Origin of the sequence: Lysinibacillus sp. NPDC059133, from assembly GCF_042755925.1 — a bacterium.
GTDB lineage: Bacteria > Bacillota > Bacilli > Bacillales_A > Planococcaceae > Lysinibacillus.
Window position 1 is genome coordinate 1 of sequence record NZ_JBHZDH010000028.1, and the last position, 57671, is coordinate 57671.

The window sequence follows — 57671 nt, forward strand, 5'->3', positions numbered from 1 at the left end:
TGAGCCAGGATCAAACTCTCCATAAAAAGAAATTTGATTAGCTCAAATTGTTTTGCTGGCATCATGTTTGATGTCCAAAATTTTGTTTCGTTCACCAACTCAAGGTTAGCTACTAAAAACTTTATTGATTACGTTTTGCTTGTTCAGTTTTCAAGGTTCATTTTGTTGTTGTTGTTTTTAACAACTTTATCATCATAACTCATCTTCGACAAGAAGTCAACAACTTTTTTAAAATCTTTTTTTTAAGTCGTCCTTCTTGTTAAGGACAAGTAATAATATATAATATAGCAATTTAAAAATCAAGCTTTTTTCGAAAAAAGTTTAAAAATCTTTTTCTCATCCACTACAAATAATAGAATTCCTACTATAACAATTAATCCACCAATAATTTGTGTGGCTATTAAATACTCTTTAAAAATGAGAAGAGCTAGAACGGCCGCGCCAATTGGTTCAAATAATATCGCAATAGAGACTACATTTGTACTAACGTATTTGATAGACCAATTAAATAGAGTATGACCAAATAAATTAGGCACGATCGCTAATAAAATAAACCATATCCAGTCCATAGTTGGATAGGGGCCGAACGATTCACCCTTAATAAGAACATAGATAAATAACGTAATTGTACTAACAGCATAAACAAGCATCGTATAGGTCACAAGAGATAACCTCTTACGTACATCTTGTCCAAATAAAAAGTAAGCAGTAACGAGTGCACACGCAATAAGAGCAAGCATGTCTCCATAAAATGCAGTACCGCTAAGTTTAAAATCTCCCCAACTGATTAAAATACTACCAACAATAGCAACCGCTCCTGCAAGTATGGTTTTCAGAGTAATGTTCTCTTTGAAGAAAAAATATGTACCTACAAATGCAAACAACGGCTGTAGTGTAACCAAAACTGTAGAACTTGCTACAGAAGTGTAATGAAGTGATTCAAACCACAAAATAAAATGGAAGGCTAAAAATATGCCTGCAACTGAAGAAAATCCCCAATCACGTATTGTTAATTTCTTTATCTCGTTAGTGTACTTCCCAAAAAACAGAGGCGCCATTATTAACACTGAAAACAACATACGGTAAAACGCAATAACCCCTGCTTCTGCATTTGCCAATTTTACAAATATAGCAGATAAGGATACAGAAATAACACCAATAAATATAGGAATGTATGGATGAATTTTTGGTTTCTCCATTAAAACCAACCTCCAATCAATTTTGCCTAGGCATAATTACGTCTGGATTCGGCTTTGTGCTATCCGTGATATCTACCTGAGGCTTTAACTTATACCCGCATTTATCGAACCACCAATAGAAGTGGCGATTTCTGTAACTACTTTAGTTCGCTACATAAAACATTTGTAACTGACGCTTCGCTTTCGCTACATAAAATAATTGCCGAAAGAAGTTAAAAATACTTATACTTCATTCCTATCGTGATGTACAATACAAAAAAGTAATGTACATATAATAATGACACCTTGCATATCTCTTAGCAATACGAAATATCTGTGGAGGGTTGCGTATGGAAACATTTGAAAATTTGATTACATATGAAGTTGGCATAAAATTAGTAATTGCAGCCACATTAAGTTTAGTAATCGGCATCGAGAGAGAATTAAAAAAGAAGCCTGTAGGATTAAAAACGAGCTTAGTTATCGCTACATTTAGCTGTTTATTAACTGTTATTTCGATTGAAACCGCCTACTCAACACCCCCAAGGTCGGAAATCAATATTACAATGGATCCTCTACGCTTAGCTGCCCAAATTGTTAGTGGAATTGGATTTCTTGGAGCAGGTGTTATTTTAAGGCGCGGGAATGATAGTATCTCAGGTTTAACAACTGCAGCAATGATTTGGGGAGCTGCGGGGATAGGAATTGCTGTTGGCGCAGGCTTCTATATAGATGCTACTTTGGCTGTTATTATCATTGTCTTCGGCATCGAGGTTTTATCGCCGTTCCTAATGAAAATAGGACCAAAAAGGATTCGTATGCGAGAAGTATCATTGAAAGTTCAGATTAACAATGATGAAAATAGTGAATCCTTTTTAGCATTTCTAAAGGAAAACAATATTATTATCGAAAACATACGCATTCAAGATGTTCCAAATAATGATAATGTTTTTCACGAATTAGATTTACGCTTATCATTAATAGTTTCTGATAACTTATTGTCATTTTATCGTTCGTTACGAGCACTACCCTATATAGAAAAAATCGAAATGGAAATTTTAAACTAGTTGGAGGGTTCTTTCGTGGGAGAAATATTGAAACTATTAAAAAACGGGAATAAACCTTCTCTGTTGGCAGCAGTTGTCAATGCCTTTTTAGGAATTATTAAAGGTGTTGCCTTCTTCTTTACAGGTAATGTTGCCATGTTTGCAGAAATGATGCACTCACTAGGAGATGCAGCAAACCAATTATTCGTTTATATCGGCTCAGCGCTTTCGAAAAAAGCACCGACAAAACAGTTTCCTGGAGGCTTTGGCCGAATAGTAAATTTAGTTTGTCTTTTTGCTGTTATAATTGTGGCAATCCTTTCTTATGAAACTATAAAAGAAGGCTGGCATCATTTTATACACCCAGCTGGAGAATCTAAAGGAATGTTCATTGCACTTGGCGTATTATTGATTGGTATTGTTTTAGAAGGGTCAGTTCTTGCGAAGGCTGCCGTTGAAATACTACATGACGCTGGGCAGGAAAAAACGGGAATAATAACTGCTATCCCTAAAGCTTTTCCCTATTTAAATCGCGCAAAACCAGCAACAAAATTAGTGTTTATGGAAGACTTAGTGGCTACAGGAGGTAACTTCTTGGCCTTCGCAGCTATTTTAATCGCACACTTTACAGGCTGGACAAGAATAGAAGGACTTGTATCAATGATTATTGGTTGTATGATGTTCTATGTAGTAGCAAAAGTTTTCCTTGATAATGCGCGTGGGGTTATTGGTGAAACAGACGAAGAAATGCTAAATCATATTGCTCATCTTGTTATGGATGACCCAAACATTAAAGATATTGTTCGTTTAGAGGTCGTTAAAGAAGGTGAATTTTTACATGTGGAATTAGTTGCCGAAGCTGACCCCAACTTATCACTCGCTTTTCTAGATGATGTACGCGACCATTTAACAGAGGTCATTTTAAGTCAGAAGGGCGTATCAAAAGTGGCCATTTTATTTGATGAAGATGATGGGAAACTAGCTTGGGTGCATATTGGTGAAAGACCGAAAAACTCAACACCCAAACAATAACATCATGATCCAAAATAATTTTTCTAAATAAAATAAATAGCCAATTGCCTTATTTCAGGCAGTTGGCTATTTTTTATACCAGTACTAGATGACTTTGTTCTCGTTTAACTTCTTTTGTATCTTCTATTAAGCAATCTAGAATCTCTTCATTATTTACAAAAACATGATCTGTTATCATAAAAGTTAATAACATTTTTAATGCGATAACCTTTTTTACACCTTGCTGTTGAATAACGATTTTTGAGAATTTTAATGTTGCCAATCGATTAGCTAATGCATATTCTTCTGCATTTGTAATCTCTCTTCCATCTGCATAGCAACCTAATATGAAATTACCCGCATAAGAATCTTTCAATACATTAGGATGCATAGATCGGTAATGTACCTCTGCAATTGAATCATCATTATTCATCATTTGATGAGTCACCAAATAATGTTTTAAAGCACCTTTTAAATCAATCGCAATAGCTGTATCTGCTAGTATTGTTCGATAATAAACTAGCACTATTTCAGTATCTCCTAAATAAGGTTCCACTTCTACAACGATTTCCCCAGAAGGACGTACAAAAACTTGTACATTTGCTTTATTTACACCATCTGTAAAGGTAATATTCGTTTGGCCACATTGTAAGCTTTTTAAAAATATACTTTGATCAACGATATATCCCGTGACAATTTGGTCATTCTCAACTTGCAGTGATTTCGTTTCAATCCCCAATACTTCTACACAATTCTGCATTTTATAAACGTGCCGCTGAAATGGCGTCTTTATGCAACCCGATGTGACATTGCAATCTTCAAGCATTTGTTTCAACATTTGTCCCTCTCCATCCTAGTTTATTATTATCTTTATTTTAATAAACATAGTTGAACAAATTCTGAACAATTTTACAATTAACGAGAACATTCGACAAGGACTTAGTTATTTCCTAAGATTTTTGTTAGGACACTGGCACAATAAAAAATATGAGACTACAACGCGTAGCCTCATGTCTATTTTCATATTAAAGAGCGTTTTGCAAAATAGTTCGCACATCTTCTTCCTGTAATTTGTTGAAGTTTCCAAAGGGTCCATTTTGCATAGCATGCTCTAAAATTTGCTGGAATTTTGAATCATCAATGTCATAATCCGCTAGGCGACTTGGAGCTCCTAGTGAAGACCAGAATGCCGATAAACGATCAATCCCTTCGTATGCAACCTCTTCTGGGGACTTCCCTGTTGCGTCAACACCGAAAACGCGTGTTGCAATGCCTGCAAAACGCTCTGGATTTACGGGTACACTCAGACGCATCCAATGTGGTTGTAATATTGCTAAACCACCTGCGTGCGGAATATCGTACACTGCAGATACAGCGTGCTCAATATTATGTGACGCCCAATCACCGCGAGAGCCAATTGATAAGAATCCATTTAATCCAATTGTTCCGGCTAATAAAATCGTTTCACGCAACTGGATATTCTCTAAATCTTCTATCAATTTAGGTGCTGTTGCAATGACAGTTCTTAATACTCCTTCACACATTTCATCTGTAATCGGTGTATTCGTCGTATTATGGAAATATTGTTCAATTACATGCGACATCATATCAACCATACCGTAAACTGTATGATTTTTTGGTACTGTCACTGTATACGCTGGATTTAAAATCGAAAATTTCGGGAATACAGCAGGGCTACCCCAGCTTAGTTTTTCCTCAGTAGCCGCATTTGTAATAACAGAGCCTGAGTTCATTTCGGAGCCTGTTGCAGCTAGCGTTAATACCGTTCCAAGCGGTAAAGCGTCCTGCACAAATACTTTACGCTTTACAATATCCCAAGCATCGCCATCATATTTTGCACCAGCGGCTATTAATTTAGAACAGTCAATTACGGAACCGCCTCCAACAGCTAATACTAGATCTATTCCTTCTTTTTTACAAAGATCAATACCAAGTCTTGCTGTTTCTACACGTGGGTTTGGCTCAACACCGCTTAGTTCAAATATTATTTTATCCGCTTCTTGTAACTTCTCGATGACAGCATCATATACACCATTTTTCTTAATGCTTCCTCCACCATAAACAACTAACACCTTTTCACCATGCAGAGCTAACTCATTTGATAGCTTTTCCAGTGCATTTTCACCAAAATGTAACTTCACTGGATTATAAAATGTAAATGAATCCATTCAATTCGCCCCTTTCTACTCGGATTTTCTCATATTTATATTGGAGAAAGCAAAGAATAAAGATCCCTAAACATGAATCATGTAAGCATTATAAATACTAAGAATTTTCTCTGGTACTGAAATACCAATTTCCGATAATTTTTCTTGTATCCTCTCATAGCACTTTATACAATCCTGTTTTTTGTTTTGCACAATTAAAAATTCTAGTAGTAGAAACATATAGTTTTCGTTAAACTCATCTAGCTCTAGCATCTTTTGTAAACAGTTTAATTTTAGTAATGAATTAATAGAAATTGTAGTAGTAATATACATTTCGAGTACATGTAAGATCCCTTGCTTTAAGCGCAGCTGGGTTTGAATAGCCCAAGAGTACTCCTCCTCCGCTAAAAAATCACCTTCATAGTAATTTAAAAGCTGCTGGATGGATATTTCATCATGCCTTTTCTGCTCTAGCAAATAAATAAATTTATCATAATCACTAGCAATTTCCACATTTAATTGATAATGATTATTGACCAATCGAATTGGATCTTGAATACCTTTTTCTTTAAGGTGCTTCCTTAACTGGTAAATAGACGTATGTAAGTTACTGGCCGCCTTCTCAAATTCTAAATCTGGCCAGAGCTCCTCTATTATGACAACGTTTAACATAGGCCTTTTTTGATGAAACCATAAATATAAAAATAGTTCTCGCACTTTCCTAGTACGCCACTTCATAACCTCATGCTGGGCATCCAATAAATAAAAGCTTCCAAATGTATGTGCATATAAGAGATGTTCTTTTTTCACTTTTGCTACATCTTCTTGTAATTGCAACTTCTGCTGCGCTTTGATCAACGCCTTTATGAGCCGCTTCTCATGAACAGGTTTTAACAAATAATCCGTTGCCTCTACATCAAATGCATCCACTGCAAATTGGGCATGTGCTGTAACAAATATTATTTGTGTAGATGATGATTTCCCTTTTAATTGTTTTGCTACCTGTAAGCCATGCACATCAATCATTTCTATATCTAGAAAAACAACATCAATAGATTCTTTTTCTAGAAAAATCAGGGCATCGGCTGCATTCGTAAATGTTCCTTTAATAGAAATCTGAAATTGTGTAAGTCGATTTAACTTGAAACGTAAAACATCAATAGCCATTTTTTCATCATCTATGATAATAATATTCATGCTTCATCACCCTTCGGTAATAATATTAGAATAGTTGTCCCCTTTCCTTCCTCACTATTTAAACGAAGGCTCGCATTTTTCATTAATTTAAATTTTTTTAACGGATTTGTAAAACCAATGCGCGAACTTTCTTCATTAATTAATTGTTGTAACTTTTTAGCGGGTATACCTACCCCATTATCTTGTATTTTAATCCGAACAAATTGTCCTTCTCTCTGGACACTTACTTCAATTGTACCTCCTTCTGGCTTTTTGGAAATACCATGAAAAACGGCATTTTCCACTAAAGGCTGTAGCGATAATGCTGGAATCATAAGTTGTATAGACTCATCAATATCATATTTGACAGTTAAACGATTACCAAAACGCATCTTTTCAATATAAAGATATGCTTTTACGAGTTCCAATTCTTCTTCAATCAACACCATACTGTTACGATAATGAACATTGAGCTTTGCACGGAAGTAAGTTGCTAGGCAGTATAGTGCTTCCCTTGTATTATCCATATCGGAATAGCTCAATCCAATAATTGTATTGAGTGTATTATAGACAAAATGAGGGGTCACTTGCGCATATAAATAATTCATCTCAACTTCGATTGCATCTATTGATGATTGTCGAACCGCTAATAATGATTCTATTCGTATAAGCAATTCATCCGTTGCTACAGGCTTTCGTAAATAATCATTCGCTCCTACTTGCAAGGTTAGCACTAAATCAGAATGTTTCATAATAGCAGTTAAAACAATGATTGGTAGTTCTAACATGTCATATTGCTTGCGCACTTGCTTACATAATTCATAGCCCGACATACCTTCCATCATTAAGTCGACTAGCATACAATCCACTTGATTCGTTTTGATGTAGTCGATAGCGTCAAAGCCATTATCAACACCAATCACTGTATAGCCCTTTAGTGCTAATACATCCGCTAAAACCTTTATATTGACATGATCATCATCTACTACAAGTATTTTTTTATCGTTTCCATTATGAATCAACGGTAGCTCAAGCTGTAATATTTTGGATGTATTGGTACGTGAGACGATTGCGAATGAGTTTTCAATACCCACTTGCTCTTCTGCTGCAAGAGGCATTGTGAATGTAAAGGTTGTTCCTTCACCTAAAGTACTTTTTACATAAATATCACCATTTAATTTATCTACAATATTTTTTGCAATGCTTAATCCTATTCCAAGGCCCTCCTTCTGATGATTATTTTTTACTTGATAAAACGAATTAAAAATGCGTTCTAAATCCTGAGCGGAAATTCCTTTTCCGGTATCTCTCACCTCGATGACCATATGTTTCTCTTTCTGATAGGCAGTTACAGTAATTTCTCCAATTTCGGTATGCTGGATAGCATTGTGTAACAGATTGTACAACACCTGCTTAAAGCGCAATTCATCTGTCAGCATGGGCGGCAATGTCAAATCTACTTCAACGAGTAATCGTACGTGACTATTAGTAGACATCACACTGCGAATTTCTGCTACTACTTCATTAATCACCGTTATTGCCACTGTACGAGGAGAGACACGTATTTCGCCAGACATATAATTGGATGAAAACAGTAAATCCTCTACCAAATAACCTAAACGCTGCGTAACATTATGAATTAAAATCACTTGCTCCTGTTGGGTACGCTTCAACGGCCCCTCAGCACCTTCCATTAGTGATTTTGATAAATTCAAAATCCCATTTAACGGTGTGCGCAATTCATGGGAGGTTTTCAGTAAAAATTCATCCTTCATTTGATTGTGTACTAATAGCTCTTTTGATAATGTCTGTGCATCCGTAAAGGCCTGATTCATACGATAGTTTAGGAGTAAAGTGAAGCCAACTAATGTACAACCCAAAAATGTCAATTCACTATACTCATTAGGTACTTCTGCTAAAAAATTAATGATTACTAATAACGTATAACAGCAACCTCCTGCGAAAATGATTAATATATATCGTGCACCTTCTAGTTTTTTCAAGATAACACGGATTAACATCAGTTGCGTGTAGCCAGTTAATAAAATAATCAAAGCTACATATGTAACTTGTCGAATAATCATTGCTTGTGCAGTCATTTCACTTGTATCGAGATAAAATGGATTATAAATACCATATAGAAAAAAAACGCAACCTAGTGAAATAACAATTGTATTGACAATTTTTTTATTCGCCACTTGTGGATACATAGTATAAAGAAAAAGTATTTGACAAATATCGATTAGAGGGATAACACCGAGCTGTAAACGTGACTGGGTAAACGTTTCTTCTATAGGAAAAACTTGAAAGAAAATCTTGTGATTAGTAAAGGACGACTGAAAACCTATCAGTAACATATAAAGTCCGAAAAACAATTCTTCTTTCCTTTTGCGACTTTGTCCATAGATAGTCAGGTAAATGATGCCAAAAACGATATGTCCAAAAATCACCAATACATCAATCAACCTCTTGTGATCGTAGAAATTCTGTATGCTCTCCCTTGTTCCAAATTCAACAGGATAAATCATTCCCGCTGTTGGATATTTATTGTAGCTAGCTACTTGTATTAATATATCAAGCTCTTGCTCGTTACTTTGCCCCATGACAATAAATGCATCATCGTTTTCTGATTGAAAGCTCGAGAAAGATGTACTTGGATTCCCTTTTCCCCCAACGTTGATACCATTAATAAAAACACGACTAGATGAGTGAATATAGCGAAAAAACAAACCATACTGCCCTTCTGTAGGCACCTTTACTACGAGATGATAGGTACCAACAAGAGGACCTTTTTCATTGAATTGAAAATAATCCTCCCATTTATCAGGAACTTTCATAGATATACGTCGCTCTTCGAAATCATCTAATGACTGTTGAGGCGATATCAGAACATTCGGGTAAAAGGACCAATCCCCATTGAGCTTAATGGTGTTATTATTTTCAAGTTGCTCATTTGAAACAACCGCCATTCCCTGTTTCACAATGCTGTCATTATTTCCCGAAAAATGATGCCTATTCCCTACCACAAAAACTATGGCAAATAACATGAAGATACTAACCACTATTACAAAATCTTTTTTCATTATTATGTTCTCACTATCGTTTGATTTATTTACATAGATTCGATTGCTTAATCATTTATTTTTTTATGTAATTTTTTCTATTATAAAATAATTGAACAAATTCTGAACAATAATTGGGAAGTTATTTAATAGTTTACCCATTCACAAAGCCACGTTCAAACAATTCATTAACATATTCATAGTAGTCAGAGGTTGTTTTGACATCCGTAAATACTTCCTCATTTGCGGCTTTTGCCATGTTTGATGCCACAACAGCAATTGCACTTGTAGCCATAGTTGTAGCCATAGCTACTTTAAATAGTTTGTCGTAAAGTGCAGTGCTATTTTTCATCTTTATGTTCTCCCCTTCACTAAATATCGGCTTCATGATTTTCCTATTTAGTCTATCAATGGATGCCTGAACAAAATCTGAACAGATCTTTTAAAAATATCAATTTATTAATAAAAACTCTCTTCAACCAATAAATAACTGAAAAACAGGCTAAAAAATACTTAGCCTGTAATTGCCATACTTATTCAATTAATTTGCTCTTGCCCCTCTTCATCGATGAAATATGCATGAGGTTTCGCTGCCTCTTCAATTTCGTTAAATGCCCAGTGAGATGCCTTCACATCTGGGAAGCTTGGTGTTGTCACGCCCTGTAGTGAACCGCGTTCAAACATACGGTTCATCATCACTACTGCTTGGGCACGTGTTAAGTGCTCATCTGGTGCAAAACTGCTATCTGCGCGACCGTTAATAATGCTTGCATTACGATTTGCCTCGATAATCCATTGAGCCCAGTGGCCTTTTGTATCCTTAAACGTGATAGCTACACCTTGTTCTACAGAAAGCTGCTTGTAGTTGGCTACCACTGCTGCCATTTCTGCTCGTGTGATATTTTGACCCGCATGGAAGTTTCCATGGTCATCACCGTTCATAATGCCCTGCTCTTTGACAAAGGCAATAGCCCCTGCTGCACTATGATCTTTTGCCACATCCTTGAATGGTGCAGTATCTACTGTGCCATCTGTATAGCCTAAGATACGCGCAATCATCGTAGCTACTTGGGCACGTGTTACGTTTTTCTCCGGACCAAATGTACCATCAGGGAAGCCTTTAATGTATGCTTCATGGTGGTGAATAACTTGCTCTTCTTTCTTTTCTACCTGAATAATCGTAAATGTACTGAATTTGTTCACTGTGAAGCGTAAGCCAAGTTCACCCTTCGCCATTGTCACGACTTCAGGGAATACCACTTTTTTCTCGCCATCCGAATGTTCAATAAACACTGCTAGTTGGTCTAAAAATGCTTGACGCTCCGCTGTATCTGTCGGTACTTTTACGCCTTTTAATGGCAGTGTTACTTGAACAGGTCGACTTGGCATATTTGTTTCAATCGTCATTGGACGAGCCACGACACGTACATTGTTGCTTTGTAGTGTCTCACGAACCACTCTCTCCACTCGAGCACGTTCTTCAATTGCCTTGCGCTCACTTTCCTTTTTCACAGGTACTAAACGGAAGTAGAAATTATCATTCAAACCGTCCATTGAGCTGAGTGGAATTGCAATCAGTCCATTCTCTGTAGCAAATTCTAATGATAAACCATTGTCATGTAGTAATTGTAGAGATTGTTTCGGTATTTCTATCGTTACTTTATCTACTTCATCATTGACATCCGGAATGACGATACGAACAATGTTATTGCCAATTCGTTTCGCTTTTTCTACAGCTTCCTTCGAGTTCGCTTCTGTTAATACCACAACATCTGTGATTTCACTGTTGGCATGTTTTGTGCGCTCAATTTCCACTGTTGTTTTTTCCAGTGGGTTTTCGCCATCAATTTCTAATGCCACTTGGATTTTCGTTGTAGTTGTACCAGGTTTAGTCGTTGTTGGTGGTGTTGGAGCTGTCGTCCATGTATCTCCGCCACCGCCTGAGCCTGATGACGAGTCAGCGGCACGATAAACCGTAATTGTATATTGTTTGACTCCTGTACCATCTTGAACCGTAATAACCACGGTATTTGCACCGACTTGGAGTGGAACAAGACCAGTTGTCACAACTTGTCCATTCACGGTCATCGTCACTGTAGCACCTGAATTGCTTGGTAGTGCTGTAAATGTTAGTTGAGACGTTGCGTAATTCACATTCATTGTGTAATTTGTGACTTCTGATGAGAAGTTTGGACTTAATGCACCTGTTGATGGTGTTAGTGAGCCTAGACCTGATGTTGGTTGTGTAGGTTTCTTTACAAGTGCATTCTGTGCTGCTGTTAATACTTGTAAGGCATCGTCTATTTCTGTTTGCGTAGCGCTTCCTTTTGTCAATATAGCTATCGCATCATTTAACGCTTTTTGGTAGTTTGACCAACTTTCTGGTGTATAGCTACCTGCCGATAAGTTCGTTGATTCATTTACCTTGGCTTGCAATGCTGTTTTATCTACTGTAGGAGCAGTCGGGGCATCTATTAATGCATGACGCGCTGCAACTAATTTTTCCCAAGCTGCATTTACCTCTTCTTGAGTTGCTTGAAGATCATTGAATACATCTTGGGCATCTTTTTTTGCCGTTTCAAATGCAGACCAACTATCTAGCGTATAATTCAACTCGCTAAATCCAGCGACAATTGTAAGCTCTTTTTGCAGATTAGTTTTATCAACTGTTTTATCTGAATCTATAAACTCCAATGCATCATGTTTTGCTTTTAAAGCATTGTAAGCTGCGTCTATGTCAGCTTGTGTTGAATTTGGATTGTCCAATACAGCTTTTGCTGCACTCAATGCTGGCTCTAAGTCATTCCAACTTTCAGGAGTATAATCTTCTTTTGTTAAGCCTTCGACAATCTCCACTCGAGTCGCTAAAAGTGATTTATCTGGCGCATCGACTGTTAAAAGTTTTGATACTATGCCAGATGTATGACCATTAATTTCTGCTGTATACTCGACATTGTATGTGCCATTAGGTATATCTTTGTTCGGTGTGATGCTCCAGTTTCCATGTTCATCTGCTGTTGTTGTTAACGTTATGTTATCAGAAATTTCGATTTTTACTGTTGCACCTGGTGTTGCTGTTCCAGTAAATGTTGGTTTACCTGTACTCACCGTTTCTGTTGGTGCTGTTACTCCCACTGTTGGATTTGGAGCTGCTGTATCTACCGTCATGTTTACCGTTTGTTTTGCTATCTTGTCGCCTCTTTTTGCCTCGACTTCGATTGTGTAGTCGCCATCTACTAAGTCAATGCTTGGCGTGAATGCCCAATTGCCACTTCCGTCAACCGTCGCATTCCCACTCGCATTTGGTACTTCATTGCCGTCTTTATCTTTAATCACAACTCTCACCGTTGCGTCTTTATCTACTGTTCCTTTAATGTCTGGGTTTTTAGTGTTCACTTTACCTGTTGGCTCCGTGATTTGTAGAGATGGTATGGCAGTGTTTGTCATAGTTTCTTCAAAGCTATTTACCGGTACACCATCTGTACCTGTTAATTTTCCTTGTCCATCATACTCTACTTTTACGGATTTACCAGTGGTATCTGTCCCTGGTAATGTAATCAGTAATTGCTTTGGATCAGCTGGATTTACTTTCACATCGGCATCAGTTAGTGTAATTGTTTCAGTACCTACTGTCACTGTAAACCCAGTTGCTTCAGGTGCTGTTAATTTGATGTCTTTATCAAATGTCACGATAATTTGATTTTGATTCGCTGTGATTTCTTCCACTTTCACACTTAGTGGTGCTGGTGCATCCGCTGCAAATGTGAAATATTGACTATTGGCTAATGTCGCTTTTGCAGCATAATGAGGTGCGCCATTTAAAGTAATCTCTGTTAATGTATATTCAGTTGCTAGTGCAAAATCTGTATCGCTGTCCCCTACTCGTAATGTTGTGTTTTCTGGAAGAGCACTCTTTGGAATGGCAATTTCTACTTCACCAACACTTCCTGTATTTTGTACTTTCCAAATACGTTCAGCATGATTTTTGTTAGTAGTGCCGATTTGCTTTGTGAACGCTAGATCCTTGCCGTTATCGGCCCAAATCAAATATTGTCCATCTGTAAGCGTACCTTGATTAGTCAAATTTGTAGCTGTAAGTGCATCAACACCAATTGCAACCTGTGTACCTTCGTTAATGCTTCGGCTTTGCTTTTGTTCAAGTTCCTCTGCATCATCACGACCGATACCAGCGATATTTTGTTGATACTTGGTGTTTTCAGTTGCATCCCATACAATAGCGTTATTTGTCGCTACGTAATTGTTAGTACCATCATTTAACGTAATCCCATATTTTACGGCTAAATACGTTTCAATTTTAGCAGCATCTGCACTTGTTTCCCCATCATACAAAATAACCTCTGCCACATCAGCATTGAGACCTGAGAAGTTACTACCAGAAGCTCCAGGTCCAGTAGCCCCAATAACAGGTGTAAATGTAATTGGTTTAATTGTAATTGTTGGTTGACCTACAGTAGTCAGCTGTCCATTTATTCTTGCTAATGCCTTTGTGCCATCATCATTCATTTCATAGTTTGCCATTTGGAATATTTTTCTGTTAGCAGGTCCAAAAGAGCGCCATGTAGAGTTTGCACCTGTCCCTACTGCGAAATAGTTTCCACCGCTTCCACCCCCACCTAAAATCTGAGTACCGTACTTGATTATTTCCGTAGAACCAACAAGTGCCCCTGCAGTCCCAGCTTCAGGCCATTTATAAACCGCATATCCAGACTGGAAAGTAATCTGTTTATCTCCTACTAATTTAGCAGATTGATTATAGTGAGCTGCTCCACTTGGGTTATCAAATTTTACACTTGGGTTAAAGTTCACACCATTTACGTTATACTTCGGTGTTCTCTCTTCTTGTCCTGTTGGAATATCAAGTGTAAAATTCACTGGTGCTACAGATTGATCAGCCCAATGTGTTAAATTTCCAGCACTTTCTTTTACACCTTCATTTGATTTCAACCATAGTACTGGTTGTGTACTTACACCACCCGGATTCACAGGATCCGCTGCTTGCGCTTTTTTAGGCAATCCTGTCAGCGAAACACTACTTGTCACAAGTGTAAGTGAAAGCATAACAGTAAGTGAACGCTTCCACCATTTTTTCTGTTTCGTTTTGCTATGCATCCTTTTCCCTCCTACCTATTTAAAACTCCGTTGTTCTTCATTAAATATTTTCGCCCTTTCAAATTTTTAACACCGTCATACTTCAATTTACTATAGTCTTCCTGAACAGAATCTGAACAATTAGTTCTATTTGTCTATATATCAGTTCTATCTACCTGCACAAATAATCTATCCATATGTTCAGATTTTGTTTAGGTAGTCATTGTATAGTAGAGACAGTACATAGAACAAAGGAATTTTGCTTATGATTATGTTAAATATTGTAATTATTTGGTTTGTTGTTATTTTCGGTGGATTAGGTATATTGAAATATATGCTTATACAAAAGGAGCGGAAAGTAAGAAAAGCGATGTTAGAAAAGCGGCTGGAGCATCTTATCCAAACGAATAAATACAAATCGCCCCAAGAAAAAAACGAGTCATCCTAATGATATAGGAATGACTCGTTTTGTATTTAAATATTGATTAAACCCATCCACGGAAGCGTGAAGCTTCTGCAGTGCGGCGAACACCTACCATATAAGCTGCTAAGCGCATGTTAATGTTACGTGTTGTCGCTGTTGTATAAACGTTTTCAAATGCATCAACCATTTTTTTGTATAGACGTTCTTCAACTTCTTCTTCTGTCCAGTAATAACCTTGGTTATTTTGTACCCATTCGAAGTAAGAAACTGTTACACCACCAGCAGATGCTAATACGTCTGGTACAAGTAAAATGCCACGATCAGTTAAAATTCTAGTTGCTTCAGAAGTTGTTGGACCGTTCGCTGCTTCAACTACGATTTTTGCTTTAATGTTGTTTGCATTATCAGCAGTAATTTGGTTTTCAATAGCAGCTGGCACTAAAATATCACAATCAAGTTCTAGTAATTCTTTGTTTGAAATTGTGTTTTCAAATAATGTTGTTACCGTACCAAAGCTATCGCGACGATCTAATAAGTAGTCGATATCTAAACCTTCAGGATCATGTAGTGCACCATAAGCATCTGAAATACCGATTACTTTTGCACCTAAATCATGCATGAATTTCGCTAGGAAGCTACCTGCGTTACCGAAGCCTTGAATAACAACGCGCGCACCTTTAATATCAATGCCACGTTTTTTCGCTGCTTCTTGGATAACGATTGTTACACCTTGTGCAGTCGCACGGTCACGACCTTGAGAACCACCAAGCACTAGTGGCTTACCTGTGATGAAACCTGGAGAGTTGAATTCGTCCATACGGCTGTATTCATCCATCATCCAAGCCATGATTTGTGCATTCGTAAATACGTCTGGCGCAGGAATATCTTTTGTTGGTCCTACGATTTGACTGACTGCACGTACATATCCACGGCTCAATCGTTCGATTTCATCCATAGACATTTGACGAGGGTCACAGATGACTCCGCCTTTACCACCGCCATAAGGTAGATCCACGATACCACATTTCAATGTCATCCACATTGAAAGCGCTTTAACTTCTTCCTCAGATACGGCCGGATGGAAACGAACCCCACCTTTAGTTGGTCCTACTGCATCATTATGTTGTGCACGGTAACCAGTAAATACTTTTGTTGTACCATCATCCATTTTCACTGGAATACGCACTTGTAGCATGCGAAGCGGTTCTTTTAACAATTCATACATTGCTTCGTCATAGCCAAGTCTATTTAGAGCCTCTTGAATGACTTCTTGAGTTGATGTGAACAGATTTAAGTTTTCAGACATTATTAAATCGCCTCTTTGTTTTTATAATGATAGTATATCGGCATCATTGTAACATACTTCCGAATTGAAATGTGAACATTTTGTTAAACTTTAAAAACTTTTTCAATTTGCTCAATTGACCAATCTAAATCCTCTTGTGAAATAACAAGTGGTGGCGCAAATCGAATGACAGTATCATGTGTTTCTTTACATAATAGGCCTAATTCTTTAAGCTTTTCACAGTACGGACGTGCTGCCTCTGTTAATTCCATTCCGATAAATAAACCACGACCACGAACATCTTTAATGACTGGGTTGTTAATTTCTTTTAATTTCCCTTTAAAGTATTCACCAAGTTCGTGTGAACGCTCTGCTAATTTTTCATCTAGTAATACTTTAATTGAAGCAATAGATACAGCACATGCTAACGGATTACCGCCGAAAGTTGAACCATGTGATCCTGGATTGAACACACCTAAGATCTCGCGATTTGCAGCTACACAAGAAATCGGGAATACACCGCCGCCTAAAGCTTTACCTAAGATGTACATATCAGGCTCTACTTCTTCCCAATCACATGCGAACATTTTACCTGTACGTGCTAAACCAGCTTGGATTTCATCTGCAATGAATAAAACATTGTTTTCACGGCATAGCTCGCGAGCAGCTTTTAAGAAGCCTTCTGTTGGAATGACAATACCAGCTTCACCTTGAATTGGCTCAATTAAAAACGCTGCTGTGTTAGGCGTAATGGCAGCTTTTAATGCTTCTAGATTACCGTAATCTACTAACTTAACATTCGGTAACATAGGACCGAAGCCACGACGATATTCTTCGTCAGACGATAAAGATACAGCAAGCATTGTACGGCCATGGAAGTTACCATTACATGCAATGACTTCAGCCTTGCCATCTTCTACACCTTTTACATCATATGCCCAACGACGAGCTGCTTTAAATGCAGTTTCTACCGCTTCTGCACCTGTATTCATCGGTAATACCATTTGTTTATTCGTTAATTTCCCAACTAGCTCATACCATTCACCAAGGTTTTCGCTATAAAATGCACGAGAAGTTAATGTTACTTTATCAGCTTGTTCTTTTAACGCAGCGATAATTTTCGGATGACGATGTCCCTGATTCACAGCAGAGTAAGCTGATAGCATATCTAAGTATTTATTACCTTCCGGATCTTTTACCCAAGCACCCTCAGCCTCTGCAATGACGATTGGTAGTGGATGATAGTTTGCAGCACCAAAATTTTGAGTTTGTTCAATAACTTGATCTGTTTTTGTCATATAGTATTCTCTCCTTACGTTCATGATGAAAAATCTTTGGAAGACTATGTTTTTCTATAAGTAAATTTAATAGAACAATTTCGCATTTTCTGAATATAAAAAACAAGAATCGGCCTAGCTACCCCTAGGTAAGCCGCTACAACGTTAGCGTCTGCGGTTCTTGCTGGGCCAACTTTACCAGGAAGATTCTCGCAGATTCTCTTATCAGCCCCGGCCAGATTCGGTTTTGCGCTTGCACAAAACCGAATCCGTGACATACGCCGAGGGCTATAACTTCTTTCATTCTGCTAAAGAAGTTACAGCATTTCTGAAGTTGTTTTTGCTTGCATGTGAAGTTGTAGATAGTCAGGGCCACCTGCTTTTGAGTCTGTACCTGACATATTGAAGCCGCCGAATGGTTGGTAACCTACGATTGCACCTGTACAGCCACGGTTGAAGTATAAGTTACCTACATGGAAATCTTCACGAGCTTTTTCTAAGTTCATACGATTATTTGTAATAACTGCACCAGTTAAACCGTATTCAGTATCGTTTGCAATATCAATTGCTTGATCGAAATCTTTAGCTTTTGCAATCGCTACAACTGGCCCAAAGATTTCTTCTTTCATAATACGTGCAGAAGGATCTACGTCTGCAAATACTGTTGGTTGGATGAAGTAACCAACTGAATCATCAGCTGTACCACCTGCAACAAGGCGACCTTCTCCTTTACCAATTTCAATGTAATCTGTCACTTTATTGAATGCTGCTTGGTCAATAACTGTTGCCATAAAGTTTTTAAAGTCTGTTGGATCACCAACTGTTAACGTGTTAGTAAGCTCCATTACACGATTAACAACTGTGTCATATACATCTTCAACGATAATAGCACGAGAACATGCTGAACATTTTTGACCAGAGAAGCCGAATGCTGATTTTACGATAGATTGTGCTGCAAGCTCTAAATCTGCTTCTTTATCAACAACGATTGTATCTTTACCGCCCATTTCAGCGATAACACGTTTAATCCAAATTTGACCATCATTTAATACAGATGCACGTTGGTTAATACGTAAACCTACATCACGAGATCCAGTGAAGCTGATGAAGCGTGTTTTTGGATGATCAACTAAGTAGTCACCTACTTCTGCACCAGAACCTGGTACAAAGTTCACCGCACCTGCTGGAAGACCAGCTTGCTCTAACACTTCGATAAATTTATAAGCAACTACAGGTGTTGTTGAAGCTGGTTTTAACAATACAGTGTTACCTGTTACTAAAGCTGCAACCGTTGTCCCGGCCATAATTGCGAATGGGAAGTTCCATGGTGAAATGACAATACCAATACCTAATGGAATATAGTCATAACGGTTGTATTCACCAGGACGGCTTTCTACAGGTTGACCTTCTTTAACACGTAGCATTTGACGACCATAGTATTCTAAGAAATCAATTGCTTCTGCAGTATCTGCATCAGCTTCAGCCCATGGTTTACCCGCTTCTTTTGTTAAAAGTGCAGAGAATTCGTGTTTACGACGACGAATAATTGCCGCTGCTTTAAATAGTACGTCTGCACGAATAGCTGGATCTACTTTTTTCCAAGTTTTAAATGTTTCGTCTGCAGCTTGCATCGCTTTTTCAGCTAGTTCTTTGTTTGCCTTTGATACGCGACCAATTACTTCTGTTTTCTTTGCAGGATTATATGAAACGATTTTATCTTCTGTCGTAATACGTTCGCCACCGATAATAAGTGGGTAGTCTTGACCTAAATAACTCTCTACTTTATTTAACGCTTCTAAATATGCGTTGTAATTTGCCTCTTGAGTAAAATCTGTGAATGGTTCGTGTTTGTATGAAATCATACTATATCCTCCCTCGTGAGATGTGTTTTAAGTGTGCAAAAAACATTGACGCAAAATATCTTTGCGTTTAGAATATTCTTACACTTATAATAATGCAAAATTTTGTTGCATATTTCAAGTAAAAAATTTTTGAGGTGCAAATTTTATGAAAAATTCCGAACCCTTACTCCCTTTTTATGAGTTTATTACAACGAATGTAACTGTTGGTATTCATGCTGTAGATCTTTCTGGCAAAACAATTATTTATAATACGAAGATGAAAGAAATTGAGGGATTTCATTTTGATGAATTAGCAGATCGTTCTGTTATTGAAATGTTTTCTTTCCGCCAGCATGAAAGTACTTTAATGCGAGTCTTACAAACAGGTAAAAAGGAAATTAATGTAAAACAAACGTATTGGAATAAAAATGGCCATGAAATTACAACGATTAATGATACTTTTCCACTTTATGTCGAAAATAAACTAATTGGAGCTATTGAGTTTGCTCGGGACATTACATCACTCGAAAAACTAGTTTATCAGCCCCTTCGTCGATATGGTGAACCTATAACATTCGATATGATTACAGCTGTTTCTGAATCGATGCGACAAGTAATCGCAAACGCCAAAAAAGCATCAGCAGTGAAACTACCAGTATTACTTATTGGTGAATCGGGTACAGGAAAGGATTTAGTCGCAGAAGGTATACACCATGCAGCATCGACTGATCCTGAAGCATTTGTAACTCTAGTAAGTCGTCACTCTGCACAATCTGTTTTAGATAAATTACAGAAGCACTTACAGGATGACAAGACATACACTTTTTTCTTTGAACGCATTGATTTTTTAAGTCTAGACATTCAGGAGCAACTATTAGAGGTTTTACAGTCTCTTCCACAGTCAAAATACATGCTCATTGGCAGTGTAGGAAGCGACCCCATTACATTGATCGCAGAAAAGAAACTTTCAAAATCACTGTATTATTTCTTTGCTACAATGGCCATTTCCATTCCTAATTTAACAGATCGAAAAGAAGATATTCTTCCATTTGTAGATGATTACTTCAACCGCCATCAAGAACGATTTGCTTCAAATGTCGCGGAATTATCACCTGATGTACAGGATTTATTTTTGCAATATGATTGGCCAGGAAACTTAAAGGAGCTTGAGCTATTACTAGATGAAACAGTGTCGTTTATGACCACTGAATCAACAGTTACCTCAGATTTATTACCAATGCATTTCCGCTTCAAGGTACAGCAGCAAGACGTATCTAATCACGAGCCGGAATTCTTTATGTTCCAGCAACAGAATGATGTTATGCCGCTCGATGCTTATTTACGTGAAGCCGAATCCTATTATGTGCAAAACGTCTTAAATTTATATGAAGGCAATATTACAAAGGCCGCTAGTGCACTTGGCATGAGTCGTCAAAACCTACAGTATCGAATTCGAAAAATAAAAAACCAATAACTTTCAGCTATAATTAAATACAAAAAACGAGGATACTTTCCTACTTGAAAGTATCCCCGTTTTTTATCCCGCATTAACAGGCAGTAATTGATCTGTACCGAAAGCGAAGCGTCTGGTATAAGACTCCCACCTAAAATCCAGTAAAATAACTGCCTGTAAAAGCCCGATTGGTGAAGACTAATAATCAGTGGGGGCCCCACTGATTAAAGTTTCACTTTATTGTCCTGACTGCTCGATCCAGTCCTGTAATTTATCTTTTAAGGAATTAAAACCATTCGCATCCGATTCATCTACACGGTCCTGCAATGATTTACGTGGTGGTGCATCTTTTTTACGCAATGTAGCTGGGCGCTCCTGCAAAGCACGAATCGATAAACTAATTTTTTCGGCATCTTCATCGATTTCAAGTATCTTCACTTCTACCTCTTGCCCAACTGACAAAAATTCACTAACGTCCTTTACAAAGCCGTACGTAATTTCGGAAATATGCACAAGGCCTTGTGTATCTTCATCAAGCGCAACAAATGCACCGTACGGCTGTATACCTGTAACTTTTCCAGTCAACACGTCTCCTAATTCATATTTTTTTCCCATAAACTTTGCCCACTTTCTTTTTGTTTGCTACGTATATATCACCATAAATTATAACATACGTAAATTAGTGGGGCAAAAAATCTCCTTATTCGTTAATAGCACTAATTAGGTAATGTTGTTCACCATTTTCGGTTACTACAGGGATTAATTCGAAAGATAATTGCTGTCCAATTACCCCTTGCGCCGCACCTTTTACAATTGTTCTAATACTAAGTGACGAGCCTCCCATTTCATAAAGAGCTTTAAAATTTTCCATCCCATCAAACTGAACAACTGTATTTATATCCAAGTCATCAGTTAAAAGTCTCTGAGCTATGTCACGATCACCAATCCCATTAGCATATAAAAATAAACTAACGATATTAATTGGATTTAATGTCTCTATAATTGCATCATTCTTCGTTTTAACATACTCATCGTAAAGAGATTTAGTTTGCTCAATCCAACCTTCATTAATCTCTATACTAGTTGTTCCATCATCCGTCTGCATAAACGTGTCTTCTCGCAAATATAAAATTCCCATCCAGATATCATATGTTGTTAACTGTTCTAGCGTTTTAGATTGTCCCGATAACTTTATTTCATCTAGTATTAATTGTGCTGTTTTGCGCATTGCCTCACCATATCCGCCATTCGCAATTTTAGTTAACAAATCCATATATTCAGGTTTGAATTGACCAGTTTTTGTACGAATAGGATTGGTTTCAGTTCCCTTAAAAATGGCAAGCCATGTATTTTCAAACTCTCCCTTTAATACGTTAAAATTGTCCGTCTCAGTAGATTTATCCGCTACAAGCGTTTTTTCATAGAGACGCAGAATAGTTGCGGAATCCTCTATAGAATAGAGTAAATCTCCACCAACAAGCAATGAGCCCGTAGCTAGGTATTTAAAATATCCTAATACATTTGGGTGAAGGCGTTCAATATATTCAGGCGCGTCTTTCCCGAATACAGGATTTGGTCGAAAACTATAACTTTGTCCATTATATTGTAATTCTAAATATTGCTCTTTAGCTGTAGCAATTAATTTATTTAGATCTGCAGGTAGACTTTTTGGTTTTTGTGATAAAACTTTTTCATATTGAACAAGCTTATTAGAATAATAGTTTGCTATCTCTTCTGCTGGGTATGAATATCCACTATAAAAGTAATAAGATTCTTCAAATGACATAAGATTTCCGTAAGTTTCGATAAGTTGTATTTGCTCACGTGGCGTTTGTAGATTATCCAATGTATTTTTTGCCAAACTGTTCAAAAAGTTATTATTTTTGTTCTGTACCCCTTGAAACAACTCTTTTCTTTTAGGTAATGAGTTCACTTCATTGTCTGTAGTTTGAACTAATGCTATTTCACTAAACTCTTTCTCCGGAATGTCGAGCTCTTTACGCATTTGTTCACGTTTTTCTTTATATTCTTTTGTAAAGTTTGAAAGCCATTCGTCATATGCTTTTTCTTGTTCTTGTTCAGCTGTTTGAACAAATGTCGATGGATTAATCACATACGACGAAACGAGAACACCTACTAAAAGTACACTTGCAATGCATGCTATCCAGACGGCTGGCTTTTGCCATTTTGAGGGAGGCTTTTGAGTTGTTACTGTTTCTTGTGATTGTTGTGTTACATCTTCTGCCTCGATTTGTGCGAAAACGGCTTCTGGATCTAGCTGTGATTCTAGGCGATCATAGGATTTTTTTAGAAGCTCCATTCGTTTTTCAAACTGTCTATCATCCATTATCAACACTCCCCTCCTGCATTAACACCACTTTGAGCTTCTCCTTTGCACGTAATATACGAACTTTGACAGTTGATAACGCAATATTTAGTACCTCTGCTATCTCCTCATACTTTAATTCATGGAAGTAAAATAATATAAGAGGATAACGATATTTTTCATCAAGTTCTTTAATAGCATTATGTAATAACCTATCCTCTTCAAAATTAAGGACATGCTTTTCTGCCGAAGATGAGGGCATTTGTTGCTGTGCACTTAGCCTTTCTTCCTTTGCTTGCTCTCGTTGTTCTTTGCGATAATAATCACGCGTTGCATTCAATGTGATTTTATAGAGCCATGTCGTAAAACGATCCTGCTTAAATTGATGTAAAAAACGATAGAGCTTCACAAATACCTCTTGTGAAACATCGGCTAAATCATTACTATGCACGCCGCATTGAAAAGCAAACTTTTCAACTGTTCGCTGATGTATTCGGATCAGCTCTATATAGGCGCCTTTGTCTCCTTGCTGAGCCCGTTCTATTAATTCAGTTTCTGTCACAGTCATCCCCCCCTTTGCATATGTAACGAACCCTCCCTCCTAATTGTTACATATTTAAATATATTTTGGATCTTTACCATACAGTGTGGTTGATTTCCTTGCACTCCGCCGCTAAAACCATCTATTCAGCTACTAAAATTATCCTCCTGCACAAACCAAAATTAATGTGAAAACATCTAAATCATTTGCTGAAATTAGCTTGTGTTATGGGCATATTGCGGTAAAATAAAGCCTTAGTATAAGGAGGATTAATTTTTGTGTCTTCGAGAGATCAATTTACATCTAAAATCGGGTTTATTTTAGCTGCCGCTGGAAGTGCTATAGGGTTAGGAGCTATTTGGAAGTTTCCTTACATGGCGGGTACTAACGGAGGAAGTGTCTTTATTTTACTATTCATCCTTTGTACATTTTTCATCGGTTTGCCGGTGTTAATTGCAGAATTTATGATTGGTCGCCGTGGGCAAAAGGATGCCGTCACGTCGTTCAAGGAACAAGCACCAGGAAAACCGTGGTACTTAATAGGATGGAGTGGCATGATTATTGCCGGTCTAATTCTTTCATTCTACAGTGTTGTTGGTGGTTGGATTTTAAGTTACTTGGGCCGCGCCATCACATTCCACCTCAATACTTCTAGTTCAAATACTAATTATGCAGATTTATTTGGTAACATCATTTCAAGCCCATTTGAAGCAGTCCTTGTACAAGGGTTATTTATGTTGTTAACAGTAGTGATTGTATCAGCAGGTATTAAAAGTGGGATTGAAAAAGCTAGTACATGGATGATGCCTCTATTATTCGTCTTCTTCATCGTATTAGTGATACGCTCTTTAACATTGGACGGTGCAATGGAAGGCGTCAAATTTATGTTCGTCCCTGATTGGTCCTACTTAAATGCGGAAACGTTTTTAATGGCACTTGGACAAGCTTTCTTCTCATTAAGTGTCGGGATCGCGGTAATGATCACATACGCTTCCTATTTATCAAGAACAGAAAAGATTGGAAATTCAGCGATCAATGTTGCATCGATGAATATCATTATTTCTTTACTTGCAGGTCTAGTAATTTTCCCAGCAGTGTTCGCACTTGGCTATACACCAGACCAAGGTCCTGGACTCGTATTTATTATTTTACCTGCTGTTTTTGAGCAATTACCTCTTGGTGGTCTATTCTTAATGATTTTCTTCGTACTTTTACTATTTGCAACAGTTACTTCTTCCATTTCCATGTTAGAAATTGTCGTGGCGATCGCAATTGGAGATAAGCCTGAAAAGCGTAAAAAAATTGCTTGGATTGGCGGTACTATTATTTTTATCGTTGGTATTCCAAGTGCTCTGTCATTCGGTATCCTATCTGATGTAAAAATTTTAGACCGCTCTATCTTCGACTTTGTAGACTTTTTTACGAATAATATTGGTATGCCAATTGGAGCCTTACTGATTTCTATTTTTGCAGGCTATTATTATACAAAGGACATCTCACGAAAGGAGCTTGCAACATCTAGTCTGCTGTTCAATATTTGGTATATTTTAATCCGTTATGTTTCTCCGATAGCGATATTCATTATTTTCATCAAGGGGATTTTACCGTTGTTTAAATAAAAGACTTTCAATTTTATAGCAAAAAACGAGGTTGTCTCAAAATTGAAAGACAACCTCGTTTTCTATAGAAAAGCAAAAACATAATTGTGTCCGAATTCGGCTTGTGCTCAGGCCTGCACGAGGGCCGACACGATGTCGGTCATTTCGGTAATGCCACAGGGGACGTGGCGTTTTTACCGATGCAGGTCAGTTAGCCGTTATCGCATGGATGCGATGATTTTAGGCTAACATCCTATGTGAACTCTTTTCCGATTCCATGACATCCACCAGAAGTTAGGCCAATACAATATTGGTCACTCAGGCATTTTCAACCGCTGAAAGAAGATCAATTATGCCTCGGCATAATTGCGTCCGGAATCGGCTTTGTGCTTAGGCCTGCACGAGGGCCGACACGATGTCGGCCATTTCGGTAATGCCACAGGACGTGGCGTTTTTACCGATGCAGGTCAGTTAGCCGTTATCGCATGGATGCGATGATTTTAGGCTAACATCCTCTAAGAACTCCTTTCCGATTTCCGCGACATCCGCAGGAGGCTTTAGGCCAACATGATGTTGCCACTCAGTCGTTGCCACAGGACGTGGCGTTCATAGACTGAGTTCCTCTATTTCAGTGGATGTTTGGACACCCGCTGAAAGATGTTAAATAATGCATTTTGCTTCAAATTTTATCGCAATAAGTTTATATGAAATGGCTACACAATCTTCAAATGGAATCCATTCTTCAAACGAATGCTCATATGTTTCTTGAATAACCTTTGCAAGAACAGATGGATCATCGATACCTTGCAATGCCGCTACAACATCTGCGGTTTCAGTATCATAATGATCTGGACCTAAGTGGAATGGATCCCACTCCTCTAGCAGATGTACGGCTGCTTGATTCATTTTTATATTTTCCAAAATACTCACCTATTATCCTTTTATCATACTCGTATGATACCATAGTAAATAAAAAAGAAAAGAGTGATTTGCTTGTCTATTTTCGATCAAACTATTAAACGTCTTTGTACAAACTCTGTAAAATGGGACGCAATGGAAAACGTATACGGGGTACAAGATGCTTCAGACATACTACCAATGTGGGTAGCTGATATGGATTTCGCTGCTCCAGCAGCCGTATCAAAAGCACTACAAGAACATGCTGAAAAGACTGTTTTCGGCTATAGCTTTGTGAGCGATGAAGCGATACAGTCGATCATAGACTGGCAGAATGCTCGTTATGATTGGCACATTGATAAAGAATCAATTGTTTTCTGTAATGGTGTTGTTGCTGCTTTAGCGGATAGTATTAAGGCACTGACAAATCTAGGAGATAAAGTACTTATTTCCTCACCTGTCTACCCACCATTTTATAACATCCCAAAAAGCAATGGCCGAGAAGTGGTTAATTGTCCTTTAGTAGAAAAAGATGGGACATATGTCTATGACTTTGCAGCCTTTGAGCAAGCACTTGCTCAAAATGTGAAAGCCTACATATTGTGTAATCCACATAATCCCGGTGGTTATGTATGGGATGAAGCTACATTAAAGGAAATTGTACGACTATGTGCAAAATATGATGTAGTGATTATTTCCGATGAAATTCATTCTGATTTAATGTTGGATGGCTCACAACATACACCATTAGCAAAAATCGCTGGTGATGAAATTGATCGTATTATTACGTGCATGGCACCGACAAAGACATTTAATCTAGCGGGTATTCAGGTTGCCTATATGATTGTGACGGATAAGAAAAAGCGTATGCTACTAGAAGCAGTTCATATGGCTAGCGGGCAAGGATCATTAAATACATTTGCTTCTGTCGCACTTCAGGCTGCTTATACAGAGGGTTCCACATGGTTAAATGACATGCTTACTTACATTTCAAACAATATGAACTATGTAATTGCTGAATTAGGGCAATTACCTGGTATCCATATTAAAAAACCTCAGGGCACTTACTTACTTTGGATTGATTATCGGGAATTAGGGCTTGATGAAAAAGAAATCATGAAACGTTTGCTGGAACATGGCAAGCTTGCATTAGAGCCAGGATCAAAATATGGTGAAGAGGGTCATGGCTTCCTACGTATGAACGTTGCTTGCTCATTTGACACAGTAAAAGATGGTGTTCAGCGCTTTAAGCAAGCACTTCAGCAATAGGAAGTAAATAGTGAAGGATATCTCAAGTTTTTCTGAGGTATCCTTTTTTGTTTGAAAAATATATATCACATGGAGATGAAGCATTTGAAGAATGGAGCGAAGACAAAATTTTAACATGAGATTAATGAGAAAGTATAATGCCCCGCAGTCCTTAATGGCTGCGAGGCATCTGGCTTTCTATATAAAGTGCTTTTTTAAATATTTTGCTGATTGTTTGTATTATTTTTCTCTGAAAGAATACGTGCTTCGAGTTCCTTTGATTTCATTTCTTGTTTCTTAGAAATCTTACGGAAAACGGTAAAGACAACAATACATAAAATAAGCATGATTAAAAATTCAAAAGTTGCAGGAACATAGCCTGATTTATCTTCTGGGAAATATAAAAATTGATACATTAAATGTTTCATGTTTTACACGTCCTTACAATTATTATTCAAAAACTGTAATTGACTCGATTTTCACATCTTCTACTGGTTTATCACGCATGTCTTTTTCTGCATCTGCAATTTTGTCGACAATGTCCATTCCTTCAACAACATGACCAAATACTGTATGTTTATGGTCTAACCAAGGAGTACCGCCATTTTTAGCATAAGCTTCAATAATTTCTTCTGGGAAGCCAGCACCTTGTAATTGACGAAGCATATCACTTGGAAGGTTCTTCATTTGTACGATAAAGAATTGTGAACCATTTGTGTTTGGACCCGCATTTGCCATTGAAAGAGCACCGCGAAGATTAAATACGTTTTCAGAGAACTCATCCTCGAAAGAGTTACCCCAAATTGATTCGCCACCCATACCTGTACCAGTTGGGTCCCCACCTTGAATCATAAAGTCTTGGATGACACGGTGGAAAATGATGCCGTCATAGTAACCAGATTTTGCATGGCCTAAGAAGTTTTCAACCGTTTTTGGTGCATGCTCTGGGAATAATTTAATTTTGATGGCACCTAATGTTGTTTTCATTTCTACAAGTACTTCGCCTTCAAGTACTTCTGTTGTTAATTGTGGAAACATTGAAGTCTCTCCTTTAAATGTAAAATTTCAGTTTCAATGAAAATGATAGTACTATCATTTCTGACCTCATTTTAGTCTAACATACTTCTTAATGGTTTTCTTCACCAAAGTATTGACGATTTTTTGCACTTTTAATTTTTTGGCTAATAACCAAAGCGTGAGGTCGCTTTCCGTTCCGACTGGGCGCCTCCTTAGGGACAGTGTAATAGGTGAGAGCAAGTTGAGGAACGAAGGCTAATAGCATCACGCCCTGTGATAACGCCTTCGTGACCAACATCGTGTTGTTGTTGCTGTCGCTTCGCCTTCGCACAAAAAGCATTTGTTACTGACGCTACGCTTTTGCATAGACGAAACCCTCTTACTGAAGCATCGTTTTATGACTATATATTAGAGTGATATGCTATGTGGAGTGGAGTGGAGTCTGGGCGACATAATAAAGTAAAAGGATTCACGCACAGTTTTGTGTGTGAATCCTTTTTGTTCTTCTGAATGTGGATGTCGATAAAAATTAAAAGTTAGGTGATAAAACGTGAAAGTTTGTCGATAAAATTCAGAAGTTGGTAGATAAAACGTGACAGTTGGTAGATAAAATTTAAAAGTTGGGCGATAACTCCTGAAAAGGTCCCGATCAAACTAAAAAGTTGGATGTCATTTTGTTAAAACGTATGTCATGTGGATAAGTTGATCTTCGTTCCGGCTGGACGACTCCTTGGGGATCAGCGCTAGAGGAACGAAGGCTAAAATCATCACATCCTGTGATAACGCCTTCGTGACCAACGTCAGCTACAAATGTTTTATCTGCGCGAAAGCGAAGCGGCAGCAACAAAGCGTCCAGCCGAAACGGAAATCACCCCCTCGCTTTGCCGAAGAGCCAACAAAATTGCAAATAGGTCTGAACGAGTATTTGGAAACCATCCAAATTATGTTATTCTTTTGAATGACTCATATTTAGAGTGGAGGCACACATGAAAAAGGCTTTTGGTTTTATTATCATTTTACTCTCCTTACCTGTCCTTTGGTGGATTAGTACAAATATTAGGACGGAAATCAATGCGGCACAAGCGCATGAGGAGAAAATTGCTAGCGCTATTCACTTACCGGAAGTTCAGACACAGCTTCCAGTAACACTTATTGATCAAAATGGCAATACATTTAGCGAGGAATATGTCGAATGGAGGCATCCTCTAACACTACAAGAAATACCCAAAATTGCCCAGGAAATTTTTATCGCAAGTGAGGACGCTCATTTTTATGAGCATATCGGCTTTGACCTCAGTGCTATCATCCGTGCAGTTGTTGCTAATTCAAACTCAAATTCAGCGTCTCAAGGTGCCAGCACTATTACACAGCAGCTCGTTCGTATGCGTTATTTATCCGACGAAAAAACATATGAGCGAAAATTAACAGAGGTTTTTTACTCCTATGAGCTTGAGAAAGAATTTGATAAAGACGAGATTTTAACGATGTATCTAAATGAAGCCTATTTTAGCAATCAAGTTTATGGAATCGGTGGAGCAGCTACCTATTATTTTCAAAAACCACTCCAAGAATTATCTATAGCTGAAATCGCATTTATTGCGGCTATTCCAAATAACCCCTCATTGTATAATCCTTTAAAAAATTTTGAAAAAACAAAAGCGAGACAAGAGCGGTTATTAGATACACTCGCAACGAGCGGCGCTATAACAAAAGAAGATGCCACTACATATAAAGCTGAAACGATCACGTTAAATGTAAAGAATAAAGCGCAAAGCTACCCTATGTACAGCACTTACGTCCTACAAGAGCTTAGATGGTTAGTTGCAGAAAAAGAAGGCTATTCAGATCGTCTTGCAAATACACAAAGTGAAGAAGAAAAGAAAAAAATCAAAGCGCAGCTAGATAATCGACTCAATACATTATTTCAAAATGGATTAACGATTTATACCGCGCTTAACCCAGACAAACAAGCGCATGATGAGCAAAAGATGACTGCCATTCTAGGTTCAGGCAAATTACAAGCAGCTGGAGCAGTTATTGATAATAAATCTCGTGAAGTAGTTAGTCTTTATGCGGGGAAAAACTATGAAAAGTTTGGTTATCATCGGGCCTTTCAAGGAACGCGACAGCCAGGCTCTGCCTTTAAGCCGTTAGCGGTATATGCTCCTTTCTTTGAAACGACAGCACACACACCTGATTCTATAGTGAGCGGTGGCAGTTATTGTGTCGGCTCATTTTGTCCACAAAACTATGGCGGCTTTAAATACGGTGATGTACCCATTCGAGTAGCATTTCAATATAGCTACAATACATCGGCTCTCCGTCTCTTTAACACAGTCGGAATTGACACAGCCTTTAGTTACTTAGATCGCTTTCATTTCCGCTCCATCGTGGCAAAAGACCATGATTATGCTCCTGCCTCTTTGGGAGGGTTAACGTATGGTGTTACAGCACTTGAGCTAGCAGATGCTTATACAAGCTTTATAGACGGCTCATACGTACTTGCCCATAGCATCCGTAAAGTAACAGCATCTGATGGCACGGAGCTTTACAGCTGGGATTCAACACGCGATCAAATTTGGTCACCGAAAACGGTTAAGTATATGCGTTCGATGCTTACAGATGTTGTTACTAAAGGTACAGGGCAAGGCGTTTATAGTAGAAGTAACTATGTCGGTGCGAAAACAGGAACAACTAACGACTATCGCGACTACTGGCTTGCAGGATTAAATGATGAATACACCGCAGCAGTATGGCTGGGCTATGATAAGCCACAATCTATGGAGAGATTAGAAAACTATAAGATTCACCATCAACTATTTAATGTTTTACTACAGTAAATAGTCATAAATCCTCAACGAAAAGGAGCAGCCCTGAGTGAAATTCATCACTCTAGGGCTGCTCCTTTCCTCGATTAACGGCATTATGTAATTGAATAAATAATTAAGGTAAACCGAGGCATTTAATGTGCAAACGGTAAGCTTGCCAAGATGCCATTATACAATTTTAAAACAACATAAATTATTAGTGATAATAGTATTGTCCACATAAATAGCTCAAATACTAGTAAGCCAATCGTTCCACCCATCGATATAAAATGACTCATTTTATAGATAAGGTAAATAAAGTAGATAAAAACGGTTAAGACAAAAATACCTACTAAAACGTAAATAAATTGAATAGCGAAGGCTGAACATATTGCACCGACTAATAATATGATGTATCCGCCTCGTGCTTGATGAACTGTCGCACCATCATTATCCTTTGAGAAAAATAACATTCCAAGCTCATGAATCGTTTCCCCTACTAATTTTAATGCTGAAAATAACATAAAAAAGATCCCAGCAAAGACAATTAGTAAAAAAACACGGAGCTCGAAATCGGATAAAAACTCCCGCATGCCAGAATATACTCCAATGGCATGAAAAACTTGCAACGATTCACTTACTGCATACATACCAAACGTCAAACTAAATAACAAAATTGTAATTAATGGTAGATAACCATAAATATAAGGGTTTTTCATAAAAATTTTTTCCTCTATTTTTTTTGATAACTTCCTATTTATAATATATCCAAAATTCTTCCACTATCGCAAGCTAAATCCTATGAGTGCATATGCATTCATACAAGAAGTGCGTTATAATTAACCTACTTACCTGCATAAAGGAGGATTTTTTTGTTACAAGTACTTTATATTTTCATTCCAATGCTTGCTGCAATTTTTGTGCCTTTTTTATATAAACGCATTAAAAATATTCACACAGGCTGGTTTGTTCTTGCAGTCCCTGCTACACTCGCGATTATTTACGCCTCTTATATCGCAAAAGTAGCAGATGGTAAAGTATTTCTTGAAGAGCTTCCTTGGATTCCATCGCTTGATATTTCCGTCGTTTCTTATTTAGATGGACTTAGCTTGCTATTCTCATTGTTAATTACTGGAATTGGCTCATTAGTCATACTTTACTCTATTTTTTACTTAGACAAACATAAAGAAAAATTACATAATTTTTATGTTTACTTATTACTATTTATGACCGCAATGCTAGGAGTAGTACAGTCAGATCATTTAATTACTCTGTACTTCTTTTGGGAGCTAACATCCATTTCATCATTTTTACTGATCGGCTACTGGTATTCTCGTGATGCCTCCCGTTTTGGTGCACTTAAGTCGATGATGATTACAGTCGGTGGTGGCTTAATGATGTTAGGAGGATTTATCCTTCTGTATTTAATGGGCGGAACATATTCAATCCGTGAACTTATTGTCATGGCACCTTCTTTAGTGCAGCATCCAATGTTCACTTGGTCACTCGTTTTAATACTTTTAGGGGCATTTACAAAATCTGCACAATTCCCATTCTATATTTGGTTACCAGATGCAATGGAAGCACCAACACCAGTTAGTGCATACCTTCACTCTGCAACAATGGTTAAAGCAGGTATTTATTTAGTTGCACGCTTTACACCAATTTTCGCTGTTTCTGAACTTTGGGTATGGCTCGTTACAGGCGTAGGTATCGTAACGCTATTCTGGGGTTCGTTCTTTGCTGTCAAGCAAACAGATTTAAAGGGAATCCTTGCGTTCTCTACAGTGAGTCAGCTTGGACTTATTATGTCATTGCTCGGCGCTAGCGCCTTAGCATTTCATGGTAATGGGGCAACAGATACGCTTAAATTTGCTGCCTTTGCGGCGATCTTCCACCTGATCAACCATGCAACGTTTAAAGGGAGCTTATTTATGATTGCAGGTATTGTCGATCATGAAACAGGTACACGTGATATTCGTAAGCTCGGTGGCTTAATGAGTATTATGCCGCTTAGCTTTACAGTCGCGGCAATCGGAAGCTTATCAATGGCCGGTCTACCGCCATTTAACGGCTTTTTAAGTAAGGAAATGTTTTTAACTGCAATGCTTGCACTGCAAAATTTTGAACTTTTCGGTTTTGATACTTGGGGAGCGCTCTTCCCAATTGTCGCTTGGATTGCAAGTATTTTCACATTCATCTATAGCTTCTATTTTGTTTTTAGAACATTTACTGGTAAATATACACCAGAAAAATTACCTCGTAAACCACACGAGGCACCGATTGGCATGCTAATTTCGCCGATGATTTTAGCAGCATTAGTCGTAACAATATTCTTTATTCCGAAACTAGTTGGGGATACTTTTGTAAAGCCAGCCGTACAAGCTATTCAGCCATTCTTATATGATTCACCAAAGGATATTGATATTCATGTGGCGGCTTGGCATGGTGAAATTACACCTGAATTACTCATGACATTTGGCATAGTAATCGTTGGATTTCTATTGTTTGTAGCATTACCGAAATGGCAGGGTATTTATCAAAAATTCCCACGTTCTTTAACATTAAATAATGCATATGACAAGATAATGCTTGGATTGGACGTTGGGTTAAATCGTGTATCTCGTCTTTATATGACAGGCTCTATGCGTCACTATCTACTATATATGTTCAGTAGTATTGCAGCGATTGTAATCGGTTCTTTATTTGTGAAGAATGCCTTTACAGTCTCCTTCCAAGATACCGCACCTATTCGTCCTTACGAAATCATTTTAGTGGTGGTGTTAGTCATTGGAACAGCCATTACAATTTTGGCCAAGTCACGTTTAACAGCCATTATTGGACTTGGCGCTGTAGGCTATACAGTAGCATTATTCTTCGTTATTTTTAATGCTCCTGATTTAGCATTAACACAGCTTGTCATTGAAACGATTTCTGTTGCGCTATTTTTACTAGCGTTTTATCATTTGCCGAAGCTTGGAAAACGAGAAGAGCGCATGAGATTCCAATTAAATCGCGCGATTGTTTCCATTGCTGTCGGAGTTATGGTTACGCTTTTAGCACTGTCTGCACATTCACAAAAATTGATTCCAACTATCTCGAAGTATTATGAGGAAACAGTTTATTCAAAAGCCGGTGGTGGAAACATTGTCAATGTAATATTAGTAGACTACCGTGGCTTTGATACATTATTTGAAATTACTGTGCTAAGTATTGCTGGAATGGCCATTTTAGCAATGATCAAGCTACGCATGAATAGAAAGGAGAAATCGCATGAAAACAAATGATGTCATTATACAATTTACAACAAAGATTGTATTCTTCATTATTTTCTTCTTCTCCATTCATATCTTCCTTGCTGGTCATTACACACCTGGAGGCGGCTTTGTCGGTGGACTTTTAACATCGAGTGCGATCGTACTCTTAGTCCTTGCCTTTGATTTAAATACGGTTCGTAAGGTTTTACCAATAAATTATACGTATTTAACTGCAATTGGCTTACTACTAGCTCTAGCAACAGCCGCTTTCCCAATGTTTGTAGGTAAACCGTTTTTCACACATTTCTTTGATAATTTCGATTTACCGCTTCTAGGCAAACAGTCATTACACACGGCTATGCTTTTTGATAGCGGTGTCTATTTGGTTGTTGTCGGCGTTACGATGACCATTATTCAAACGATTGGGGAGGATGAATAATGGAAATAATAATGGCGTTTGTCATAGGCTTTTTGTTTATGGCAGCGGTTTATTTAATCTTATCCAAAAGCTTATTGCGTATTATTATCGGGACAGGTCTTTTAAGTCATGGTGCTCATCTTCTCATTTTAACGATGGGCGGGCTTGGTGGAGAAGCACCACCTGTTTTAAAGGAAGGGGCTAAAACATTTGCAGACCCATTACCACAGGCGCTTATTTTAACAGCCATTGTTATTAGCTTTGGGGTAACGGCGTTCTTCCTTGTACTTGCTTACCGTTCTTACCAAGAGCTCGAGACAGATGATATAAGCTTAATGAGAGGAAGTGATGAGGATGAATAACTTCCTTCTACTGCCCATTATCATTCCGTTTTTCTTCGGCATGATTTTGATGTTTGGGCAAAAAAACTTAAAATACCAGCGTTCATTCGCATTACTAGGTATAGGGCTCGCTCTTATATCAGCCATTTCACTGCTTATTAAGGTGAAGAATGACGGTATACAAAAGGTGACATTCGGGGATTGGCCTGTGCCGTATGGTATTACGATGGTTTCAGATATGGTGTCAGCACTGCTTGTCACAACTACGCTACTTATTACCATCTTTGTTGTATGGTATGGCTTTGGTTCCATCACAAAGGAACGTGAACGCTTCTTCTATTATCCTGGGATCATGTTTATTTTAACTGGGGTGAACGGGGCATTTACGACAGGCGATATTTTCAACCTTTTCGTGTTCTTCGAGGTATTATTAATGGCCTCTTATCTACTTATTGTTCTCGGCGGTGAAAAAGGACAGCTTAAAGGTTCCATTAAATATATTTTAATTAATGTTATTTCATCTGCATTATTTGTTATTACGGTTGCCTTCCTTTACTCTGTAGTAGGCACATTAAACATGGCAGATATTGCAGTAAAAATTGCTGACATTAATCAGCCTGGTATTGTTACGGTTATAGCTGTACTATTTTTAATGGTATTTGGGTTAAAAGCGGCTATTTTCCCGCTCTACTTCTGGCTTCCAACTTCTTATGTGGCGGCACCAATACCAGTGCTAACGCTATTTGGTGCACTATTAACAAAGGTTGGCATTTATGCGATTACTCGAACATATACATTGTTCTTTGTTCATGATTTATCGTATACACATGATCTACTAATGGCATTAGCAGTTGCAACAATTATTGCGGGCTGTATTGGTGCTCTTGCCTATCATGATGTGAAGCTCATCATTATCTATAATATTGTCATTGCTGTAGGTGTTATTTTATTCGGCGTATCTCAAATGAATGAAATCGCCCTAAAAGGTGCCATGTTCTATTTAATTCATGACATGCTTATAAAAGCAGCGCTCTTTATGTTAATAGGTATAGTGATTTACATTACGGGCACATCCGATTTACGAAAAATGGGCGGTCTTATGAATAAATATCCTGCTCTCGGTTGGTGCTATTTAATTGCAGCATTTGGTTTAGCAGGGATTCCCCCACTTAGTGGCTTCGTTGGAAAGCTGTTGATTGTACAGGGAGGATTTGAAGCAGGCAGTAAATGGAGTAGTATTTTTATTTTAGCTTCATCACTTCTCGTTTTATTATCGGTTATTCGTATTTTCCTTTATGCCTTCTGGGGTGAAGAAAAAGAAACAACGGGTACTGTCGATAAAAAAGTCTACTATACACTATTTGTGCCTACAGTTCTTTTAGTGCTCATTACTGTAGCGTATGGTGTAGGCTCTGAATGGATTACTCCATTTATGGACGATGCGGCAAAACTATTAAGTGATCCATCTATTTATATAGATGCTGTAATGAAGGAGGATTAGAGATATGGCATTTCAAATTATTTTAAATGTTGTACTTGCCTTCGTTTGGATGTTCCTTTCTTCTAATTACACAGCAACAGGCTTTATCATTGGGTTTATTCTCGGTATTATATTGCTCATTATGATGCGTAGATTTTTTTCTACCCGTCTTTATGTCTACCGCATATGGGCAATCATTAAACTGACGTTACTCTTTTTAAAGGAGCTAGTGTTAGCGAATATACAAGTTCTTCAAGTGGTCTTAAAGCCTAAGCTGGATATGCAGCCTGCATTCTTTGCCTATCCGACTGTTTTAACAGAAGAATGGGAAATCACATTATTATCGAGTCTCATTACGTTGACACCTGGTACTGTAGTAGTGCACGTATCAGATGATGCAAAAACTTTGTATGTACATGCTATTGATATGAGTGATGTCGATGAAGCGATTACAGCAATTCGAGATTCATTTGAGAAAGCGATTTTGGAGGTGAGTAAATCATGACAACGTTTATTATTGCTTCGATTGTAGTGATTTGCTTATCGATGGTTGCAGTTATTTATCGAATGGTTAAAGGACCTTCTGCATCCGACCGTGTGGTAGCATTGGATTCATTGGGTGTATCAGTCATCTCACTAATTGCACTGTTTTCAGTATTGGTTGAAACAAGCTTCTTCCTAGAGATTATATTATTGTTAGCGATCTTATCGTTTATCGGTACTGTTGCTTTCTCTAAATTCATAGAGAAAGGAGATATTATTAAACGTGACAATTCTCGCTAATAGTTTAGTTATCTTTTTCATTTCTGTAGGGGTGCTATTTATTGTCGTGACAGCCATTGGTCTTGTCCGTTTACCTGATTTGTACACACGTGCCCACGCAGCTTCTAAAAGTGCAACGCTCGGTGTTATGTGCGTGCTCATTGGTGTATTCTTTCACTTCTGGCTTATTGAAGATCACTTTAATCCCCGCATTTTGCTTGGTATACTGTTCCTGTTCATCACAGGTCCTGTTGGAGGGCATATTATGACTCGCTCCTCATACATTGCTGGCGTAAAGCCTTGGAAAGGCACAATACACGACGAGCTTGGTCCTGAAATTGATCGGATGAAAAAGGAACAAGGCATTAAATAACTTTGATACGAAAACAAAAATAATCTGCTCGATTTTAGTTAATAAATCGAGCAGATTTTTTATGTTTCTACTTAAATATACCCTTTGGAAAATAAAATACTCGTTAGCTGTTCAACACATTCGTCTATTGAGTAATTTTCTGTATCTAAAATAATTTCTGGACGTTCTGGTTCCTCATATGGCGCACTAATACCCGTAAAGTTTGGAATTTCCGCGTTACGTGCTTTTTTATAAAGACCTTTTGGATCACGCTTTTCACACGTTTCAACAGAACACTTCACATAGACCTCTATAAATTCCCCTGCTTCCACAAGCTCACGGACAACTTGACGATCTTCTCGGTAAGGTGAAATAAAAGCAGTTAGAACAATTTGCCCATTTTCCACAAAAAGCTTAGATACCTCTCCAATACGTCGTATATTTTCCTTTCGACCAGCTTCATCAAATCCTAAATCCTTATTTAAGCCGTGGCGAACATTATCACCATCTAAGACAAATACTTGATTGCCACGTTCAAAGAGTCGGCGTGCAAATGCATTCGCCACAGAAGATTTTCCAGATGCTGATAAACCGGTGAACCATAAAATAAAGCTTTGATGCTTGTTTTGTGTACGACGCTCCTCTTTCGTAATAGACACTTCGTGCCAAACGATGTTTGAACTCACTTTATTACCTCCTGACGCATTCCTTTAATTAATACATCCACAACCTCTTTACGACTAAATGTACTTGGAGGCACTTCGCCATTACGCAACATCTCACGAACCTTAGTACCCGATAAAATGACATGCGCCGAGCTTTCATGTGGACAAGTTTTCGTCGTTGCCATGCCCTCACATTTGTTGCAATAGAAGCTATGCTCAAATTTTAATGGAATAATTCCTAATTCATCTTCCGAAAATTGTTCAAAGATTTTTTGTGCATCGTATGTACCATAGTAATCACCAACACCTGCATGATCACGCCCAACGATAAAGTGCGTACAGCCATAATTTTTTCGTACAAGTGCATGGAAAATAGCTTCCTTTGGTCCTGCATAACGCATTGCAGCTGGAAACACCCCTAATTGCACACGATTTTCAGGATAATAATTTTTTAGTAAAACTTCGTAACTTTCCATGCGAATTGCAGCTGGAACATCGTCTGATTTCGTTTCTCCAACTAGTGGATTTAAAAATAACCCATCAATTGTTTCAAGTGCTACCTTTTGAATGTATTCATGCGCTCGGTGCACAGGATTTCGTGTTTGGAAGCCAACAATTGTTTTCCAGCCCTTTTCTGCAAAAAGCTGGCGTGTTTCAAACGGATCAAATGAATAGGCTGGGAACTTTTGCTCTAGACGTTTTACTAATGTAATTTTTCCGCCCACATAAATACTTGGACGTTCATGCAACTTTTTAACACCAGGATGCTGTAAATCCTCCGTGCCGTATATTAACAATGCCTCTTTCCGTTTATTTGGCTCATAAATATCAGCAATTTCAATAACGCCATAAACAGCATCACCATATACTAATTTTGCCTCATCACCCTGCTGCAATGTTGCAGCTACATCCTTTGCTATAGGCAATGTAATCGGAATACTCCATACCACGCCTGACGCTAAACGTGTATGTTCAACAACTGACTCATAATCTTCCTGCGTTAAAAAACCTTCAATTGGACTGTAACCACCGATAGCAATTAACTCTAAATCACTAAGTGCAATGGCATCAAGCTCAATAACTTTATTTATATGCGTTATATCCTTCTCTGGATTAAAGGCTTGCACTAATAGTCCACCATGTGGTTGTAAACTCATCAAAATCTCCTCCTAATTTTATTGAAATACTTAGTTTTATATTTAAGTTTATTTGCATATTGATTGGATAGACTGGGTTCAAAATGTGATCGGCTTTCCCTCAAAAGTAATTCGGGTATTTAAATTCCTTCACCCGCATCGTATATTGAGCGCTCTTCTTCACGCATTGTTCGCATTAAGCTAATGACACCAAGCGTTCCAACAATAATACTGCCAATTAATACGATGGTATAGAAATCTTTTTCTAAGAATAGCTGTACTAAAAAATAAGAAATGGCTAAAGAAAAGATTGGCGAAACAATCCAAATACGGATTATTTTTTTCACAATGTACTTATGGAAAATTTGTTTCCCGTTTTTGGCCAACCCCATTCCGATAATCGAAGAGGATGTTACTTGTGTTAATGGCACGGGAAGCCCAAAGATAGAGCTTATACCGACTAGTAGTGCACCTGTACTCGATATTAGTATCCCTTCTGCCTTCTCAAAGCGCATAATTTTTTTACCGTTTGTTTCAAGCACTCGTTTGCCAAGGAGCATCGCACCAAGCGCTACAAATATCCCGCCAAGCGATATTCCAGTTGTTACACTTATCATTCCTGCGCCAACCAGAGGTCCAACTGCATTTGCTACGTTATTCATCCCTGCTGAAAACGCTTCGAAAAATCCAGCAAACACAAGGAGGATCGTTAATATTAAATGATCTTTTAACAAGCCCTTGACTCGTAATTTATACAGCCACTTCCCAAAGACAAATGCAATGATAAACGCTACGATTGGCACTATTATCCAAAATGATATGATAACAAGTAATGACTTAATATATAGCACTTTATAGGCAATCCCTACACCTACAACTGCGCCTACTGTCACTTCACTCGTCGATAATGGGATGCCTAAAAGATTGGCGAGAAATAGTGAGCTTGTCGCAGAAATCAAAATAATAATGACAACCTTTACTGTAATGTACTCCTGTGGCATTATGCCGGAGCTGATTGTTTTTACTACCTCTCCACCTCCAAGAACTGCCCCAGAAAAAACACCCACTGAGCAAATGAGCAATGCTTGCCAAGCTTTTTTGATGGCACCTGCTCCGTAAGCAACTCCCATTGAGGCTGCCGCTCCACTAGCACCTATATTCATCGCAAAAAATAAACTAATCGCTATTGCTACATTTTCAAGCATGGCAAAACTCCTTTATTCATGTAATCCACACTCAGTTTTACCAGACCCTTGCCATCTGCCTGAACGCAAATCATCCATTGTAAATGCCGGTTTTGTACAGTGCTCGCAGCCGACGCTTGGATAGCCTCTGTCATGCAATGGATTGTACGGTAAACTATGCTTTGAGACATAACGCCAGACATCTTTCCATGTCCAATGAATGAGTGGACAAATCTTAATGGACTGAAATTTATCGTCATGATTGATAAAGTTCGTATTTTGCCGGGTTGGTGATTGTTCACGACGTAAGCCTGATATCCAAGCCTTTGCGCCCGCCAACGCTTCATGTAACGGCGCAATCTTGCGAATTTCGCAGCATTTATTTGGATTGGAATTCCATAATTCATCGCCATATTGAGCTGCCTGTTGTTCGAGTGTAAGTGCTGGTTTTTGCATAATAATGTTCAGCTGCGGATATTTTTCTTTTACTTTATCAATCGTTTCATATGTTTCCTTAAAATGAACATCTGTATCTAAAAAGATAATCGTAGCATTAGGCTTCACCTTTGAAATAAGGTCAATCAAGACAATTCCCTCAATCCCAAAGCTACATGCATAGACGATTTCCTCACCATATTCAGCATAACTCCACTGTAAAACCTCCAGTGCAGCCTTATAGGTTTCGTCTACCTGAAAATTCAATGTTGGCTCATGCCAAGTTGCATATGTTAGCATATAATCCCCCTTGTAAACGAAAAGAGGCGTTCTAACAAAAGACATAGTGTAAACATGTCTTTGTTAAAACGCCTCTAGTTTGACTAGCCAGCTTATTATTTAATGGATTGTTCACTACCTCGTTCTACAATCATTTTTCTTATTACCAAATATATACTAAAGTACACCTAGTAGTCAACTAGGTTTTCAGGAATTTGTTGAATAAAATATTGATCAGAAGATTTAGGATTTTTCCATAATCAATTAAGCCTCGGCATAATTGCGTTCGGTGGTATTAGGTCAACAACTGTTTTTTATGCGAAAGCGCAGTGTTGCTGTCGCTTCGCTTTCGCACAGATAAAACCGTGTTGCTGTCACTTCGCTTTCGGTCAAAAGACAATTGCTGAAAGAAGTTAAAAGACCATATAAGCAGACAAGTTTGCTACATGACTACTATTTTATTTATGATGAAAATCTCGTCCGTCGTACACAGCTGTTACATAATCGGCACGAATAACAAAATCTCCAAAATGCTCTCCCTCTAGACGTTCCTTTGCATAGTGCAGAATGATTGTACGAAGGTCCGCCAATATCTCCTCCTCACCTATATTTTCACGATATATTTTATTGAGACGATCACCAGTAAAGCTTGCTCCTAAATACATATTATATTTCCCAGGACCTTTACCGATAAAGCCAATCTCAGCCATTGCTGCGCGTGAGCAACCATTCGGACAGCCTGACATGCGAATAACGATTTCTGTATCGTTTAAGCCTGCTTCATCGATGATTGTTTCAATTTTTGTAATAAGAGAAGGCAGGTAACGCTCGGCTTCTGCCATGGCTAAACCGCATGTTGGTAATGATACGCAAGCAATCGAATTTCGGCGCAATGCAGAATAGTGCGCTCCATCTGTAAGGTTATATTGCTCAATAATAGCAGCAATTTTTTTCTTCTTTTGCGGCGTTACATTACTAATCATTAAATTTTGGTTTGGCGTTAAGCGGAAATCACCTGTATGCACCTTCGCAATTTCACGTAATCCTGTTAAAAGCTCATAATTTTCAAAGTCCTTAATACGACCATTTTGAATAAATAATGTATAATGCCATTGACCTTCTGCACCTTTAATCCAGCCAAACTCATCACCCGTGCGATTAAAAGTAAATGGACGAGCCTCTTGAATATCCCAACCTAGACGACGTGTTAGTTCTTCGTTAAACCACTCAAGTCCTCTTGCATCAATTGTATATTTAAAACGTGCATTTTTACGAACCGAACGATTCCCATAATCGCGCTGAATCGTCATAATCTTCTCCGCTGTTTCCAGTAGTTTATCAGGTGTGATAAAGCCAATTATACGAGCAAGCTGTGGGTATGTTTCATGATCGCCATGTGTCATGCCCATTCCTCCACCAACAGCTACGTTAAAGCCTACTAGCTTATCCTCCTCAACAATTGCTATTAACCCTATATCTTGTGAGAATACGTCCACATCATTACTTGGTGGAACCGCAATACCAATTTTAAATTTACGCGGTAAATATTGCGCACCGTATATAGGTTCAACTTCTTCATCCTGACTATCAACTACCTTTTCACCATCTAGCCATAGTTCATGGTAAGCTCGTGTTCTAGGTAGTAAATGCTCACTTAATTTGGCAGACCAATTATAGATTTCCTCATGTAATGCGGATTGGTTTGGATTCACATTACACATCACATTACGATTGACATCTCCGCAGGCTGCAAGAGAATCTAATAACACCTCATTAATGTCCTGCATATATTTTTTAACATTCCATTTTAAAATGCCATGCACTTGGAATGCCTGACGTGTCGTTAATTTTAAGGAGCCGTTACCATACTTTCTCGCCATTTCATCCATTACAAGCCATTGTGCCGGAGTAGCTGCTCCGCCCGGTGTACGAACACGCACCATAAATTGATAGGCAGGCTCAAGCTTTTGACGCTGGCGTTCATTACGAAGATCGCGGTCGTCTTGTAAATAACTACCATGGAACTTCATTAGACGATTATCATCCTCTGGAATACCTGAGCTTAATGGATTGTTCATCGTACGTTCTAATGTTCCGCGTAGATAATTACTATCGGTTTTAATACGTTCTACATCACTAGGCTTCCCTGGTTGTGGAGGTAGAATAATCTTTCCTGTCATTTGTTATCGCTCCTTTAATCAATTATGCCTCGGCGGAATTGCCGCTGTCGCTTCGCTTTCGCGCAGAAAACACATTTTGTAGCTGTCGCTTTGCTTTCGCTACATAAAACATTTGTAGCTGCCGCTTTGCTTTCGCTACAGAAAACATTTGTAGCTGCCGCTTTGCTTTCGCTACAGAAAACACTTGCCGAAAGAAGTTAATAAACGTCACGTTGATAGCGTTTCTGCTGTTTTAGCTCATTGACAAAGGCTTTAGCTTCCTCTGGCGTTTTTTGTCCCTGTTGTTCAATAACGCGATGGATTGTTGCATCAACATCAGCCGCCATCAATTTTTTATCGCCACAGACGTAAATAACAGCTCCTTGCTCTAGCCATTCATAAAAAGCAACAGCATTTTCCTCAATTTTATGTTGAACATATATTTTTCTATCTGTATCACGTGAGAAAGCTACATGCATTTGACTGAGTGTGCCTGAAGCAAGCCAACGCTGCCAATCCGTTTGATAAAGGAAGTCTGTGACAAAATGTTGATCACCCAAAATTAGCCACGCTTTTCCTTCGACGCCTAATTCCTCACGCTCCTCCAAAAATGCACGATACGGGGCTACACCTGTGCCAGCACCAATCATAATAATCGGTGTGTCCTCATGCTCTGGTAATCTAAAGTTCGGATTTTTATGAACATATACCGGTAATGTGTCACCAATTTGAATACGCTCTGCTACGCTACCAGAGCAAACGCCAAGACGTTGACGTCCATTCGTCTCATAGTTTACTTTCCCAATTGTTAAATGTACCTCTTCACTATTTGCCTTTTGACTACTAGCAATGGAATATAGACGTGCTGGAATTTTACGTAGTAAATCTACAAATTGCTGTGCATCCCATATAAATGGTGCGAAGTCTTCCACAACGTCAAGTAAATCTCTTCCTTTTGCATAGTCCTTCCAAGATTCCGAGTCTGCAAGTAGCTTGGTAAATTCCTGATGGCCCGTATAGGCACCAATTTTTTGTAACAATGGCTTAGACAACACTGTAATTTCTAGTTTTTTTTGCAATACATCCTTTAATGGCAGTGTTTCCTCAAAGACGCTTACCTCAATTTGTGGATCAAACTGTAACGCTGTGATTAAAGCATCGACTAGCTTTTCATCATTTTCCGGTTGAATACCGATACTATCTCCTGGTTCGAAATGGAAACTTGCACCTTCGATGGATAATTCAATATGACGTGTTTCTTTATTTGATCCTCTGCCGTTTAAATTAATGTTTTCAAGTACTTCAGCATAAAACGGATTTTTACGAGAATATGTAGTGTCTCCTTGTGCTGTTTTATTTTGTGTAGTCGTTATATCAGCTACATCCGTCTGTCGCAGCAACTCCTGCTGAACAGCTGAGAACCAATGGGTTGCCTCGACATCATAATCTACATCACAATCTGTGCGCGGTACGATTCGAGTTGCTCCTAACTTTGCAAACTGTTCATCAAAATCCTTTCCTGTTTTACAGAAAAATTCATAGGAGCTATCACCTAAGGCTAGCACTGAATAATGAAGCTGCTCTAACTTAGGAGCACGTTTGCTATGCAAAAATTCGTAGAACTGTATCGCTTGATCAGGTGGATCCCCTTCCCCATGTGTGCTAACAATGAGTAAAAGATTTGTTACCTTTTTTAAATTATTTGGTTTAAATGTTGCTAACGACGAAATTGTTACATCCATATCATTATCTTTCAAGGCTGAGGCATATTTTTCAGCTAACCCCTGGCTATTGCCAGTTTGTGAACCATATAAAATCGTTACTGTTTTGGTGATTGTTTTTACTATCGGCGTTATTTCTTCGACAACAGGATCAATAGTTACTAGTGGTGCACTTAAAAAGCCGTTTAACCAAATTCTCTGTTCTCCTGTTAGTTTAGGGAGCAGCTCATTTAACAGCTTTACCTGCTCCTCATTAAATGGACTGTTTACTACTTGCAGTTTCAACCTTGCCACCTCACGTATTCGTATCATTTTCTTCTCTTGATAATTTGTCTGACAAAACGATTGCTGAAAAAAGATCAATTATGCCGGGACACCCGCTGAAAGAAGTTAAAATTATCGAAGTCGTATTTTTTCCTTCTTTTCTATTTGGACCACATAGGAATTTTGCACAATCAATGTAATCGATCCGTGGTTCACAGTATTTAAAATTTGACGGACATTATCTAATGCTAGATTTACATTTTCTGTCCTTTTATCTACCATTACAAAACACCTTCCTTAGTAAAATTTATTAATTGATAAATACGTTCCACTAAAACTTCCCTTACATTGTCGTCATAGCCTAAACTTTCACATAAAATAACGTTCTGATTCTCATAATCTTGTAATCGCCTTGTTATGCTTTGGCGCAAAATCCCAGTAAACAACAAATACGGCACTATAAATACTTGATTGTCCCTATTCTTCTCTTGTTGTAACCAATCTTCAAACGTAGGACCCATGCCATATAGAAAGCACGTGTCTACAGCTTCATAAGCGTATTTATCACGTAATCTTTTTGCAATTTTGGTTAAATCACTCTTTACTGCAGGATCACTACTCCCACGACCTATAAGTAAAACACTTGCATCGTTAGACGGGCACCTTGCTTCTAAAATTCTAGTCTGTAATGTATCAATTAATAATTCATGGACACCAAGTGGTTCACCGTATGTAAATCGCACTTGTGGATGCTGTTCTTTTGCTTTATCAATCTCACTTGGAATATCGTGCTTTGCATGCTGAGCGGCAAGCAATAAAATAGGCACGATCGCTATAGCTGTAGCCCCTTGGTTAATACAGCTTGCTATACCTTCAGCAATTGTCGGAGTCGCGAGTTCTAAAAAACTAATTTCTTGAATCGGTATTTCAATCTCTTGTTGTACGCTCTTTAGAAAGGTAACGGCTTGCTCCACTCCCGCCTTTACTCTACTTCCATGAGCGATATATAAAATGGCTTGCATGAACCCACATCCTTACACAGAAACTTCTGCTAACTGTGGCTGCGGAATGTTTTGCTCAAACCATTGAATTGATTCCCTCAAAGTAACAACTTTTCCTACTACAATTATGCTTGGATTTTGAATATTTTCTCGCTGGACTAGCTCTTCAATATTAGCTAAAGTTCCCGTGACTGTTTTTTGTTGAGAAAATGTACCCCAATGGATGAGTGCTATCGGTGTTTCTTTATCTCGCCCATACTTGAGCAGCTGCTCACGGATATAGGGAAGATTACCGACCCCCATATAAATAGCAATCGTATCCACCCCTTTTGCAAGACTTTCCCATTGGATTCCATCATCCTTGCCCTCTCTCATATGCCCAGTGACCATTGCAAAACTTGAGCCTAGATCACGATGTGTAACAGGAATCCCCGCATATGCCGGTGCTGCTATCCCTGAAGTGATGCCAGGCACTATTTCAAATGGAATATTATGCTGTGCTAGCACCTCTGCTTCCTCAGCTCCCCTTCCAAAAACGAATGGATCTCCTCCCTTTAATCTCGTCACAATCAATCCTTGCTGTGCATAGCTGACAAGTGCTTGATTAATTTGCTCTTGAATCATGGCGTGCTGCTGAGGTAGCTTACCGCAAAAGATGAGCTTAGCCTCTCGTTTAGCATAGGATAGTAGAGTCTTATTAATGAGTCTGTCATACAGGATGACATCAGCACATTCGATACACCGTAATCCTTTTACTGTGATAAGATCAACATCGCCAGGTCCAGCACCCACTATAAAAACTTTCCCCATTTGATTTCACTCCCTTTCGTCTTTTCTTAGAGATAAAAAAAGACTCAAATTATCCATAGGCAGAGCAATGCCTGTGAATAATAAGAGCCTCTAGTTTGCTAGTCAGCTACGTATTTAATTCTTAGTAATACAATAAGAACAATAAACATTTTAGTATATTCTGTCAACACTTTATTTAATGCCTAGACTATGATATTTATTTAATTTAACCTTTTAAAGAAAAAACCAGGTGTCGCTTGCTGACATCTGGTTTTTTTTGAGATCTATTTTATTTGAATTAATATCTACGATGCCCTCCAAACGGTGGACCTGGTCGGAAAAATGGTGGACCTGGTCGGTAAAACGGTGGAAATGGGCGATAGAACGGCGGATAAAATGGAGATGGGCCAAACTGTGATCCAAGAAAACTCCCTAAAAATCCTCCCAAAAACGGCCCTCCAATTGGCCAAAAGCCACCTCCTGGATAACCTCCAAAGAATGTCATAAGCTTCCTCCCTTTTTTACTCTATCGTATGTAGGGGGATGCATATATCACACGTCTATTGCCTATTCTATTTTTCTTCTCCCAAACGTTGCACAAAGTTTGCAAGTGTACGTACCATTACACCTGTACCACCTTTTGGACCTAAGTCATGTACAGCCATCGCATCTGACGTCCCTGCAATATCTAAGTGAATCCATGGTGTATCACCAACAAACTCACCAACAAAGCCGCCTCCAAAAATCATGTGTCCATCACGACCAGGAGAATTATTTAAATCAGCGACGTCTGATTTACGAATTCGTTTTTTATCATTTTCTGTTAAAGGCATGCGCCATACAAATTCATCCGTCTCCTGTGCAGCTTCCATGAAAGCAGCAAAGAATTCATCATCATTCGAAAGTGCACCTGTTTTATCCATACCAAGTGCTGTAATCACTCCACCTGTTAACGTTGCAACATCGATCAGGGAAGTAGCCCCTTGTTGTTTAGCATATGTAGTCGCGTCTGCTAATACTAAGCGTCCTTCCGCATCGGTATTTAAAACTTCTACCGTCTTGCCACTATATGTCGTAATGACATCATCTGGCTTAAATGCTGTGCCAGATACCATATTATCGGTAGAGCCAATAACGGCTACAACATTTTTGTTAGGACGTAATTCACCAATAATTTTCATGGTGCCTAGTACTCCTGCCGCACCGCCCATATCGCCCTTCATGCCTACCATTGAATCTTTTGGCTTTAAGGAATAGCCACCTGTATCATACGTAACCCCTTTGCCAACAAGGCCAATTGGATTGTCAAAATCTTCAGTCGCTTTATATTTTAAAGTTATTAAACGAGGTTCTTCATCGGAGCCTTGGTTGACACATAAAATACCGCCCATTCCAAGCTCCTCTAATTGTGCTTTACCTAAAATTTCCAGTTCAAAATCGTACTCGACTGCAAGGGACTCTGCGTAATTGGCTAAGTCTGTCGCTGTCAGTAAGTTTGGTGGTAAATTAATTAAGCTACGTGCTTCATTTACTGCATCTGCATAAATAGCGCCAACCTCAAAGCTTGCCACCACTTCATCTAAATCATTAGCAGTAGTTACAAGATGAACCGCATCAATACGTTTATCTACTTCATTTGATGTTGTTTTGTAATGAGGAATTGAATAATAACCAAGACCAGTTCCTTCACCAGCTAAAAATGCAACATCTGTTAAAGTAATCGACTCTGTCGTAAACGACTCTAGCCAAATTGAATATTCTTTAATCTTTAAGGCTCTTAGTTCCTTGCCTAGCAACCCAAATACTGCACGAACATCGCCTTCTGTTAGGTCCTTACGATCATCTAAACCAACAAATAAAATGCGTTTAAGATTTGCGTGGCCCTTCAAGAATGGCAATTTCGTTATTTTTTTTAACGCAGTAGATACATCCCCTGCACCAATCCACGCATCAATGGATTCTCCATAAAATGATGAAAAGCTTGCCCATTCCTGCATTTGTTCACGATGTTTAGGGACTCCTACTACTAACACTTCAGTAGAAATCGTTTCAAATGTTTTTGCTTCTTTTACAATATGCATGTACATTCCTCCATTCAGTATTCTATTATACCTAAGTTTCAGAAAACGCGTAATATTTGGCTTTTAGAAAATAATGAATGTTATAATAAAAGCAATTATAAGTGAAGGTTGTGATGATCATGAGTTTACTTCAAAATACCCCTTTACTCGTCGCCCTTTTTGCTGTTCTCTTTGCACAGTTTGTAAAAATCCCTATTCATTTTTTAATGACTCGAAAGATTAATTGGGGATTATTTACTTCCACCGGAGGAATGCCTAGCTCCCACTCCGCTTCCGTAACAGGACTAACAACCTCTATTGCCTATGAAACAGGATTAGATTCCCCAATTTTCGCCGTAGCCGCTATGTTTTCATTTATCGTCATGTATGATGCGAGTGGAGTACGTTTTCAGGCAGGTCAACATGCAGCTGTATTAAATCAACTGCGTAAGGACTTTGAAACATTGCTTCATGATTTAAAAAAATGGCCGCAAATGGATGGGCGAGAGAAAATGGAAGAGCTAAAAACATTGCTAGGTCACAAACGGAGCGAGGTATTTTTTGGAGCATTAACTGGAATTTTTATCGCCATCATCACATACCAGTTTATTTTGTGAAAATAGACACATCCTCCTGTCGAGGCTGTGTTTTTTTGTTTATCGGAACATTTTTGTGATTTATCGGAAACATTTGTGATTTTATCGGAAACTTTTCTAGATTTATCGGAAAAATTCAATAAAAAAATCAGTATTCTTCTTTTTATTGAAAGAAGAATACTGAAAGAAGTTAAAACATTCGATAACCACTTTTACGTAAATAAATCATGACAATTCCCGCAACAATTGAACCGGCAAAGCCACCAGATAAGATGGTCACATCCACAAGGTGCAATGCTTGTAACTTATCTAAAAGTGCTGGAAATGCAGAACCTGGCTTGAAAATATAATCTAAAAAGCTTACATCATCGACAATAAAGATAACAACAATTGGATACACGATTGCCATTAACCATGTCATTCGCAGAAGCATATTCAATAAAAATCCAATACCAAAGAACATGACGAAAAATAACAAAATCGAAATGATTAACTGTACTAATGAAACTGGACCATCCATGTATGTATAACCTCCGTTTTCCTCTCATTAGTTTACATGATTACTACAACGCTTTCAATGAACATATCCTTGATTTCGCTTGTTCGTCATATTTAGGGATCTTCACCATAACGTGTGGTTGATTTCCGTTCCGACTGGGCGCTTTGCCGCTGACGCTTCGCTTTCGCACAGATAAAACATTTGTTGCTGCCGCTTCGCTTTCGCGCAGAGCAAAGCTTCCTGGGGGCGTCGGGCCAGCACGAGGTTGGTCAAGGCGTTATCACAGGATGTAATGGTTTTAGCTTTGTTCCCCTACCTGCTGCGCTGCAGGTTCTCATCTGTAACACTGATCCCCAAGGAGTCGCCCAGTCTCCACTTATATGTGGCAATGTCATCCATAACTCTTGGTGATTAGCCAATAAAAAACTATTGAAAACTAGTATACAACTAATTTTCAATAGTTTCTTGCTTTTCATTATGAAGCTGTTTGAGATAATAAAAACTTTGGTGACTTCCAAAGCTCTGCCCATTTTTTAATGGCAGCAATAACAATGATAAAGCCTAAAACTAACATAATGACTGACAATACACCATTTAACATATTGTAACCTGCAGCCGCTGTATTCCAATACACATTTTTAATCATCCAATAGCCTGCTACATTTACAGTGACATATAAATAGGCCAATGGGATAAAACATGTTAAAGCATAGATTCGCTTATCTGCAACTTTTAAGACTATTGTTACACCACATACTAAACCGATTGTCGCCATCAACTGATTCGAAACGCCGAATAATACCCAAATCGAACTAATATCTCCTGAATACAATAAATAGCCCCACATAAAGCATGCAAGTGCACTTGCAAAGATTGTACCCGGAAGCCAATTTGTACGTTTCAGCGGCTTGTAAACATTGCCGCCAAAATCTTGAATTAAATAGCGCGCAACACGTGTCCCAGCATCAATAGCCGTTAAAATAAAGACCGCTTCAAACATGATCACGAATTGATAGAAATAAGAAGACAGTTCAGCAAACCAAGGAATCCCCGTGAAAATATCAGTCATCCCAACTGCAAGAGTAACAGCTCCTCCTGTACGTCCTTCTAAATCCATCCCAATACTTTCAGCTAATGCATGTAAATGAACCGGCTCCATTCCTAATGTAGCAAAGACTGCTGGAGCTGAATTAATCGCAAAATAATCTGCAGGATGAAGGGCTGTTGCTGCAATTAAAGCCATTACACCTACTAAAGATTCTACGAGCATGGCACCAAAACCAACGATGCGAATATCTTCCCAGCGATCAATCATTTTCGGCGTTGTCCCAGAGCCTACGAAAGCATGGAAGCCAGAAATAGCCCCACAGGCAATTGTGATAGAGACGAATGGCCATACTGGACCAGCAATGACTGGACCTCCACCATGAATAAACTCTGTAATTGGCGGGAATTGAATAACTGGGTTAACGAAAAAGACCCCGATGATTAACGCAATAAATACGCCAATTTTCATGAAACTACTTAAATAATCACGCGGCGCTAATAAGAGCCAAACAGGTAATGCCGCCGCAAAGAATGCATAGATCGGTAGAATAATAGCTAAAGTATCACGATCAAACGTTAAAAAATCACCAAATGCTGTTCCTTGAATCATCGGTCCAATAAATACACCGATCATCAACAAAATAAAACCAACTGTCGATGTAACAATTAAATTTCCTGTTTTACGATAAGCAATACCAACAAGCATCGCTATTGGAATCGTAATCCCTACCGCAAAAGTCCCCCATGGATTTCGCTCCAACGCACCAAGGACAACCATCGATAGCCCGGCCATTGTAATTGTAATAATGAAAAGCATGGCAAGGCCTGTACAGAATCCTGCAACAGGGCCTAATTCCTTTTTCATTACCTCTGATAACGACTTCCCACCATGACGCATAGAAGCGAATAACACTACAGCATCGTGTACTGCACCACCGATTACCGCGCCAATTAACAGCCAAAGGAGCCCTGGCAAATAGCCAAATTGTGCAGCTAAAATAGGTCCGACTAACGGTCCAGCTGCTGCAATCGCTGCAAAATGATGCCCAAATGTCACCCATTTATTCGTCGGAACATAGTCTTTACCATCCTCCATAGCGTGCGCTGGGGTGGGTGTATCATCTTTTATCTTAAGTACCTTCTTTGTGAAAAATATGCCATACAAACGATAGCTAATCATCAGTACACAAATGGAACCTATTACAATTGTAATAGCATTCATGTTATCACTCCTTTTACGTTTTCCACATCATAGCAAATGAATTAAACGATTATTCGTAAAATTCACCAAAATGTCAGAATTTTAAGTTGAAAGGGTGTTTTCTACTGTTGAAATGCAGTTATTTTGATAGCTGAAAGATCTTGCGCACATCCTTCATATAAAGCCTGCTGACAGGTATCGAATGTCTATTATGCAAAATCAAATTGTATTTAGAGCTACTCCAAGGCTCCAGCTCTACAATATGTTCTAAATTGACGATAAATGCCCGATGGACACGCACAAAACCTTTTAAAGTGAGCTTTTTCTCCAAAACGGCTAACGACTCTGAAGCAAAATATCTCCCTTTCTCAGTGACAACAATCGTCTTACTATCTTCAGATGTACAATATAAAATTTCCTGTATTTTTATAAGTAAAATTCGATCATTCACATAAACTGTTAATTTATCAAGCTTGTCCAATTGTAAATGCTTTAATTTTTCCATCGTTTTAGTCTGTGTTGCTCTTCTTTTGGCCACTAGTTTTTCAACTGCACGTTGCACACGCTCTTGCTCAAACGGTTTCAAAATATAATCAAAAGCGTTCACTTCGAATGCCTGTAGTGCATACTCATCATAAGCAGTAGCAAAAATAATTTCAGATTTAAGTATGCTTTGTTGTAGCTGTTTTGCCAATTCAAGGCCATTATTTACGCCTAGCTGAATATCTAAAAACACACAATCGATCTGCTCAAACTGTGGATCCAGCAGTATTTCCTCCAAATCCTCTGATTCACCGATGATCTGAACTAACTTTGTTTGCTCCAATAAATATCGCAATTCAGCCCTTGCTAACGGTTCATCATCTACAATATAGACATTTAACATTTCTCTACTCCCATCTTGTGGCTTTTAACGGTAGCTGGATCATAATTGTCGTACCAACATCCAATGTACTTGAAATGTGAAAATCTGCCTCAGTTCCATAAATTTCATGAATACGCTGATAAATATTCCATAAAGCGGTCCCCGTTCCTTGCTCGGATTGCATGATCGTTTTGCCAAGCTGCTTAACCTGCTCTTTTCTCATCCCACAGCCATTATCCTCTGTTGACAGCAACAGCTTATTATTAATTCGTTGTACCTTAACGTCAATTTTTCCTTCCTTACGATTTTTAAAGGCATGATAAACGGCATTTTCAACAAGTGGCTGTAAGGTAAATGGGGGGATTTGTACGTCAAAAAGTGATTCATCCAAGTGAAATTGCACATCATAGCGATTTGGAAACCTTGTTTGTTCAATCGACAAATAAGCCTCCACATGGTCAATTTCATTTTTTAACGGAATCAGCATTTGACGAGCGCCCTGCAAATTACTCCTGAAAAATGTACTAAGCTTTATCAATAATGCTCTAGCCCCATCAGCATCCGTTCGGATCAAACTTGAAATAGTATTGAGACTATTAAAAAAGAAATGAGGATGTACCTGTGCTTGTAGCGCTTTAATTTCGGCATCCTTTAATAGCTTTCTTTGCTGCTCAATTTCAGCATATTCAAGCTGCGAAGAAAATAGTCGACTGAGGCCCTCAGCAAGTTCCTTTTTAGCCCCTGTTAACGAAGAAACATTAATAAAATATAGCTTTAAGGTACCAACCGTTTTATGCTGTACTTTTAATGGTAAGACAATCGCAGCACTTAACGGACAATCTTCATGTGGACAATTGATTTCTTTTGCGGACGTCGCTGTAATAATGCGCCCTTCTACTAATACGCGCTTCGTTAAAGCCGTCATTATTTCTTGATGAATGACGTGATGATCCTCTCCTACTCCTACATGTGCTAAAATCCCATTTGTATCAGTAATCGCGACTGCATCAACCTTAATCTCTCTTTTAATAATCTCCGCAACCGTTTGGCACGATTCTTCACTTAACCCTTTACGAAAATGGTCTATTGTTTGTTGAGCAATAGAAAAGGCTTGGTGTGTTTGTAATGCTTTTGTACGCTCTTCCTCATCAATAAAAGTTTTAATAATAATGAAAAATATCAAAATCCCAAGGGCATTCATAAAAATCATCGGTAGCGCAATTAAAGAAACTAATGGCAAAGCTTGTTCAAAAGGCTTTGCCATTAGTAAAATAACAATCATTTGTAAAGTCTCTGCACAAATTCCGATGATAACAGCCTTTTTATAGGAGAAGGTTTGACGTATTTTTAATTGCTTACTTAAACCACCTGTAATGAATCCTGCTAGTATTGTTGAAACACCACAGGCAACCGCTGTAAAACCGCCAAGGGTAATACGATGAATCCCTGCAATAATCCCTACGCAAACACCTACAAGTGGCCCACCGAAGATCCCGGCAATTGCTACGCCAATTAGCCTCGTATTCGCAATTGCCTCCTCTGCATTTATAGTGCTATGTATCATTTGATTTAAAGGATGAATGGACCCACTTTCAATTTTAATCCCTGTATAGCTGCTAACTATACTTAAAGCACTAAAAATAATAATAAGCCAAACTTTTTCCTTAACCCCTTGATCCTGAAAGAGCACTCCCCGAAAGAGGCGCCATCTTGACATTAAAAAGGCAAACACAATGATTAGCCCTACTCGCTCTAACATAAACAAAAATAGCTCCATCATAGGTCCCCTCCTCTGTCATTTTATTTTTTAAAGAACAATTTATAAGAGGAATAACCAAAGACATCTCCTGGATTAATCCCTTCAATCCCCTCTAATTGGTGCTTTTCAAATTGGTTGGATGCCATTTCCTTTAACATCACAGATGTCATCTCATCTTGAGCTAGCTCTTTTGGATACATCCATTTCGCTTCTAATAATTCTTTTTCCTGAATACAAATCTGCTGTTGCTCATCTTTCATCCGACAATAAAATATCGCCATATTATCACTAATGTCACCACGAATCACACCCGTTCGAAAACCAATTAAGCCTGATACATAGCAATCAATGCCCGTTTCTTCTTTTAATTCACGAACAACAGCCTCATCTACTGTTTCACCAGCATTGACAAAACCAGCCGGCAATGACCATCTTCCCTTTAATCCGCTATATGCCTTTTTGACAACTAGCCATTGTCCTAACTCATTTACAGTTACCCCTGCAACACCTAACCAAACTTTTCCTCTATCTTTTTTCATCATCTTCACCTCTATATCACTATTATAACGGCTTTTCCGTATATAGAAGTATTAATTCAGAATTTTATGGTTACTTCTCACTCTCAAACATAAAATATGCATGTACTCCAATTTTGTAAATATGTTACACTGGTTAAAATATAGAATATTCACTCTATTTAGAGGAGGAAGTTTTATGTTAAACGAATTATCACCTAATGGGAAGCTTTTTATTTTTGCGATAGCGTTGCTTTTACTATCACCCATCATTGTTTTCATGTTGCCATTTACGATTTCCCAAACTTTTTATTTTAGTAGCGATAATATCGTGCTGATCACTCCAATAAGCAATTTCACTATGCTTTTCCTAGCAATTACACTAATTATTTTAACGTTGATCATACTTGGTTTCAAAAGAAATAAATACACCTATTTGATTACGATTATAACAATCGTGAGCGGTCTGATTTTAGGCTATTTTTCTGTTTTAGGTTATATCGCTATACAGAATACACAAATTGTTTTCAAAGAATATCTCCATAAAACTACATATGAATGGCAGAATATTAAGGAAGTCATTTATGAGTATGAAACAGGTACAGTAGGCACTTATTATTTCCAAACGAAAAATAACGAAAAGTTTGTCATTGAAGAAAACGGACAATTTGGTTTTGGTCCAGAGGAGAAAAGTGCTATTTACAATTTAACAAATGAAAATGGCGCTATATTTATAGAACGTGAGAAGGTAAAGTAACGATTATCAATTATGCCCCGGCATAATTGCGTCCGGAATCGGCTTTGTGCTTAGGCCTGCAGATGTTTTTTGCGCGAAAGCGTAGCGGCAGCAGCACCGATGCAGGTCAGTTAGCCGTTATCGCATGGATGCGATGATTTTAGGCTAACATCCTATATCGAACTTCTTACCGATTCCGTGACATCCGCCGGAGGCTTTAACTTCTTTCAGCAATTATTTTCTGTAGCGAAAGCGAAGCGTCAACTACAGGTGTCTTTTGCTGAAAGAAGTTAAAAAAAGCCACTTTCGAGTAGAACGAAAGTGGCTTAAGACAGTACCCTACCTTTTCATGTTATTAGCTGTGTTCCAAACATTTTCCATACCTAAACAACGACTACTTACGCTTCCAGCTGCTCCATATCCCAATTAAGCTTTAATATATTTTTTAATCGGATGACCTGATCTTCTCCAATTGTATTGACCAGTTGTTTTTCTATTTCTGCTTTACAATATTGATTTTTTTCAAAGCAATCTTCACCCAATTCAGTCATACAAATAGCTTTATGTTTTTTACTATGTTCGACACTCGTAACTGTCACCAACCCTTTAACTTCCAAACTCTTTATTATTTTATGGGTTGCTTGTCTTGAAAATTTAACATTTTTAGCTACATCTGAAATCGTAAG

The 57671-nt window shown here is 38.2% G+C and carries 50 protein-coding genes (1 of these 50 running past the window's edge); 16 read left to right on the forward strand and 34 right to left on the reverse strand.

Going from position 1 to position 57671, the window contains the following annotated elements; genetic code table 11:
* Positions 1-299: 299 nt before the first annotated feature.
* Positions 300-1199, reverse strand: coding sequence for a DMT family transporter (locus tag ACFXN8_RS15210; RefSeq protein ID WP_386846212.1), 900 nt, complete (start codon positions 1197-1199; stop codon positions 300-302).
* Positions 1200-1528: 329 nt separating this feature from the next.
* Between ACFXN8_RS15210 and ACFXN8_RS15215 the strand changes: the two genes are divergently transcribed.
* Both ACFXN8_RS15215 and ACFXN8_RS15220 read left to right on the forward strand, forming a co-directional pair.
* Complete coding sequence (locus ACFXN8_RS15215) at positions 1529-2245, forward strand: MgtC/SapB family protein (protein WP_386846214.1); 717 nt, start codon at positions 1529-1531, stop codon at positions 2243-2245.
* Positions 2246-2260: 15 nt separating this feature from the next.
* Complete coding sequence (locus tag ACFXN8_RS15220; protein WP_386846216.1) at positions 2261-3256, forward strand: cation diffusion facilitator family transporter; 996 nt, start codon at positions 2261-2263, stop codon at positions 3254-3256.
* Positions 3257-3329: 73 nt separating this feature from the next.
* Here the strand turns inward: ACFXN8_RS15220 and ACFXN8_RS15225 are convergent, their stop codons facing one another.
* From ACFXN8_RS15225 to ACFXN8_RS15250, 6 genes are all read right to left on the reverse strand, one after another.
* A complete protein-coding gene (locus tag ACFXN8_RS15225) occupies positions 3330-4073 on the reverse strand; it encodes a hypothetical protein (protein ID WP_386846218.1) in 744 nt (247 codons plus the stop codon).
* Positions 4074-4260: 187 nt separating this feature from the next.
* The gene (locus ACFXN8_RS15230; RefSeq protein WP_376074861.1) at positions 4261-5424 is read right to left on the reverse strand and encodes an iron-containing alcohol dehydrogenase; all 1164 of its coding nucleotides are present in this window, start codon (positions 5422-5424) and stop codon (positions 4261-4263) included.
* 66 nt (positions 5425-5490) lie between these two features.
* Positions 5491-6600 carry a response regulator gene (locus ACFXN8_RS15235; protein ID WP_386846221.1) on the reverse strand — a complete coding sequence of 370 codons (1110 nt, stop codon included), beginning with the start codon at positions 6598-6600 and terminating at the stop codon, positions 5491-5493.
* Complete coding sequence (locus tag ACFXN8_RS15240; protein ID WP_386846223.1) at positions 6597-9662, reverse strand: sensor histidine kinase; 3066 nt, start codon at positions 9660-9662, stop codon at positions 6597-6599. The genes ACFXN8_RS15235 and ACFXN8_RS15240 overlap by 4 nt, the downstream gene beginning before the upstream one ends.
* Positions 9663-9795: 133 nt before the next feature.
* Positions 9796-9993: an S-layer homology domain-containing protein gene (locus ACFXN8_RS15245; protein ID WP_376074864.1), complete on the reverse strand. Its 198-nt coding sequence runs from the start codon at positions 9991-9993 to the stop codon at positions 9796-9798.
* A 185-nt stretch (positions 9994-10178) separates the two neighbouring features.
* Complete coding sequence (locus ACFXN8_RS15250; RefSeq protein ID WP_386846225.1) at positions 10179-14771, reverse strand: DUF8202 domain-containing protein; 4593 nt, start codon at positions 14769-14771, stop codon at positions 10179-10181.
* A gap of 244 nt (positions 14772-15015) precedes the next feature.
* Between ACFXN8_RS15250 and ACFXN8_RS15255 the strand changes: the two genes are divergently transcribed.
* Positions 15016-15198 carry a hypothetical protein gene (locus tag ACFXN8_RS15255; RefSeq protein WP_386846227.1) on the forward strand — a complete coding sequence of 61 codons (183 nt, stop codon included), beginning with the start codon at positions 15016-15018 and terminating at the stop codon, positions 15196-15198.
* A gap of 37 nt (positions 15199-15235) precedes the next feature.
* On the opposite strand, the gene ACFXN8_RS15260 is transcribed toward ACFXN8_RS15255, so the two are convergent.
* The 3 genes from ACFXN8_RS15260 to pruA all read right to left on the reverse strand — a co-directional run bounded on the left by ACFXN8_RS15260 (position 15236) and on the right by pruA (position 19598).
* The gene (locus ACFXN8_RS15260) at positions 15236-16480 is read right to left on the reverse strand and encodes a Glu/Leu/Phe/Val family dehydrogenase (RefSeq protein ID WP_376074867.1); all 1245 of its coding nucleotides are present in this window, start codon (positions 16478-16480) and stop codon (positions 15236-15238) included.
* 83 nt (positions 16481-16563) lie between these two features.
* Positions 16564-17757, reverse strand: a complete 1194-nt coding sequence (locus ACFXN8_RS15265) for an ornithine--oxo-acid transaminase (protein ID WP_376074868.1) — start codon at positions 17755-17757, stop codon at positions 16564-16566.
* 296 nt (positions 17758-18053) lie between these two features.
* Positions 18054-19598, reverse strand: coding sequence for an L-glutamate gamma-semialdehyde dehydrogenase (gene pruA / locus ACFXN8_RS15270; RefSeq protein WP_386846230.1), 1545 nt, complete (start codon positions 19596-19598; stop codon positions 18054-18056).
* Positions 19599-19743: 145 nt separating this feature from the next.
* On the opposite strand from pruA, the gene ACFXN8_RS15275 reads away from it, so the two are divergent.
* Entirely contained in the window at positions 19744-21051 is a 1308-nt protein-coding gene (locus ACFXN8_RS15275) for an AAA-type ATPase lid domain-containing protein (protein WP_386846232.1), read from the forward strand.
* Positions 21052-21267: 216 nt separating this feature from the next.
* Here ACFXN8_RS15275 and yugI read toward each other — a convergent pair whose 3' ends face one another.
* The 3 genes from yugI to ACFXN8_RS15290 all read right to left on the reverse strand — a co-directional run bounded on the left by yugI (position 21268) and on the right by ACFXN8_RS15290 (position 23918).
* Entirely contained in the window at positions 21268-21645 is a 378-nt protein-coding gene (gene yugI, locus ACFXN8_RS15280; protein ID WP_386846234.1) for a S1 domain-containing post-transcriptional regulator GSP13, read from the reverse strand.
* 85 nt (positions 21646-21730) lie between these two features.
* Entirely contained in the window at positions 21731-23377 is a 1647-nt protein-coding gene (locus tag ACFXN8_RS15285; protein ID WP_386846236.1) for a hypothetical protein, read from the reverse strand.
* On the reverse strand, positions 23370-23918 hold the full coding sequence (locus ACFXN8_RS15290) for an RNA polymerase sigma factor (protein WP_386846238.1): 549 nt from the start codon (positions 23916-23918) through the stop codon (positions 23370-23372). The genes ACFXN8_RS15285 and ACFXN8_RS15290 overlap by 8 nt, the downstream gene beginning before the upstream one ends.
* A gap of 257 nt (positions 23919-24175) precedes the next feature.
* Here ACFXN8_RS15290 and ACFXN8_RS15295 point away from each other — a divergent pair, with 257 nt between their 5' ends.
* The gene (locus ACFXN8_RS15295) at positions 24176-25516 is read left to right on the forward strand and encodes a sodium-dependent transporter (RefSeq protein ID WP_386846240.1); all 1341 of its coding nucleotides are present in this window, start codon (positions 24176-24178) and stop codon (positions 25514-25516) included.
* A 639-nt stretch (positions 25517-26155) separates the two neighbouring features.
* Here the strand turns inward: ACFXN8_RS15295 and ACFXN8_RS15300 are convergent.
* Positions 26156-26416 carry a DUF1871 family protein gene (locus ACFXN8_RS15300; protein ID WP_082339692.1) on the reverse strand — a complete coding sequence of 87 codons (261 nt, stop codon included), beginning with the start codon at positions 26414-26416 and terminating at the stop codon, positions 26156-26158.
* Positions 26417-26488: 72 nt separating this feature from the next.
* On the opposite strand from ACFXN8_RS15300, the gene ACFXN8_RS15305 reads away from it, so the two are divergent.
* Positions 26489-27661 (forward strand): MalY/PatB family protein, encoded by a 1173-nt coding sequence (locus ACFXN8_RS15305; RefSeq protein ID WP_386846243.1) that lies wholly within the window; start codon positions 26489-26491, stop codon positions 27659-27661.
* Between the two features lie 194 nt (positions 27662-27855).
* Here the strand turns inward: ACFXN8_RS15305 and ACFXN8_RS15310 are convergent, their stop codons facing one another.
* The gene (locus ACFXN8_RS15310) at positions 27856-28068 is read right to left on the reverse strand and encodes a hypothetical protein (protein WP_386846245.1); all 213 of its coding nucleotides are present in this window, start codon (positions 28066-28068) and stop codon (positions 27856-27858) included.
* Positions 28069-28090: 22 nt separating this feature from the next.
* Positions 28091-28678, reverse strand: coding sequence for a peptidylprolyl isomerase (locus ACFXN8_RS15315; RefSeq protein ID WP_376074876.1), 588 nt, complete (start codon positions 28676-28678; stop codon positions 28091-28093).
* Positions 28679-29643: 965 nt separating this feature from the next.
* Here ACFXN8_RS15315 and ACFXN8_RS15320 point away from each other — a divergent pair.
* Entirely contained in the window at positions 29644-31497 is a 1854-nt protein-coding gene (locus ACFXN8_RS15320; RefSeq protein ID WP_386846247.1) for a transglycosylase domain-containing protein, read from the forward strand.
* Positions 31498-31619: 122 nt separating this feature from the next.
* Here the strand turns inward: ACFXN8_RS15320 and ACFXN8_RS15325 are convergent, their stop codons facing one another.
* Positions 31620-32183 carry a DUF5366 family protein gene (locus ACFXN8_RS15325; RefSeq protein ID WP_386846249.1) on the reverse strand — a complete coding sequence of 188 codons (564 nt, stop codon included), beginning with the start codon at positions 32181-32183 and terminating at the stop codon, positions 31620-31622.
* Between the two features lie 153 nt (positions 32184-32336).
* Here ACFXN8_RS15325 and ACFXN8_RS15330 point away from each other — a divergent pair, with 153 nt between their 5' ends.
* The 7 genes from ACFXN8_RS15330 to mnhG are packed head-to-tail and all read left to right on the forward strand — an operon-like array spanning position 32337 to position 38095.
* Entirely contained in the window at positions 32337-34751 is a 2415-nt protein-coding gene (locus ACFXN8_RS15330) for a Na+/H+ antiporter subunit A (protein ID WP_386846251.1), read from the forward strand.
* On the forward strand, positions 34738-35160 hold the full coding sequence (locus ACFXN8_RS15335) for a Na(+)/H(+) antiporter subunit B (protein ID WP_376074882.1): 423 nt from the start codon (positions 34738-34740) through the stop codon (positions 35158-35160). Before ACFXN8_RS15330 ends, ACFXN8_RS15335 begins: the two co-directional genes overlap by 14 nt.
* On the forward strand, positions 35160-35501 hold the full coding sequence (locus ACFXN8_RS15340; protein WP_053593262.1) for a Na(+)/H(+) antiporter subunit C: 342 nt from the start codon (positions 35160-35162) through the stop codon (positions 35499-35501). Before ACFXN8_RS15335 ends, ACFXN8_RS15340 begins: the two co-directional genes overlap by 1 nt.
* Positions 35494-36981: a Na+/H+ antiporter subunit D gene (locus ACFXN8_RS15345; protein WP_376074883.1), complete on the forward strand. Its 1488-nt coding sequence runs from the start codon at positions 35494-35496 to the stop codon at positions 36979-36981. The genes ACFXN8_RS15340 and ACFXN8_RS15345 overlap by 8 nt, the downstream gene beginning before the upstream one ends.
* A gap of 4 nt (positions 36982-36985) precedes the next feature.
* Positions 36986-37465 carry a Na+/H+ antiporter subunit E gene (locus ACFXN8_RS15350; RefSeq protein ID WP_386846254.1) on the forward strand — a complete coding sequence of 160 codons (480 nt, stop codon included), beginning with the start codon at positions 36986-36988 and terminating at the stop codon, positions 37463-37465.
* Positions 37462-37743, forward strand: coding sequence for a Na(+)/H(+) antiporter subunit F1 (locus tag ACFXN8_RS15355; protein ID WP_376074885.1), 282 nt, complete (start codon positions 37462-37464; stop codon positions 37741-37743). The genes ACFXN8_RS15350 and ACFXN8_RS15355 overlap by 4 nt, the downstream gene beginning before the upstream one ends.
* Positions 37727-38095 carry a monovalent cation/H(+) antiporter subunit G gene (mnhG, locus tag ACFXN8_RS15360; RefSeq protein ID WP_132361712.1) on the forward strand — a complete coding sequence of 123 codons (369 nt, stop codon included), beginning with the start codon at positions 37727-37729 and terminating at the stop codon, positions 38093-38095. The genes ACFXN8_RS15355 and mnhG overlap by 17 nt, the downstream gene beginning before the upstream one ends.
* Before the next feature lie 71 nt (positions 38096-38166).
* On the opposite strand, the gene cysC is transcribed toward mnhG, so the two are convergent.
* The 11 genes from cysC to ACFXN8_RS15415 all read right to left on the reverse strand — a co-directional run bounded on the left by cysC (position 38167) and on the right by ACFXN8_RS15415 (position 49788).
* A complete protein-coding gene (gene cysC / locus ACFXN8_RS15365) occupies positions 38167-38760 on the reverse strand; it encodes an adenylyl-sulfate kinase (RefSeq protein ID WP_386846257.1) in 594 nt (197 codons plus the stop codon).
* Entirely contained in the window at positions 38757-39896 is a 1140-nt protein-coding gene (gene sat, locus ACFXN8_RS15370) for a sulfate adenylyltransferase (RefSeq protein WP_386846259.1), read from the reverse strand. Before sat ends, cysC begins: the two co-directional genes overlap by 4 nt.
* A 119-nt stretch (positions 39897-40015) precedes the next feature.
* A complete protein-coding gene (locus tag ACFXN8_RS15375; RefSeq protein WP_376074888.1) occupies positions 40016-41080 on the reverse strand; it encodes a sulfate permease in 1065 nt (354 codons plus the stop codon).
* Positions 41081-41092: 12 nt separating this feature from the next.
* Complete coding sequence (locus ACFXN8_RS15380; RefSeq protein ID WP_386846261.1) at positions 41093-41794, reverse strand: phosphoadenylyl-sulfate reductase; 702 nt, start codon at positions 41792-41794, stop codon at positions 41093-41095.
* A 437-nt stretch (positions 41795-42231) separates the two neighbouring features.
* Positions 42232-43953 (reverse strand): assimilatory sulfite reductase (NADPH) hemoprotein subunit, encoded by a 1722-nt coding sequence (gene cysI, locus ACFXN8_RS15385; RefSeq protein ID WP_386846263.1) that lies wholly within the window; start codon positions 43951-43953, stop codon positions 42232-42234.
* Between the two features lie 197 nt (positions 43954-44150).
* Positions 44151-45938, reverse strand: coding sequence for an assimilatory sulfite reductase (NADPH) flavoprotein subunit (locus tag ACFXN8_RS15390; protein ID WP_386846265.1), 1788 nt, complete (start codon positions 45936-45938; stop codon positions 44151-44153).
* 111 nt (positions 45939-46049) lie between these two features.
* Positions 46050-46199 (reverse strand): YezD family protein, encoded by a 150-nt coding sequence (locus tag ACFXN8_RS15395; protein ID WP_079561519.1) that lies wholly within the window; start codon positions 46197-46199, stop codon positions 46050-46052.
* The gene (locus ACFXN8_RS15400; protein ID WP_386846268.1) at positions 46199-46939 is read right to left on the reverse strand and encodes a sirohydrochlorin chelatase; all 741 of its coding nucleotides are present in this window, start codon (positions 46937-46939) and stop codon (positions 46199-46201) included. The genes ACFXN8_RS15395 and ACFXN8_RS15400 overlap by 1 nt, the downstream gene beginning before the upstream one ends.
* 12 nt (positions 46940-46951) lie before the next feature.
* Positions 46952-47728: a uroporphyrinogen-III C-methyltransferase gene (cobA, locus tag ACFXN8_RS15405; protein ID WP_386846270.1), complete on the reverse strand. Its 777-nt coding sequence runs from the start codon at positions 47726-47728 to the stop codon at positions 46952-46954.
* Positions 47729-48005: 277 nt separating this feature from the next.
* Entirely contained in the window at positions 48006-48212 is a 207-nt protein-coding gene (locus ACFXN8_RS15410; protein WP_197144264.1) for a uroporphyrin-III methyltransferase, read from the reverse strand.
* 67 nt (positions 48213-48279) lie between these two features.
* The gene (locus ACFXN8_RS15415) at positions 48280-49788 is read right to left on the reverse strand and encodes a leucyl aminopeptidase (RefSeq protein ID WP_386846272.1); all 1509 of its coding nucleotides are present in this window, start codon (positions 49786-49788) and stop codon (positions 48280-48282) included.
* 113 nt (positions 49789-49901) lie between these two features.
* Between ACFXN8_RS15415 and ACFXN8_RS15420 the strand changes: the two genes are divergently transcribed.
* Positions 49902-50384, forward strand: coding sequence for a divergent PAP2 family protein (locus ACFXN8_RS15420; protein WP_386846274.1), 483 nt, complete (start codon positions 49902-49904; stop codon positions 50382-50384).
* 169 nt (positions 50385-50553) lie between these two features.
* Here the strand turns inward: ACFXN8_RS15420 and ACFXN8_RS15425 are convergent, their stop codons facing one another.
* From ACFXN8_RS15425 to ACFXN8_RS15445, 5 genes are all read right to left on the reverse strand, one after another.
* Positions 50554-50883 carry a YuiB family protein gene (locus ACFXN8_RS15425; protein ID WP_376074895.1) on the reverse strand — a complete coding sequence of 110 codons (330 nt, stop codon included), beginning with the start codon at positions 50881-50883 and terminating at the stop codon, positions 50554-50556.
* A 454-nt stretch (positions 50884-51337) separates the two neighbouring features.
* Positions 51338-53131: a carbon starvation protein CstA gene (cstA, locus tag ACFXN8_RS15430; protein ID WP_376074896.1), complete on the reverse strand. Its 1794-nt coding sequence runs from the start codon at positions 53129-53131 to the stop codon at positions 51338-51340.
* A gap of 118 nt (positions 53132-53249) precedes the next feature.
* On the reverse strand, positions 53250-53996 hold the full coding sequence (locus ACFXN8_RS15435) for a LytR/AlgR family response regulator transcription factor (protein WP_376074897.1): 747 nt from the start codon (positions 53994-53996) through the stop codon (positions 53250-53252).
* Positions 53997-54000: 4 nt separating this feature from the next.
* A complete protein-coding gene (locus ACFXN8_RS15440; protein ID WP_386846284.1) occupies positions 54001-55752 on the reverse strand; it encodes a LytS/YhcK type 5TM receptor domain-containing protein in 1752 nt (583 codons plus the stop codon).
* A gap of 23 nt (positions 55753-55775) precedes the next feature.
* Positions 55776-56273 carry an NUDIX hydrolase gene (locus ACFXN8_RS15445; protein WP_386846286.1) on the reverse strand — a complete coding sequence of 166 codons (498 nt, stop codon included), beginning with the start codon at positions 56271-56273 and terminating at the stop codon, positions 55776-55778.
* A gap of 175 nt (positions 56274-56448) precedes the next feature.
* Here ACFXN8_RS15445 and ACFXN8_RS15450 point away from each other — a divergent pair, with 175 nt between their 5' ends.
* The gene (locus ACFXN8_RS15450; protein ID WP_386846278.1) at positions 56449-57006 is read left to right on the forward strand and encodes a hypothetical protein; all 558 of its coding nucleotides are present in this window, start codon (positions 56449-56451) and stop codon (positions 57004-57006) included.
* 377 nt (positions 57007-57383) lie between these two features.
* On the opposite strand, the gene ACFXN8_RS15455 is transcribed toward ACFXN8_RS15450, so the two are convergent.
* Positions 57384-57671, reverse strand: partial view of a MarR family winged helix-turn-helix transcriptional regulator gene (locus tag ACFXN8_RS15455; protein WP_386846280.1) — the 3' portion only. 156 nt of this gene lie beyond the right edge of the window; only the last 288 of its 444 coding nucleotides appear in the window; the start codon falls outside the window, past its right edge; the stop codon is at positions 57384-57386.

Excerpts from the sequence above, each read along its gene's own strand:
- ACFXN8_RS15210 (WP_386846212.1), bottom strand. The coding sequence starts at position 1,199 with ATGGAGAAACCAAAAATTCATCCATACATTCCTATATTTATTGGTGTT.
- ACFXN8_RS15215 (WP_386846214.1), top strand. The coding sequence starts at position 1,529 with ATGGAAACATTTGAAAATTTGATTACATATGAAGTTGGCATAAAATTA.
- ACFXN8_RS15225 (WP_386846218.1), bottom strand. The coding sequence starts at position 4,073 with ATGTTGAAACAAATGCTTGAAGATTGCAATGTCACATCGGGTTGCATA.
- ACFXN8_RS15230 (WP_376074861.1), bottom strand. The coding sequence starts at position 5,424 with ATGGATTCATTTACATTTTATAATCCAGTGAAGTTACATTTTGGTGAA.
- ACFXN8_RS15235 (WP_386846221.1), bottom strand. The coding sequence starts at position 6,600 with ATGAATATTATTATCATAGATGATGAAAAAATGGCTATTGATGTTTTA.
- ACFXN8_RS15240 (WP_386846223.1), bottom strand. The coding sequence starts at position 9,662 with ATGAAAAAAGATTTTGTAATAGTGGTTAGTATCTTCATGTTATTTGCC.
- ACFXN8_RS15245 (WP_376074864.1), bottom strand. The coding sequence starts at position 9,993 with ATGAAAAATAGCACTGCACTTTACGACAAACTATTTAAAGTAGCTATG.
- ACFXN8_RS15250 (WP_386846225.1), bottom strand. The coding sequence starts at position 14,771 with ATGCATAGCAAAACGAAACAGAAAAAATGGTGGAAGCGTTCACTTACT.
- ACFXN8_RS15255 (WP_386846227.1), top strand. The coding sequence starts at position 15,016 with ATGATTATGTTAAATATTGTAATTATTTGGTTTGTTGTTATTTTCGGT.
- ACFXN8_RS15260 (WP_376074867.1), bottom strand. The coding sequence starts at position 16,480 with ATGTCTGAAAACTTAAATCTGTTCACATCAACTCAAGAAGTCATTCAA.
- ACFXN8_RS15265 (WP_376074868.1), bottom strand. The coding sequence starts at position 17,757 with ATGACAAAAACAGATCAAGTTATTGAACAAACTCAAAATTTTGGTGCT.
- pruA (WP_386846230.1), bottom strand. The coding sequence starts at position 19,598 with ATGATTTCATACAAACACGAACCATTCACAGATTTTACTCAAGAGGCA.
- ACFXN8_RS15275 (WP_386846232.1), top strand. The coding sequence starts at position 19,744 with ATGAAAAATTCCGAACCCTTACTCCCTTTTTATGAGTTTATTACAACG.
- yugI (WP_386846234.1), bottom strand. The coding sequence starts at position 21,645 with ATGGGAAAAAAATATGAATTAGGAGACGTGTTGACTGGAAAAGTTACA.
- ACFXN8_RS15285 (WP_386846236.1), bottom strand. The coding sequence starts at position 23,377 with ATGGATGATAGACAGTTTGAAAAACGAATGGAGCTTCTAAAAAAATCC.
- ACFXN8_RS15310 (WP_386846245.1), bottom strand. The coding sequence starts at position 28,068 with ATGAAACATTTAATGTATCAATTTTTATATTTCCCAGAAGATAAATCA.
- ACFXN8_RS15315 (WP_376074876.1), bottom strand. The coding sequence starts at position 28,678 with ATGTTTCCACAATTAACAACAGAAGTACTTGAAGGCGAAGTACTTGTA.
- ACFXN8_RS15320 (WP_386846247.1), top strand. The coding sequence starts at position 29,644 with ATGAAAAAGGCTTTTGGTTTTATTATCATTTTACTCTCCTTACCTGTC.
- ACFXN8_RS15325 (WP_386846249.1), bottom strand. The coding sequence starts at position 32,183 with ATGAAAAACCCTTATATTTATGGTTATCTACCATTAATTACAATTTTG.
- ACFXN8_RS15335 (WP_376074882.1), top strand. The coding sequence starts at position 34,738 with ATGAAAACAAATGATGTCATTATACAATTTACAACAAAGATTGTATTC.
- ACFXN8_RS15340 (WP_053593262.1), top strand. The coding sequence starts at position 35,160 with ATGGAAATAATAATGGCGTTTGTCATAGGCTTTTTGTTTATGGCAGCG.
- ACFXN8_RS15345 (WP_376074883.1), top strand. The coding sequence starts at position 35,494 with ATGAATAACTTCCTTCTACTGCCCATTATCATTCCGTTTTTCTTCGGC.
- ACFXN8_RS15350 (WP_386846254.1), top strand. The coding sequence starts at position 36,986 with ATGGCATTTCAAATTATTTTAAATGTTGTACTTGCCTTCGTTTGGATG.
- ACFXN8_RS15355 (WP_376074885.1), top strand. The coding sequence starts at position 37,462 with ATGACAACGTTTATTATTGCTTCGATTGTAGTGATTTGCTTATCGATG.
- sat (WP_386846259.1), bottom strand. The coding sequence starts at position 39,896 with ATGAGTTTACAACCACATGGTGGACTATTAGTGCAAGCCTTTAATCCA.
- ACFXN8_RS15375 (WP_376074888.1), bottom strand. The coding sequence starts at position 41,080 with ATGCTTGAAAATGTAGCAATAGCGATTAGTTTATTTTTTGCGATGAAT.
- ACFXN8_RS15380 (WP_386846261.1), bottom strand. The coding sequence starts at position 41,794 with ATGCTAACATATGCAACTTGGCATGAGCCAACATTGAATTTTCAGGTA.
- cysI (WP_386846263.1), bottom strand. The coding sequence starts at position 43,953 with ATGACAGGAAAGATTATTCTACCTCCACAACCAGGGAAGCCTAGTGAT.
- ACFXN8_RS15395 (WP_079561519.1), bottom strand. The coding sequence starts at position 46,199 with ATGGTAGATAAAAGGACAGAAAATGTAAATCTAGCATTAGATAATGTC.
- ACFXN8_RS15400 (WP_386846268.1), bottom strand. The coding sequence starts at position 46,939 with ATGCAAGCCATTTTATATATCGCTCATGGAAGTAGAGTAAAGGCGGGA.
- cobA (WP_386846270.1), bottom strand. The coding sequence starts at position 47,728 with ATGGGGAAAGTTTTTATAGTGGGTGCTGGACCTGGCGATGTTGATCTT.
- ACFXN8_RS15410 (WP_197144264.1), bottom strand. The coding sequence starts at position 48,212 with ATGACATTCTTTGGAGGTTATCCAGGAGGTGGCTTTTGGCCAATTGGA.
- ACFXN8_RS15415 (WP_386846272.1), bottom strand. The coding sequence starts at position 49,788 with ATGCATATTGTAAAAGAAGCAAAAACATTTGAAACGATTTCTACTGAA.
- ACFXN8_RS15420 (WP_386846274.1), top strand. The coding sequence starts at position 49,902 with ATGATCATGAGTTTACTTCAAAATACCCCTTTACTCGTCGCCCTTTTT.
- ACFXN8_RS15425 (WP_376074895.1), bottom strand. The coding sequence starts at position 50,883 with ATGGATGGTCCAGTTTCATTAGTACAGTTAATCATTTCGATTTTGTTA.
- cstA (WP_376074896.1), bottom strand. The coding sequence starts at position 53,131 with ATGAATGCTATTACAATTGTAATAGGTTCCATTTGTGTACTGATGATT.
- ACFXN8_RS15435 (WP_376074897.1), bottom strand. The coding sequence starts at position 53,996 with ATGTTAAATGTCTATATTGTAGATGATGAACCGTTAGCAAGGGCTGAA.
- ACFXN8_RS15440 (WP_386846284.1), bottom strand. The coding sequence starts at position 55,752 with ATGGAGCTATTTTTGTTTATGTTAGAGCGAGTAGGGCTAATCATTGTG.
- ACFXN8_RS15445 (WP_386846286.1), bottom strand. The coding sequence starts at position 56,273 with ATGAAAAAAGATAGAGGAAAAGTTTGGTTAGGTGTTGCAGGGGTAACT.
- ACFXN8_RS15450 (WP_386846278.1), top strand. The coding sequence starts at position 56,449 with ATGTTAAACGAATTATCACCTAATGGGAAGCTTTTTATTTTTGCGATA.